Consider the following 57,671-nt stretch of genomic DNA (forward strand, 5'->3'; position numbering starts at 1 on the left):
CCTTGAGCTTCCTTCCGATTCCACGTCACCGTGGACACCGTTGCTTTTGGCTATGTGCTTACCGCTACTAGGTCGCACTCAGGACTTTCACCCGTTAGAGTTCGCCCATGCCGGGCGAACAAAAAAAGATAGCCCAAAATTGGGCTATCTTTTCCTGTTAATTCTATTAAGCTAGTTTATTACGAAGTACCATTTGAAGGATACCACCGTGACGATAGTAATCCACTTCTACTTCACTTTCAAAGCGAGCAACTACTTCAAATTCTGTCACTTTACCATCTTCATCAGTAGCTTTTACAGGTACAATATCACGTGGTTTAACAGATTCATCCACTTGTACTTCAAACGTTTCTTTGCCAGTTAAACCTAACGAATCTGCACTATCTCCATCTTTAAATTGAAGTGGAAGTACACCCATCATTACTAGGTTAGAACGGTGAATACGTTCAAAGCTTTGTGCAATAACTGTTTTAATACCTAATAAGTTAGTACCTTTTGCAGCCCAGTCACGAGAACTCCCCATTCCATAATCGTTACCAGCAAGAACAACAAGCCCTGTACCTTCTTGTTGATATTTCATTGCTGCATCATAGATTGGCATTACATCACCTGTTGGCCAGTAAGTAGTGTAACCACCTTCTGTACCAGGTGCTAATTGGTTTTTAATACGGATATTGGCAAATGTTCCACGCATCATTATTTCATGGTTACCACGACGAGAACCATAAGAGTTAAAGTTACGTGGTGATACATCTTTAGATTGCAGATATTTACCTGCTGGCATATCTTTAGCAATCGCACCTGCTGGTGAAATGTGGTCAGTTGTTACTGAATCACCGAATTTACCAATTGCACGCATTCCGGATAGTGGTTCTACTTTACCTGGTTCTTTTGCTAATCCTTCGAAGAAAGGAGGATTTTGAATGTAAGTAGAATCATCATTCCAAGAATATAATGGTTCATCAGTAGTTTCGATCGCATTCCATTTTTCATTTGATTTAAATACATTCGCATACTCTTTACGGAAGATTTCTGGAGTAACAACTTTTGCTACCTCATCGCGAACTTCTTCCGCAGTTGGCCAAATATCATTAAAGAAGACATCATTACCGTCTTTATCTTGACCGATCGGATCGTTTTGAAGGTCTACATCAACTGATCCAGCTAGTGCATATGCAACTACTAATGGTGGTGAAGCTAAATAGTTTGCTTTCACTAGTGGGTGTATACGACCTTCAAAGTTACGGTTACCTGATAACACAGAAGAAACAGTTAAATCGTTGTCCGCAATTGCTTTTTCGATCTCTTCGCGTAGTGGACCAGAGTTACCGATACAAGTTGTACAACCATAACCTACTAGGTTAAATCCTAGTTGATCTAGGTAATGCATTAAACCAGAATCTTCTAAGTATCCTGTAACAACTTTAGAACCTGGTGCTAGTGATGTCTTCACATATGAAGGTACTTCTAATCCTTTTTCAACTGCTTTTTTCGCAAGTAAACCTGCACCAAGCATTACATAAGGGTTTGAAGTATTGGTACAAGATGTGATCGCCGCAATCGCAACCGCACCTGTTTTCATAACTGATTGACGTCCGTTTGGATGCTTGATTTCTACTTCTTTATCAAATTCAGAAGCATCTAAACCAAAGCCTTGGTTTCCAGCAGGAGCTGTAATTGCTTCATTAAATGATTTTTTCATTTCAGATAAAGGTATTAAATCCTGTGGACGCTTAGGACCAGATAGGTTTGGTTCTAGTTCAGAAAGGTTAATTTCGACTAGATCAGTAAAGTCAGCATCTGGTTGATCAGGTGAATACCATAGGCTATTTTCTTTGCAATATTTTTCTACTAATGCAATTTGTTCTTCACTACGTCCTGTTAAACGAAGATAGTTTAATGCCTCCTCATCTACAGGGAAGAAACCACAAGTTGCACCGTATTCTGGTGCCATGTTTGAAATAGTTGCACGATCTGCTAGTGGCATATCTTGTAGACCAGGTCCAAAGAATTCCACAAACTTACCAACAACTTTTCTCTCACGTAACACTTGTGTTACTTTCAATGCTAAGTCAGTAGCAGTTGTTCCATTTGGGAAGCTACCAGTAAATTTAACACCGATTACTTCAGGCGCTGGGAAATATGAAGGTTGTCCAAGCATACCAGCTTCTGCTTCGATACCACCAACACCCCAACCTAATACACCTAAACCATTAATCATGGTTGTATGTGAGTCAGTCCCTACTAATGTATCAGGGAAAGCATCAATTTCTCCATTATCATTTTCTATACCGTGTACTACATTTGCAATATACTCCAGGTTTACCTGGTGAACGATACCAGTTGCTGGTGGAACGGCACGATAGTTATCAAAAGCTTTTTGTGCCCAATTTAAAAATTCATAACGCTCTGCATTACGTTCAAATTCTAATTCCATGTTTGCTTGCAATGCATTCTTTGTACCATATTCATCTACTTGTACAGAGTGGTCAATTACGAGATCAACCGGTACTTCCGGATTAATCTTATCAGGTGAACCACCCATATCTACCATTGCTTTTCGTAAAGAAGCAAGGTCAACTACTGCCGGAACACCGGTAAAGTCTTGTAAAATAACACGAGAAGGTTTGAATGGCACATCCTCGCCTTTCTCTTTTCCCCAGTTTGCTAGACTCTTAACATGTTCGTCTTTAATAACATGTCCATCGTGTTGACGGATTAGCGATTCAAGTAACACACGAATCGAAAAAGGTAAACGATTGATATTACCAATTCCGGCTTCTTCCAACGCTTTTAACTGGTAATAGTTATACTTTTTACCGTTCAGATCAAATTGTTTTTTTGCTTGAAATGGATTCTGATTAGTCATTTCGCCCAGTTACCCCCTTAAAAAATGTTAGACCGAATTCTGATCTCTCATATCTCTAAATACTATGTAACATAGTACGCACCATACTATTTTAAATGAAATCGGTTTATAAGTAAAATGATTCACAGCAAAAATTCGATTAAATCTATAAATATATAAGTTCAATTCCAATAATTATCGTCAATTTCCGTGTGAAGGAAGAAAAATACTAAAAGTACTTCCTTGACCATTCTCTGATTCAATCTCTAACCTACCACTATGGTTATCAATAATCTGGTTTGATATCATTAATCCTAATCCAGTTCCATTCTTTTTTGTTGTAAAAAAAGGTTCTTTCAGTTTATGAATGAGGTGCTTAGGGATACCTGGTCCTTGGTCTTTTATTGCAACCATACACTCATTTTCTTTATTTTTTACTAAAACATGAATCATGCCACCATCTGTCATTTCCTCGATTGCATTTTTTATTAAATTGATAAAAACTTGCTTGATTTGGGAACGATCACAGTACACCATACAGTCCTCATCATCTGCCTCTAATACTAAATCAATATCAAATAAATTAGCTTGCGTCTTAAGTAGTGTCAGTACATCATGTAACATTTTATTTATATTCTCATCATTTTTATCGTCTGTCATCGGCTTAGAAATAAACAACAACTCAGATGTTATGGTGTTTATTTTATCGATTTCATCCATCATGATTTTATAATATTCAGCTTTACTACTTATACCGCCTTGCAATAGTTGAACGAAACCTTTTAACGAAGTAAGAGGATTTCTAATTTCATGTGCAATACCCGCAGCTAATTGGCCTGCTATCGACATTTTTTCAGATCGTATTAACATTTCTTCTGCTTGCTTTTTATCAGAAATGTCTCTTGAAAGTGACAATATCTTTTTTTCCCCGTTCCAATTAATTACTTGCAGAACTGTTTCAAAAACTATAAATCTGCCAATTTGATTACGAATATGTATGTAAAATTTCTGCTCTTCCGAACTGTTTGGATCAAAATATTTTCTGACATACTTCTGATCATCACGCATGATATATCGAAACACTGATTTTCCTGTTAATTGAGCTTTGCTAAAGCCTAATACTCTTCTTACAGATTCCGATATATATTCAATCTTTCCAGAAAAATTATTAATACCAATAAGGTCAAACCCATAGGATTCCACTTTATTCAGGATGTCTTTAGGTAAATCCGAAAGCATGATATTTTTTTCTACTTCGTCATTTACGCTCGTATTATCTGGCTGATCGACATAATTAAGCAAGGCCTTACCCCCTAACTTTTTTTCATCAAAATTATTTTGTTAAAAAGTCTAATCATGCTATAATATCAACGATCTAGTAAATTATATGAGAAATATAAATATTCATGACTAAATTTACGATTCATAGTTATATTACTATATTTTGCATAAAAATAAAACGATAATAAATAAGAATGGCGGGTGTTACCCTTATGTCCTTTAACTTTATGATATTCATCGTAGCATGGACTTTTATTTTATTAGGTCTACTTGGGATCGGTGGATATTTCATGTTTCGTAAATTTTTGAAAAGTTTGCCAAAAGATGATGGAAAATCTGATTTGGATTGGGAAAAACATTATATAGAACAATCAAAACACCTATGGAAAAGTGATGAAAAAGCCTTTCTTGAAGAATTAGTATCACCAGTCCCAGAATTATTTCGGGATGTCGCCAGACAGAAGATTGCTGGAAAAATAGGTCAATTAGCTCTTGAGAAGCATGAAAAAGCAATTACACAAGAAACATTAATTCAAGGCTATATTATGGCAACACCTAAACGAGATCATAAATTTTTGCGAAAAAAACTAAAAGAAAAATCCATCGATATGAATCAATATGAACATTTCTTTCAATACTCACCTGAAGATTACAACAATAAAAAATACGCAGCAAGAACACGCCGAAATTTACGTTAAACGTGTCTTGCTGCGTTTTTTTAGCATGGTGAAAAATAGCCCGTAACCCCCACTCTAAATTCCTGAAAAACTGTCAGTAGAGGTATCGACGTTAGAATCATGTGGTATACAGAAACGATCACTTTTGGAAGTCTTACTTTATCGGTCACTGGAAATAGTTAAAACAATTGTCATTGTTACACCAATAACCGTTAAATAAACACCTAAATCAAATAATAGTGCCGTTGCCAGCTCCACCTCTCCAAAGACAGGAATGTGAAAATAATCAAATGTTTGGCTAAGGAAGGGCTGACCAAACAGGAAGGAGCCAACACTAGTAGCAATAGCAATAATCAAGCCAAGCGCGATCAGAGTACGATAATTAAATGGCAATACTTTATTAACAGCTTTCTCACCATAAGCCATATACATCAGAACAATTGCTGCCGCCGTCATTAAACCCCCTATGAAACCTCCGCCCGGTTCATTGTGCCCTGCAAAAAATAAATTTACTGCAAACCCAAATAAAATAAAAGCGATTAAAACTGTCATCGTTTTTAAAATTAAGTCATTAGTTCTTACCATAGCTTTCCCCTCCGAATATAGTTAGTATATCTCTATCTGTTTGTTAAAATCCTTGAAAGTTAAAAAATCCTGATAGAAATGATGTGAGCTTTGTCATTAAATCGAAAAATAAGAAGAACCCCATAAAAATCATCACGTATCCACCGATTTTCACTAACTTTTGTGAGTTTCTCTTGATCCATTTCATTTTACCAATAGAAAAGGCAAGAATAAAGAAAGGTATGGCGAAACCTAATGAATAAGAAGTCATTAATATAATTCCCAGTTCAGTGTTTGTTGCAGCAAGAGAAATGACAGCCATAAGAATGGGACCTGTACACGGTGTCCATCCTAGTGAAAATGCCATACCAATAATAAGTGATCCAATGAAACCCGCAGGCCTATTTTTAAAGTGTACTTTTTTCTCTTTCATTAAGAAATTAAAATTTAAGGCACCTACTATTATAAGTCCGAAAAAGATAATTAGGATCGCACCTATCTGTCTAATTAAATCGTCCCATCTCGTTAAAAATTCACCAATAAAACTCGTGGTGAAACCGAGAATAATAAATATACTAGAGAACCCTAACAGAAAAAATATTGTATGTAGAATACTTTTATAGTTAACCATTGCTTTTTCTTCTTTGATATCATTCACACTCATACCAGTGATGTATGAAAGGAATGCAGGGTACAGTGGTAAGACACACGGGGAGATAAATGATAAAAAACCTGCACCAAATGCGATAAAAATATTTACTTCATTCAACTTTGTCACTCCAGACTCCACGATATTTATAGATATACACTTCTATAAATATGATAAAACCCTTGCTGTTTGATAGCAAGGATTCTAATTCGACAATTATGTTACAATGCGTTTTTATTTGTTATCCATTTGATTGTTCATGGAGCGCATCATTTGTTTGATTTTCTTTTGTGATGGCTTCTGCCCCATTTGCATCATTAATGTTCTTAGCATTTGTTCATTAATTGGTGGGTTTTTCTTTAAATAGTTCATCATATATTTTCTCGCGATAAAAAAGCCTAGGGCAACCCCGGCTAAAAGAGCAACCACGATAAATATAATCCAAAGAATAGTGCTCATTCGATCGTTCCTCCTTAAACTTGTCTCTTATACAGTATAGTAAAAGTTATTTAATAATACAAGCACTTGTATATTAACTTATGTACGATAAAAAATGGGACGAGGAACCTGCCCTCTGTCCCATTTTAATGTATTAGAATAATTCGTTTACGTGTTTTACGACATTTTCTACAGTGAATCCGTATTCTTCAATAATCTTGTTTCCATTTGCGGATGCACCGAATTTGTCGATTGCAATAATTTTACCTTCAAGACCGACATAACGATCCCAACCTAATGAAGAAGCCATTTCAATCGCAACACGTTTTGTTACAGCACTTGGTAATACAGATTCTTTGTATGCTGCGTCTTGTTTTTCGAAACGATCCCATGATGGAATACTTACAACACTTACGTCTTTACCTTCTTCTTTTAATGCTTTTTGTGCTTTTACTGCAAGCTGCACTTCAGAACCAGTTGCAACAAGAATAGCATCTGGAGTTTCTTTAGCAGCAGGACTTACTACATAACCACCTTTTTTCACACCTTCATATGCTTTTTCAGCAGTTCCTTCTAAAGTAGGAAGTCCTTGACGAGTAAGCACTAATGCTGTTGGCTGTGAAGTAGATTCAATCGCTAAACGCCAAGCAGCTTGTACTTCATTACCGTCAGCTGGACGAATAACTGAAAGATTTGGCATTGCTCTAAACGCTGCTAATTGTTCTACTGGTTCATGTGTTGGGCCATCTTCACCTACAGCTATCGAATCATGTGTTAACACATAAGTTACAGGCAGATTTTGAATAGCAGATAGACGAACTGCCGGACGTAAGTAGTCACTGAATACAAAGAATGTACCACCGAATACTTTTAGTCCACCGTGTAATGCCATACCATTTAACGCAGCTGCCATTGCAAATTCACGCACGCCAAACCAAATATTTCGTTGGTCAGGTGTAGCAGCTGAGAAATCACCAGTATCTTTTAAATTAGTTTTATTAGAGCCTGCTAAGTCTGCGCTACCACCGAATAATGATGGTACAGTTTTAGCAATTGCATTTAATACTTCACCAGATGTAGCACGTGTAGCAGCTTCATCTTTACCTGCTTCATATACTGGTAAATCTTGATCCCAGCCTTCAGGTAGTTTATTATTAATTGCATTGTCTAATTCCTGACCTAGTTCAGGGTATGCTTCCTTATAAGAATCGAATAATTCCTTCCACTCTTGTTCTACTGCTTTACCTTTTTCAACGATTTTTGTTTCAAAATCTTGATATACTTCATCAGGTACATGGAAATCCTCATGCTCCCACTTATAGAACTCTTTTGTTAATTTAACTTCGTCTTCTCCAAGTGGCGCACCATGAGAAGCAGATGAAGCAGATTTGTTAGGTGAACCGTAACCAATTACAGTTTTTACTTCAATTAGAGTTGGTTGGTCTGTATTCGCTTTAGCATCTGCAATAGCTTTTGAAATTGATTCTGTATCCGTACCATCTTCAACACGGATTACTTGCCATCCATACGCTTTGAAACGATCTTCTATATTCTCAGAGAATGACTTGTTTAAGTCACCATCTAATGAAATATCATTAGAGTCATATAAAGCAATTAGTTTACCTAATTTTAAGTGACCAGCTAGAGAGGCAGATTCATGTGAGATACCTTCCATTAGATCTCCATCACTAACAATTGCAAATGTATTGTGGTCTACTACATTATAATTATCTTTATTATATTTTGCAGCTAAGTGTTTTTCAGCCATTGCCATACCAACACTCATCGCAATACCTTGGCCTAATGGACCAGTAGTAGCTTCCACCCCATCAGTATGGTGTACTTCCGGGTGACCTGGAGTTTTTGAATCCCATTGACGGAATCCTTTTAAGTCGTCAATTGTTACATCATAACCTGACAAGTGTAGTAGGCTGTAAAGTAACATAGATCCATGACCTGCAGATAATACAAAACGGTCACGATTAAACCATTTAGAGCTTTTTGGGTTATGATTCATGTGTTCTGTCCAAAGAGTATATGCCATTGGAGCCGCACCCATTGGCAATCCTGGATGACCAGAATTAGCTTTTTCAATCGCGTCTATTGACAATGTTCTAATTGCATTAATAGACATTTGTTCAATTTGCTTTGCCATTGTTAAATTTGTCCCCTTTCAAATTTGCAAAATATGTACGCACATTTATAATCCTATAACGAAATCACTTTAAAGACAAGTATATCAAGTCAAAAAGCGAGTAATTTCTTTAGAAATATCAGTTTTTGATATATTTTTTCAGATTTTGAAGAAAAAGTAGAAATCACTACTTTTTCTTCTCTTTTAAATGTTTTACTTTTTCCGGAGTGACATCATTCCCGTTAGGATCAACGACTGTCATCCCTTTCATATGATTTTTAAATGATTTTCTAACGTTTTTTAGATAGGCCTCACGCAAAGATTGTTGTTCTTGCTTTTCTTCATTCGTTAACCCTTCTTTTTTTGCTTTATTTGCTAGCTCATTAATACGAGCAATTTTTTCCTTTGATAACATAGAGATTTGACACCTCTTTTCTAATAACTGTTCATTTATCATAATTCTACAATGCAAAAAAGAGTATACACGAATAGTATACTCTATCTTCATTCTAATCTTGATTTTGTAAGTTTTCAAGTGATTGGTATTCTTGATACCGACGATGGACAGTTGCTTTAGATACGTCATAACCCATTCCTCTTAAAACGGATGCAATCTCTTTAAAAGTTAAGTTATTCTCTTTTAACCTGATTACTTCTTCTATCGGAAATTCTTTTCGTTCTCTACCTTTAGCAAGATGCTGATTTGAAAGGTTTTCAGCTGGATTGAAACCGTTGCTTACCGCCTTTTTCATTCCTCTTTTAATTTTAGCGTTATGTAATTTCCGTTGGTATTCTTCTACTATCGAGACAATTTGTAACACCATTGAATCGCCTTCTGATAGTTGTAATTCACCATTATGTGACAGCGTATATATGTTAACACGTAATCGATTCAATTGATGAAGTAATGCGATTTTCGTATTTCCTCTTCCAAGTCTTGTTTCATCTTGAACCAATAGTGTGTCTGCATTACCATTATGAAATTCCTCTAACATTTCAAAAATACCTTCTCGTTCAATTTCATACCCGCTTTGTTTTTCGGCTATTATTTTGATGATTTCAAAATTATATTTATTTGCAAACAATTGCAATTCTTCTTGCTGCCTTTTAATAGATGTTTCTTGTACTTCCTTATCTGTACTAACTCGACAATAAATGATCACTTTCTTCATAGATTTACTCCTTTATTCTATATGCTAGTTACGGCTGAAATATAAAAAAAGACAAGAGCTAGTATAAATGCAATTAAATAAAAGATGTCAACTTTAGATATATTTTTTAACATAAAAAATCCCTCCACAGAACTTTTGTTCGTATCTTTATTATACACGAACAGGTGTTCATGTCAATAGTTTTCTCGAACGAATGTTTGTAAAAATTACTTTGCTGTGCTATACTTTGATTAATAAATAATACGTGTAAGGAGATTTAAATATGACAAATCTATCAAAACGACAAGAGGAGATATTAGCATATATTAAAGAGCAAGTAGAGCTAAAAGGATATCCACCATCTGTTCGTGAGATTGGGGAAGCTGTTGGTTTAGCATCAAGTTCAACTGTACATGGTCATTTAGCGCGATTGGAGAAGAAAGGCTATATTAGACGCGATCCAACCAAGCCAAGAGCCATAGAGATACTTCCACAAGATGGAGAACTGGAAATTCCAAAAACGGAAGCTACATTTGCGCCAGTTATCGGGAAAGTAACAGCTGGTCTTCCTATCACCGCAGTTGAGAACATTGAAGAATATATACCGATTCCCCATAACGATATGCATGTAGCTGAACAGTTATTTGTACTTATCATTGAAGGAGACAGTATGATCGAAGCAGGGATATTAGATGGAGACAAAGTAATCGTCAAACAACAAAACACAGCAGAAAACGGTGATATTGTAGTTGCAATGACAGAAGACAGTGAAGCTACCGTGAAACGTTTCTTTAAAGAGAAGGATCATATACGCCTCCAGCCTGAAAATGCAACCATGGATCCGCTAATCTATAATAATGTTAGTATTCTAGGAAAAGTTGTTGGATTATATCGAAACATTTAAATAAGTTCTGGTTATATTTAAAAGTGCGTTCTTTAGCTAAGACGTACTTTTTTTGTTAACAATATTACTTTATATTATTTACCATAATATTATTATGTATGGAGTTTATTTCAAAAAAATAGGCTGTTGAAAATTTACTTTCTCAACAGCCTGAGCACCTACTTATTCGGTAGGTATTTTTAATTTGCTTATTAATTCTTTGTAATTTTCATTAAATGGGGTTTCTGGTTTTTCATTAAGTAAGTACAATTGTAATTCCGATAATATTACTTGCACTTCCATTTCTTTATTGTTTAATTCTCTTTTGTTGAATGTATCTAAGGATGTAAATTCTCTTATTTCTTCCATTATTTCAATTCCGTTTTCTTTATCATAAACATAATGACATCAGATTTATAAATGGTATTAATTTCATCTACCGTTTCAATTGCTTTATCTGCGAAATCTTCGTTCACTTCACCTTCTGAATACTCTTCGGGGGGTTAACTGTTCTGATCTTTGACGTCTACAGATGTTTTTAATTAATATCGATCTTGTGTGCTCTTTCCTGTGTCTTATAAAACTATTACTTTCGACACAAACTGTAAAAATCCTTCCAATAAATACAATTTGCATAAACTTAATAATTGGGCGCATGATGGGAACTAACGTTCTTGTTGATAGGGTGAAATTAATGAGGAATATTACTGATGAAGAATTTAAAATAGCATGCCGTTATTTATTTTTATCGATGGCTATTGAAGTTATCCAGAAAGATCAAACTACATTACGTAACAATAATATATTTAAAATCAGCGAACCTTATATTGCCTTCCTGGAACCCGTTATAAGAAAAGCTGTTGAGGAAATACGAGAATTAAAACAGCTGACGCATGTGAATAATTTAAAGGTACTGCAAACCGATAGATCAGAACAATTCACGGAATATACTTTCTATGCTAAACGCAAAGAGAAAAAACGAAATCATTTTAATGCAGCTATAAGGAAGAAAGTTTTGGTGATTATTGAAGAGTAGTTTGAATCTGTTGAGATAAAAGTGGGCAGCTAAGGCTGTCTTTTTTATTGCATAAATCTAATAATAGATCGTATATTTAGGAAAAATAAACTAATAATAAGTTCGAACATTATTCTAAAAAGGAGGCGATACAGATGAATACCTTACAACGTATTGCTTTAGCATTAGTAATTATTGGTGGTATAAACTGGGGCTTAATTGGATTATTTCAATTTGATTTAGTTGCATCTATATTCGGAGGACAAGATGCTGCACTTTCCAGATTAATCTATACATTAGTAGGAATCGGCGCTTTATGTTGCTTGCCTTTATTGTTTGCTCCAGCAGATGAGGATGAAAAAGAAACTGCGAAAGGTAGAAACTTAACTTATTCTACTGAGTTTGCAGAGGAAAATGATCCGACTGAATTTAACAACGATAAAGAGAAATAATCAATTATTTTGCCATTTTGGTTATTCATAATATCACGCCATTTGTTAGGACCGGTTGTTCCACACCGGTCCATTTTTATTTTAAAGAAAACCCACCACTTATTATTAATAGGCGTTGGAGAATGTAGAGTTTGATATGGAATGCCTCCACTTTATATGTACAAATATTTATTAGAAGCACGGAGATAAATTTTAGTTATTTTACAAGAATTGTTTGATGATATAAAAGAGAAAGAAAAAATCTAGCCCTCGATATCTTATTTCAAACTTAATCCACAGGGATGGGATATTAATTTATGACTTAGGCTAGCTTCCACATGTAAGTAGTAAATGGTAAGGACTGAACACAATGAGAAGGGAATATATTTCCCTTCTTTGGAATTATAGCATAATCAAAATTAAAAATGAAACCCATCACTTATTAGTGATGGGTATGAGGGGGAATACAGCGTTAATGCTAGCATTCGGCACTGCTTTTTTAGTATAGAGAAATTTATAAAATTATGATGTTTTTACAGGAATTTCTGTTATTAACTTATAGGAAACAAGGCTTACATCTATACCAAAATCCAATCTATACATAAATTGTTATTGTTATGGAATTTTTCTAAATAGGAGTGTATGTAATGAGTAAAAAAAAGGATTGCGATAATGAAGTAGGCGCTGTAATCACTAATGAAAATGGATGTGTCTGCGATGTTGTCCGCGCGATTGCTGATGCACAAGATAACGTTGTAGACCAACTATGTGATGTAAGCTGTTTACGTTCTATTCAAGATTTAGTATCACCTGTAGGAGGTAACGGCTTAGATACAGTACCTTTTATTTTATATGATAAGAAAGGTAAACCGTTCAAAGGATTCGGGGCCGAAGTTGATGCTAATGGTGGGCCAGCTCGATTCGATTGTTTCAACAGTTTTATTTTCCGTGTAACTGAAGTGGATGATGACTGCTGTGCAGTATTAGAGCTATTAGTATTTGACAACGATGAGACAACTTGTGGCGATCCATGTGAGCAATTGGACAATGAGCAACTTAATGATTTAGAACGTACTGGTATCTGTATTACAGTAGACTTAAATTGCTTCTGTGCTATTACTTGCTTACCAGCTGTTTCTGTATTTTAATGTTTTTGGCTCCACTTGCAATAAAAACTAAGAATTTACAAGCACCGGTTTGCCACGCCGGTGCTTTTTGAAACTAGAAATAATTATTGCATTGACGACAAAGTTTCTTTTTATGCTTCTTCCCGCATTTATGATGGCAATGCTCTTTCTTCTTGTGACAACCACATGGATGCCTGTGTTTCTTTTTACAGGAAGACATAACATTCCCTCCCTTCATGTTTATTTTACGCAATGAAGAAAGGAGAAGATTGGACTAGTTTCATAGTCATCAATATCATTTTAAAACCTAAGCACAGGGCTTTTTTAGATGATCACATTAGAACGTACCTTCGTTTAATCTACGTTGTAACTCTTTTACTACCAAAGACGGACGACTTAATTTACTGTCAACAACAGTGTCAAAATAGTTCTGTAATGCACTGATCGTATTCGACCCGGCAATATAAAAAAGTAGAGTCGCATAAGTGACTGCACCATTAAGTCCAAGTATTTGATCTACCACGTTTGCCAAAATGATTACTACCAGGATAAGCAATTTGCGAGCATATGGGGCAGAGCGTGGGGCAACTAATAAAACGAACATTCCTCATGATGAACAAAAACCCCCGACACCAACAGTGTCAAGGGTTTCCAGTTATTAATAAGCTTGGATATATTGTTCTCTTTCCCAAGGGTGAACTTGTGTTCTAAACATATCCCACTCGATTTCTTTTGATTCGATGAAATGTTCGAATAAATGCTCACCAAGAGCTTCAACAATTGTTTCATCTTTTTTCAATTCATCTAATGCATCTGCTAATGTTGCAGGTAAATCTTTAACTCCATTAGCTTCGCGCTCTTCTTTGTCCATCACATAGATGTTGCGATCTACTGCTTTTGGAGCTTCTAATTTGTTTTCAATTCCGTCTAATCCAGAAGCTAACAGAACAGATAAAGCTAAGTATGGGTTAGCAGCTGGGTCTACACTACGTACCTCAACACGTGTACTTAGTCCGCGAGAAGCTGGTACACGAATCAAAGGACTACGGTTAGAACCAGACCATGCTACATAACAAGGTGCTTCATAACCAGGCACAAGACGCTTATAAGAGTTTACAGTTGGGTTTGTTACTGCTGTAAATGAAAGAGCGTGCTTAATAATACCTGCGATGAATTGGTATGCAGTCTCACTTAATTCAAGTGGTCCATTTTCATCTAAGAATGTATTGGTTTTCCCTTTAAATAATGACATATTACAGTGCATACCTGAACCATTAACACCAAATAATGGTTTTGGCATAAATGTAGCATGTAAACCATGCTTACGCGCAATAGTTTTAACAACTAGTTTAAATGTTTGAATATCATCTGCGTGCTTAACTGCATCAGAATATTTAAAATCAATTTCGTGTTGACCTGGCGCAACCTCATGGTGAGATGCTTCGATTTCAAACCCCATTTCTTCTAGCTCAAGTACGATATCTCGTCGGCAGTTTTCACCTAGATCAGTTGGGGCAAGGTCAAAATATCCCCCTTTATCATTTAATTCTAGAGATGGTTCACCTTTTTCATCAAGTTTGAATAAGAAGAATTCTGGTTCTGTACCAATATTAAAGGCAGTGAAGCCAAGATCTTCTGCTCTCTTAAGATTACGTTTTAAGTTATAACGTGGGCAACCTTCAAATGGAGTGCCATCTGTATTATATATGTCACAGATAAAACGCGCTACTTTCCCTTTTTCAGAAGTCCATGGGAATACAACAAAAGTATCTAAGTCTGGATAAAGCTTCATATCAGATTCTTCAATACGTACAAAACCTTCGATTGAGGAACCATCAAATACCATTTGGTTATCTAACGCTTTGTCTAATTGACCTAATGGAATCTCAACATTTTTGATTGTTCCAAGTAAATCTGTGAACTGCAAACGGATAAATTTTACATTTTCCTCTTTGATTCTTTGCTTGATCTCTTCTTTAGTTAATCCCATTGATTAAACTCTCTCCTTTATAATTTTAATGGAAGAATCGTGATAATTCTCCCTGTCTTAACGAAGTTTTACCTAATCTTCCAGCATCAAATAATTCTTTGTGCAATATTTTTCGCAATTCCTTATCAGATATTTCAGACGATTTTGTGTCTGAAGCTGATTTGTCTGTCTTCGGCATAGTTTTCATTTCAAGGACTTGTTTTATGCCCGCTAAATTAAGGCCTTTTTCAATTAATTCTTTAATCTCTAATAAACGATCCACATCATTAAAAGAAAATAACCGTTGATTTCCTTCTGTACGAGATGGATGAATCAATTGATGCTGTTCATAATATCGGATTTGCCTTGCAGTTAATCCTGTTAGTGATTTAACAATTCCGATAGAAAACAAGGGCATGGAACGTCTATCTAAATCACTCATCTCATTCACCCCTTCCGTCTGTTTTCTATAAGTCTATTATACACTGTGTAATTTTTGTGTCAAGAAATGTTAGGTATGTTAACATGGAAAATCATAATTGCCTGTTACGTTTTGATACAGCTGGCTTACAATAAATTATGTTAACCCTTTCGCAGCATTTATAACCGCTAATTTAACATGATTATATGTTAAACCACCTTGAACAAAAGCGGTATAGGGCTCCCTTATCGGACCATCTGCTGTTAATTCTAAACTAGCTCCCTGTATAAAAGTGCCTGCAGCCATAATTACATCATCCTCATAACCAGGCATAGGGGCAGGATATGGTAAAACGTGTGAATTGATAGGTGACTGTCTTTGAATTGCTTGACAAAAAGCAACCATTTGTTCTGCAGTATGAAAGGTAACAGATTGGATCAAATCTGTTCGGTGAGCATCAAATGTGGGTGTTGTATTGTACCCTAAATTTTTTAAATAAGCGGACGTAAATACAGCTCCTTTTAAGGCTTCACTCACCACATGTGGGGCAAGAAATAAGCCTTGATACATTTCTTGTAACATACCAATGCTTGCTCCTACTTCTTTCCCAATCCCCGGAGCAGTTAAACGATTAGCTGCCATCTCTACATATTGTTTATTTCCTGCAATATAACCACCCATCCTGGCAATGCCACCACCAGGGTTCTTGATCAATGACCCTGCGATCAGATCAGCATCTATATCAGTGGGTTCACTCGTTTCAACAAATTCCCCATAGCAGTTGTCAACAAAAATAATAACATCCTCTTTTATTTGGCGAATTTGTTTAATGATTTTTTCCATTTCATCTATCAAGATCGATGGTCTGTCATCGTAACCTTTTGAGCGTTGAATAGCAACAACTTTAGTATGATGGTTAATCTTTTGTTTCACTTGATCAATATCTATATAACCATCTATTAAATCCGTATAATGATATTGTACCCCGAAATCAGAAAGTGATCCTGGGACATATGTTTCATGCCCGATCACTTTATTTAACGTATCGTATGGTTTTCCTGTAATATACAATAGTTCATCTCCTGGACGAAGCACACCGAACAAAGCTGTACTTATTGCGTGGGTTCCAGAGGTTATTTGAGGACGAACAAGTGCGTCTTCTGCCCCGAACACAGAAGCATAAACAGCTTCTAACTTATCTCTTCCATAGTCATCGTATCCGTAACCTGTCGTCGGATTAAAATCACTGTCACTGACTTGATGATTTTGAAAAGCTTTTAATACTTTTTCTTGATTATAAAATTCAATTTCTTGTATGTTTTGGAAAATTGGTTCTATCTGTTTCTCGACATCCCTTATCCATGAATGATTCATTCGTGATGAAACCCCTTTATCTCTTTCATAATAGCGTGATTTGGATCTACAAATCCTTCGACATGATAGCCGGATTTATCTTCTTCATATGTTTGTTCTTCTAAAATCGTATATTGGCGTATTTTTGCTAGTTTACTTGCTTTACCTTCAGGGACAAAGCCTGAGAAATATGTCCATTGTTCTTTAATTAGTTTTTCGACTTCACTTTTTACGGTGAAAATATCTTCACCTTCTAGAGCACTAATCATTAAATATGGATGTGAAGATGGAATGAAATCATCAGCTTCAATTAAATCCTTTTTATTGTAAATGGTCAAAATCGGAATGTTATCGGCTTCTAACTCTGATAATAGACGATATACTGTTTTTTCATGATCATCCCTGTTTGGTGCAGCAACATCTATCACGTGTAGAATAAGGTCTGCTTCACGTACTTCTTCTAAAGTCGAGCGAAAAGTAGCTATTAATGCGGTCGGTAAATCCTGAATAAAGCCTACCGTATCTGTTAATAACACTTCCAAGTTGGATGGTAATTTCATTTTTCGCGATAAAGGATCGAGTGTTGCAAATAATTTATCCTCGTAGAGAGAATCACTTTTCGTTAAACTGTTGAACATAGTTGATTTACCTGCATTTGTATATCCGACTACTGCGACTTGAAAAAGTTGGTGTTTACGCCTATTACCACGATACTGTTCTCGTTGATTGACAACTTGCTTTAAACGCCTTTTAATATCATCCATCCGATTTCGAATATGACGGCGATCCGTTTCAAGTTTCGTTTCACCAGGACCCCTAGTACCGATTCCACCACCTAACCTTGAAAGTGCCGCACCCTGACCATGTAGTCTTGGTAGCATATACGTATATTGAGCAAGTTCAACTTGTAGCTTACCTTCTTTGGTACGTGCCCTTGCTGCAAATATGTCTAATATCAACTGGCTTCGGTCAATTACATGAACTTCTAAATATTCTTGTAAATTTCTAGATTGACCACCTGATAATTCCTCATTCGTTATGACCACTTCAATTCCTTTTTCTTCTACGATCTGCTTAACTTCCTCTAATTTCCCTTCACCTACGTAATATTTACGATGTGGTGATGGTCGTTTTTGAATGATTGTTTCAACTACTTCTCCTTCTGCAGTTTTCACAAGAGCTTCTAGTTCATTTAATGAATAATAAAATTGTTCTTCATCTCTTTGTTCATACATAATAGCAATTAATAATACTTTCTCGATGTCGATCACCTACTACTTTTTCTTATTAGTGTAACTACAACTATCGTTTTAATGCATAGAAAAGGCGCTACTTTACTTAAAGAATAGCGCCATCGAAGCTTCTTTATTCCTTATCTAGGGTAACATTTTTAGCTGGGACAAAGGTGGATATAGCATGCTTGAAAATTAATTGTTGTTTTCCTTCTGTTTCAAGCAACACAGTAAAATTATCAAATGCTTTAATGACTCCTCGTAATTGGAACCCATTAGTCAAAAAAATAGTTGACGGAATACGCTCTTTTCGAAGTTGATTTAAATACTGATCTTGAATATTGACTGATTGAGACATGGTAGTACCTCCTCTAATTTCTCTATATTTTTATATTCTATTTTTCTTTATAGAATCCTTCTAAATCTGTTAAAATATTTTGAAAAACCTGATTCTTCGTTTCTCCTGTAATCGAGTACCAATCAACAGGCATCTTATTTTTAAACCAGGTATATTGCCGTTTAGCAAACCTACGCGAATTTCTTTTTAATGTGTCTATTACTTCTTCTAAAGATTGTTCTCCTTTTATATAAGGAAGTATTTCTTTATAACCAATCCCACGCATCGCTTGGGTATTTTCGAGACCTTCTTGGTACAGTCTATTTACTTCCTCTATTAAACCTGATTCAATCATTTGATCAACACGTTTATTTATTCGCTCATATAAGAGTGGACGATCCATTTGTAAACCTACAATGCGAAAATCATAGCGTGATTGTTCTAGTTGTTTTTGTTGGTACTCTGTCATTGTCATACCTGTACGATCAAAAACTTCAAGGGCTCGAATAAGACGACGTTGATTATTAGGATGTATTTTTTCCGCTTGTAAAGGATCTACCCTTTTCAAACGTTGGTAAACGTAATCAATTCCTTCACGTTCTATTTCAGACTCAATTTGTTCGTGATATTCAGTAGATCGTTCATTGACTGCGAATTGATAGTCGTATAATACAGATTGTATGTATAAACCAGTCCCACCTGCGATAATGGGCAATTTGTGCTTTTGATGGATCTCTTCGATATTTTGCTGTACCTGCTTTTGAAAGTCAGCTACAGAGAAGGACTGGTGTGGTTCTAAAATATCTAGCATATAGTGAGGAATTCCATCTTTTTCTGCTTCTGTAACTTTAGCAGTACCAATATCTAACCCTCGATATATTTGCATGGAATCGCCACTTATTATTTCGCCGTTAAACTTTTTAGCAACCTCAATAGATAAGGCTGTTTTTCCTACTGCGGTTGGGCCGACAATTACGACTAACTTTTCTTTCAAGTTATCACTTCCAATGTTGACTATGCTTTCTTACAGTATACCTTACATTTTTTGTTTCTTCATCTATATTACATAATTCGTTTAAACATTTTTTCCATTTCGTATTTGGTAAATTGAATTATAATTGGTCTACCATGTGGACAAGTAAAAGGTTCTTCGCATTTTCTTAAATCATCTAGCAGTCGTTGCATGTCCTCGATATTTAAATAGTGATTAGCCTTAATCGATCGTTTACAAGACATGAGAATAGCCGCTTCTTCTCTTAACTTGTGCAAGTTGATTTGTTTTTCTTGGATCAATTGATCTACCATGTCTCTAATAATCTCTGCTTCTTCATCTTTCGGAAACCAGTGGGGATGTGAACGCACTATATAGGCATTTTGGCCAAATGCGTCTAAAAATAACCCTACTTTTTGTAACTCTTCTTTATATTGTTCAATAAAGAGTGCCTCTTGTTGGGTGAACTCGAAGGTCAGTGGCACAAGTAAATCTTGTACATGTCCATCTACTTCTCCGATTTTATCACGATAATATTCATATTTGATTCGTTCTTGTGCTGCATGTTGGTCAATGATATAAAGACCTTGATCATTTTGCGCTAAAATATACGTACCATGGTGCTGACCTATCGGGTACATAACAGGAACACGTTCCTCTTCGTTCACGACATGATCCTGTTCGTTTTGAATGATCTTCATTTCTTCATCTAATTGATGTTCATTATTTTCCATTATCATACTACTGCCAACATGCTCTGACTCTCGTACCATTTCGATATCATCTATGGAGTCATGATCAGCCACTCGTTGGAAAGATTCCTTCATAGGTTGCTGCTCGGTTTGTTGGTTCCTATCAAAATTAAATTGAGGCTGCTCTGTTTTCGTTTTTGGTATACTTTTCCTCTGGCCAGCAGGGATCAGTGTCAGTTGATGAAGTGTATCTTTAATCATTTGTTCAACTGCTTCAAATAATTCTTTTTCTTTACTAAAACGAACTTCTAGTTTAGTTGGATGAACATTAACATCAATTAAATAGGGATCCATCGTAATGTTAAGTACGACAACAGGCTGCCTCCCAATTGGAAGAAAGGTATGAAAACCATTCGTAATAGCTTTAGCAAGTCCGATACTTTTAATGAAACGGCCATTAACAATAGTAGTTATATAGTTTCTTGAAGCTCGATTTACTTCCGGTTTAGCAATAAATCCATTGATTTCGTAATCTAACGTTCTGGTACTCACTGGGATCATTTGCTTAGCTACAGACATGCCATATACAGAAGCTGCAATTTGTCTTAAATCTCCTTTACCTGTCGTCTGAAAAATTCGCTTATCATTATGGGTTAACTCAAAACGGATGTCGGAATGAGAGAAAGCCATTCGGTTTATAATATCCGTAATATGACCTAATTCCGTATGTACCGTCTTCAAGTACTTGAGCCGAGCAGGTGTATTAAAAAAGATATCTTGGACAGTAATTTCTGTTCCTTGTCGTGCATCACTTCTTCCTTCTTCTTTAATATGGCCACCTTCTAATACCATTCTTGTTCCTGCTTCTGTACCTGTAGATGTTTTAATTTCTAACCGGCTAACCGCTGCAATACTGGCTAGGGCTTCTCCTCGAAACCCTAGTGTTCTCACATGAAAAAGGTCAATTTCATTTTCTATCTTACTTGTTGCATGGCGTAAAAAAGCTTTCTTGCACTGATCGTGAGGAATACCGTTCCCGTCATCAGTTACTTTGATTTCTTGTAATCCTGCTTCTTTAATCTCGATTTTTATCCAGCTACTGTTTGCATCAACACTGTTTTCAACTAACTCTTTCACAACAGAGGCTGGGCGTTCGACGACTTCACCAGCCGCAATCTTATTGGCTAAATAATCCGGAAGCTCGTTGATTTGCATCTATTTTCGCCCCTTTGTAACTTGTGCTTTCTTCTGTAGTTGGTAAAGCTCATTCATGGCATCCATTGGTGTCATTTCCAACAATTTAATCTTCTGTAGACTTTCTATAATCTCATTATTTGCAGATTTTTCTTCCTTTTTAGCAGGTGTTTCCGGTGCAAAAAAGGCTATTTGTTCCATTGTAAAGTCTTCTTCCCTATTTTGTGTGGATAATGGTTTGTCACTTGATTCCCCTTCTAATTGGGACAAAATAACATTCGCTCGTTTTATTAAGGAATCAGGTAATCCAGCTAATTGGGCTACATGAATTCCATAACTTTCATCTGCTGCCCCTTCATGAATCTGATGAAGAAAGACTACTTTCCCTTCGATTTCTTCGGCTCTAACATGAATATTTTTCAGCGCAGATAAGTTTTCTTCTAAACTAGTTAATTCGTGGTAGTGAGTAGAGAAAAGCGTTTTAGCTTTAATATGATCGTGAATATATTCAATAATTGACTGAGCAAGAGCCATCCCATCATATGTACTGGTACCTCTTCCGATTTCGTCAAGTAATATTAGACTATCTTTTGTGGCATGTTGGATTGCGTGGTTAGCTTCCAGCATTTCGACCATAAAGGTACTTTGGCCTGATACAAGATCATCAGCCGCACCAATTCTAGTAAAAATCTGATCTGTAATCGATAGTTCCGCACGTTGAGCAGGTACGAAGCAACCGACTTGAGCCATAATAATCGTTAAAGCTAACTGACGCATATACGTACTTTTACCAGACATATTCGGTCCAGTAATTAATAAAAGGTGCTTGTCATCAGCCAATTCAATTGTATTCGGAACAAATTGTTCATCTTTCATTACTTTTTCAACAACAGGATGTCGACTCTCTTCCAAGTAGATATGATTGTCTTTGGTAAAGTACGGTCTGACATAATTATTTTCTTCACTTACTGTAGCAAAGCTTTGCAATACATCTATTTCACTGATTGTTTCTGCTAAGCGTTGCAAGTCTGGAATATACATCTTCACTTTTTCTCTAAGTTCAAGAAAAAGTTGATACTCTAATTCAACACTTTTTTCTTCTGCTTCTAATATTAATGTTTCCTTTTCCTTTAGTTCTTCAGTAATAAACCGTTCTGCATTCGTCAACGTTTGTTTACGTTGATAGCGTCCTTCTGGGATCATTGGTAGGTTCGGGCGAGTTACCTCAATGTAATAACCGAATACTTTATTGAATCCGATTTTTAATGATTTAATATTCGTTTCGGCTTTCTCTTTCTGTTCTAATTCTGCTATCCAATGCTTGCCATTCCTTGACGCATCTCGATATTGATCCAATTCCTGATGATAACCATCTTTAAGAAGGTTGCCTTCTGTTATTGCAATTGGTGGATCTTCGGCAATGCTATTATCCAGAAGTTCGAAAAGTTCCGGTAATGGATTCATACTATCTGAAAGTGCTTGTACAGCATTACTATCAAACTGTTTTAACTGCTCTTTGATAAACGGTACTTTTGCTAGAGACCTTTTTAATTGAATTAAGTCTCTCGCATTGACATTTCCAAACGATACTCTTCCTGATAAACGTTCCAAATCATATATAGACTGCAATGCTTCCCTAACTTCTTCCCGCTCGAAAAATTGGTCGTAAAACCCGTTTACTAAATCAAGTCTTTTTTCGATTAACGATTGCGTTAGTAAAGGACGTTCTAACCATTTCTTTAATTTCCGTGCCCCCATAGCAGTTACGGTTCGGTCGATCACCCATAATAAACTGCCAAATTTTTCTTTTCGCAATAAGGATGAAGTGATTTCCAAATTTCGTTGTGAATACATATCTAAAGTCATATATTCAGCTAGCTCAATCACTTGTGCTTTTTTCAAGTGATCAATTGCTCGTTTTTGGGTATGGAATAAATATTGATATAAAACTATACACGTTTGCTTTAAGTGATTGTCTGGAATATCATTAACAAGTTCCGTTATCGTATGATTCGGTTCTATTTCTTTCGCATACGAAACTGTTAATTGCATTTTTTCTTTTAATTCATCAATATATGCTGCAGATAAATCTTGCTCCACTACAACTTCCTTTATAGGACGATTATATAGTTCGCTTAATACTGCACTCCATCCACGGTTAATTTCCATGACAAACGTTTCACCGGTGGACATATCAGTATAAGCAAGATTAAATTCTTGTCCCGTTGTTTCAGTCACGACGGCAAGATAATTATTTTCTTTATCATCCAACATATTTCCTTCCATTACAGTACCAGGTGTTATAAGTTGAACTACTTCTCTTTTGACTACACCTTTTGCTACTTTTGGATCTTCAACTTGTTCACAAATAGCAACTTTAAAGCCTTTATCTATTAATGCTTTGATGTAATTTTCTGCAGAATGAAAAGGAACCCCGCACATCGGGATTCTTTCTTCTCCGCCACCATCTCTGCTCGTAAGTGTTATTTCAAGTTCCAAGGCTGCTTTCTTTGCATCCTCGAAAAACATTTCATAAAAATCGCCTAAACGAAAAAATAAAAAGCAATCTTGATAATCTGCTTTTACTTTTAAATATTGCTGTATCATTGGCGTATAGCTCATTCTAGTATCCCCCAAAATCGTTCATTTCTTGTAACATTATAGCACATAAAAAGAAACCAGATAAACAATTAAGAAAAACTAGTCATACATTAAAAAACAAAAAAATACAGTGTGAGCATCCCCCACACTGTATACTTTATTCTTCTTCATGATCGTCTAGGAAATCTGGATCAATGTCATCAAATTCATCATCTGAGATTGCTAAATCCCAATCTTCGTCATCATAGACTTTACCTTTTGGGTCTACTTTGACAGAGATTTTTGTTTCACCAATCACTTCTACTAGAAATTCTCTTTCTGCATCTACTTTAATTTTATTCCCTTTCGTTTCAATACTGCATTCTAAGCAATTTGGTTGTTGAATGACTTTAGCAATCACTTCACACTCATCACCAATATGATGTTTATCTCGAATGGATAATGGTACATGATCACAGTATTCTACTCGTTCCGTTACTACTTCTGTTTTTGTATTATCATTATATGCATACCATACATTGATATCATAACTTCCTTTAATCTCAACAGTATCTTTTTTCACTAATTTAGCATGATAGTTATGATTGATAATCCAACAACCTAATATACTGGATGGACGATGCGCAGGTGTGATGGTGTTCGTTTCTTGTTTAAACTTTCTTCCCTTTCCAATGACCGCTTTTGTTATAATTTCCCGGTATTGTTGGTCTAGATAAGACATCGAATTATAACCTCCCTCTTATTTCAATTCCATCATATGCGAGATATTCGTCTATAGTGCCTTCATTCGTTTAAAAAAAATGTTAGCCATAGCGCCTACTCCATCCTATGCAACTGCCCAGAAATGTGTACATATGTAAAAACAAAAAACATCACGCCCACACCATATCCACTCTGTACCTGAATAACACTATCCCAAAAGATAAAAACTGTGAACCAATGAAAATTTCGGAGTAAAGTTTTCTTCCATTCTTTTGGAGTGTAGTGCAAATTCGTCGCTACGGAAAATACTCCCTTTCCAGGGGCTGAAGGAGAGCCCATGGAGAGTGGAGCATTCTGCCAGAGCGTTTGGCAACACTCATCAAAATTCAGAATGGAAGAAAGTAAATGTAACTACGCAGTTTACGTTTACTGAACAGAAACAAGAATAAAAAAAGCATGATTAACCATTTTTCAGTTAATCATGCTTTTAGTGATTTTAACAATGACTTTGTCCTTTTTTGGATCCTGTTTCTCCAGCTAATACATCTCCGCCTGTAGAACGGATCACTTCATTTGTGATCTCTCTTGCAATAGTATTGGTTACAAGTTGAAGGAGGTCATTAATAACAACTTGTGATTCTTTAAATTCCTGTACGACTGGAATTTCGTCAATTTCTTCTTGCAAGCGGTCAATTTCTGCTTCCACACGTTTTAATGCTTCATGTTTTCCATAAGCTTGGAAATTAACAGCCTGTTTTTGTAATGCTTTAATTTTTTTAATGGTACTTTGAATTTTGTTGTTCTCATTTAGCTTTGCTTCTAATTCTTTAAAACGATCAATTTCTTCAATGTTGGCCATTTTGTTTGCTAATTTATGTGCTTCCTCAATCACTTCTGCTCTCGTATAATTTGCCATTTAATTCACCTCAACTGCTGATTCAACCATTTCTCCATCTAATGTCCATGTTTTCGTGTTAGTAATCTTCACTTCAACAATTTCACCAATGACAGATTTTGGTCCTTTAAAATTCACTAATTTATTGCGTTCTGTATAACCAGATAAAACATCAGGATCTTTTTTACTTTCGCCTTCTACGAGTACTTTTACTGTTTTACCTTTATAATGTTTCATCGCTTCTGCTGATTGCTTGTTCACTAATGCATTCAATCGTTGCAGACGTTCTTTCTTCACTTCCATCGGAATATTATCTTCCCAACGTGCAGAAGGTGTACCTTCTCTTGGTGAATAGATAAACGTATAAGCACTTTCAAACCCAACTTCTTCTACAAGAGTCATGGTTTCTTCGAATTGTTCATCTGTTTCATTTGGGAACCCTACAATAATATCAGTTGTTAATGTAGCATTAGGCATTGCTTCTCTAATTTTTTTCACTAATTCTAAGTAGCTTTCTCTTGTGTAACGACGAGCCATTACACGAAGAATATCAGAGCTACCAGATTGAACTGGTAAGTGAATGTGATCTAACAGATTTCCACCTTGTGCTAGTACTTCAATTAAGCGATCATCGAAATCTCTTGGATGTGACGTTGTAAAACGAACTCGCGGGATATCAATTTTACTGATTTCTTCCATTAAGTCTCCCAGACCATACTCAAACTCTAAGTCTTTCCCATATGCATTAACATTTTGCCCTAACAAAGTAATTTCTTTGTATCCTTGTGCAGCAAGATGACGTACTTCCTGAATTATATCATCCGGCATACGGCTACGCTCTTTACCACGAGTATAAGGCACAATACAATACGTACAGAATTTATCACAGCCGTACATAATGTTAACCCATGCCTTGATTTTACCTTTACGCGCTTTTGGAAGGTTTTCGATAATGTCGCCTTCTTTAGACCATACTTCAACAACCATTTCCTTGCCAAACATCGCTTCATTAATTAACTGAGGTAAACGGTGAATGTTATGTGTACCAAAAATCAAATCAACGAATGGATGTTTCTTTAATATACGGTTAACTACAGATTCTTCTTGAGACATACATCCACAAACACCTAAGATTAAATCCGGATTCTCTAATTTTAGTGGTTTTAGGTGACCGATTTCACCAAAAACTTTATTTTCTGCATTCTCACGGATTGCACAAGTATTTAATAAAATGATATCCGCATCATTTGTGTCCTCTGTTGGTGTATAACCCATTTGCGTAAGAATACCTGCCATTACTTCTGTGTCATGTTCATTCATTTGACAACCATAAGTACGGATAAGAAATTTTTTCCCTTTACCAATTGCTCTCATCTCTAATGGAATGTCAAAATCATAATGAATATCGACGTCTTTTTTTAAACGTTTTTTTGCTTTACGCATATTAGGTGGTTCATAAGTTGTTTGAAAATATCTAGAAATCAACTCATCACTTGACATGTTTTTTAAACGATCTAAATTATCGTCCGCATCGGATTTTACGTCCGCCGAACTCTTTTGGTTTATTTGTTGACTTTCTAATCGTTGTTTCTCGTTCATGCTATTTATCTCCTTTCTTACCCCTAATCAAACTACTTCATCTATTATAGGGGATAAATCGTGTAAATACAAAGCGAATTAATTGATATTTTTATAATTAATCAGGAAAATGCTTAATAAAATTCTGATAGCTGATTTTCTGGATGATGGATGCTGAAAATCTTTGTTTCAATGCAGCTTCTAAAAAACTATATTGGCTAATGGAAGATAGATTATCAACAAACCGATCTGTTCCATCGAAATCTGATCCAAATACAAGATGATCTTCTCCTCCAGCACTTAGAAAATAAGATATATGTCTCAAGAGATCATTGATTGTCGCATTATTATTTGTTGTCACAAAATTTTCAACGAAAGTGATACCGATTAAGCCATTATTATCGATAATTTTACGCACTTGTTGTTCTGTAAGATTACGAGAATGAGCACAAACCGATCGGCTGTTTGCGTGAGAGACTATCAAATAGTCACTAAGTTCTACTGCTTCATCAAATCCTTGTTCAGAAATATGTGCGAGATCAACCCATACTTTCTGCTGATTTGCTAGTTGGATCACTCTTCTTCCCAGTGAGCTTAATCCACTTCCCCTTGGCTCTCCTATTCCGTCTACAGCAAGATTTGCTTGATTCCATGACATGCCAATCATTTTAACTCCAAGTCGAAGGAGTATTCTCAATTTATACAGCTCCGCCCCGATACAATCCAAGCCTTCTAATGTTAGCATGGCACCTCTCTCGTTTGGTTTCAACCTTTCTATATCTTCTTTTGTTTGAATAAATTGAATATTAGAAAACGGTTTTATAATTTTCTCGAAAAAAAGATCAATCATATGTAATGCCACGGAGAATTTTGCTTCTGTTGGAATGTGTTCTGGCACATAAATTGCAAAACACTGCACTTTTACAGGGCTCTCCATCCATTTTTGATAATTCACATCCAAAAAGACACCATCATCAAAATCGATATGGTGCGACCACATTTTAAAGAGTGCATCACAATGACAATCGATAATCATGAACTCCACTCCTACATCAAAAATTGACATTTAAAAACCTGTTTGTTATCTAACAAACAGGTTACTAATATTCCTATTATCTTGGCTCAACAATTAACTTTATAGCTGTACGTTCTTCATTATCAATCATAATATCAGTAAAAGCTGGAATACAAATGAGATCCACTCCACTTGGAGCAACAAAACCACGTGCGATTGCAACTGCTTTCACTGCTTGATTAAGTGCACCAGCACCTATCGCTTGGATTTCCGCTGAACCACGTTCACGTAATACATTTGCAAGTGCGCCTGCTACAGAATTCGGGTTTGATTTTGCTGAAACTTTTAATATGTCCATTCCTGGTACCTCCTTCAATTGCTATTGTTATCCCACTTTTACTATATTCATGATATTGAAAGATATTCCTTTTTATTATGAAGGATAGCAGTTGAAATTTCAAATCATTCGATAGAAACGCGACACTTAGGAGAAGAATGGATGATCATCATTAATTTGAATGCGATCAATTTTTATTGCTTTTCCAGTAGAATTATCGATATCGATTAATACACCGCTTAATTGGGCTCGTCCTGATTTCGGCACTTCAAAACGGACAGGCAATCCAGTCAGGAATTTCTTAATAACAGATTCTCTCTCCATCCCCAATATGCCGTCATAAGGACCTGTCATACCGACATCTGATATATAAGCTGTACCATTTGGTAATATGCGATTATCTGCAGTTTGCACATGTGTATGTGTACCGACAACCACACTTGCTTTACCATCAGTATACCATCCAAAAGCCTGTTTCTCACTCGTTGCCTCCGCATGAAAGTCAACAAAAATAATATTAGTACGCTTCTTTGCCTCATTAATCAATTCGTCTATTTTACGAAATGGGTCATCTACTGGCTGCATAAACGTTCTGCCAAGCAAGTTGATAACTGCGATTTCCTGACCATTTGATTTAATATAAACAATATCATTTCCAGGTGTGTTTGGTGGTAAATTCCCCGGCCGAACCATATAGGTGGCTTCATCAATAAAATTAAATATCTCTCGTTTATCCCAAGTATGATTACCCATTGTAAGTGCCTGTGCACCCCACTCAAGTAAGTTCTTATAAATTTTCTCTGTAATCCCTTTTCCTGAGGCTGCATTTTCACCGTTAATAATCGTCACATGTGGTTGATATTTTGTTTTTAATTTTGGTAAATATTCTTGTACCATATCTCTTCCTGGTGAACCTACAATGTCACCAATAAATAAAATCTTCATGTACGTCTACCTTTCTATTTTAGTAACCATATTCTTTTTAACATGTAAATTGCATTATAAAAAACTTAAAAACCCACTGTATCAACACTTTACTATTAATCGTTATAAAACGCAAATGCACACTCATGCATAAAAACGAAAGCATTTGGAGCCAGTTTTCGTCTAGTTGGGACTTTAAATAATACATGGGTAGATGATGGGGGAATTCGGATAGGTGCATTTATTCATTTATAATTCTGCTAAAATTGAGACCTCACCCTCTTCTCGCTTCTGACCATCCCGCTTCTACGTTGTTGCTTATATCAATATTGGAGCAAGCAACAACTAATAACATTAGTAAAAATACTAACAATTTCTTCAACAGTAACCTCTTCCTCTTTTTAACAATATTCCATATAAAAAAACACCTACATTTAGTAGGCGCAATTTCGTTTATCTTTTCTTTTACCTTCTTCTCTTGCTTGTATTAGTAAATCTAATTCTTGATTTATGCGATTGATATCCTCTTTCGTTATTCCTTCGAGTAGGCATTGATGGGATCTATTCTTCAACATTTTCTTACCTCCCTTTTGACCTAGAACTTTAATAATAAATTCGACATGAACTTTAATATTCCTTCCAATAAACTTAATTTGTATAAATTTAATATTCGGGCATACAATAGGAACGAATGTTCTTGTTGGTGAGGTGCATTATTTATGATCGATCGCGGAAATAAAAAATGGACGGCAATGATGATGCCAGAACATATGGAGATGCTTCACAATATATTTGAAGAAGAACAGAAATTTGAAAAGCCTATTTTATCTGAAGATCAGTACGATGAAATGCAGCGTACTATACAGGAAGCGATTAAGTTTAACCAAAAGATCTATATTGTCTACTGGAACAATCACAGACTTCGAACTGCAGAAGGTTGTATAGATAAAATCAGAGGAACTTCTCTTTACTTAAATACTTCAGAAGGAATTGATCAATTGGAAATCAATAATATAGTGGAGTTGTCTTTAAGCGATATATAATTACACAAGACTTTAAAATAGCAAGTCGTTAGGTAAATTACTGACTCAAAGTATCTTTTAAGATTTGCCGAAAGAAAAGAAGAAAAACGAAACTGTTTTAGGCCGGCCATTTGGAAGAAGGTTCTTTCGATATTAGAGGATAAGGTGAAATACATTATAGTCCTTGCTAATACTTTGAAAAAAGATTTTGAACGAAATATCAGCAAGGACTGAACACAATGAAAGGGTAGTACGGTCCCTTCTTTCGAATTATAGCATAACTTGAATAATTATTGACCTCTTCTTTCCTCTGATGGCTCCTCATCAGGATCTGGTTCTTCCTCGTCCATGTTATTCGGGGTGTCGCCCTCATTAGGTTCCTTTACATCGCGAGGATCGGTATCAATATCTGGGCCTCTATTATTATTCATATTGTTATTTCCATTATTAGTGGGCTCATAATTAATATTCTCTGGTTGTTCATTCATCTGATTATCGTTATCCATTGCACACGCTGATAAAACACCAAGTGAAATAGCAATAGATAATATTAGAGTAATGATTCTTTTCATGATTTAATAACCTCCATATAAGATTTAAATTGAAACATTATTAGTTTTAATCATTTTCAATTTTTTACTCATTTTTTATGGAATTTATTTTTCAAGAACAGAAATAAAGAATGTTCAAGATGCTTTAATACAGTGAATATACTTCGAGGATTTAACGATTTCAGACCTATTTGACCACTTTTTTTAGTATGGATAAAGTGATAAAAAAATTATCATTATTTTTTTGGGAAATCTTGATTAAAAGTGATGTAAGAATGTTGAGAGGAGACATAAATGGATGAAAATTTTGAAGGGCTTATTGATAATACAATCAATCAGGCTAAAACACATTGACATTCTAAAGAATATTATTATCATTGTTTGGCCTTTGTTATTTGCTCGTAAATCTGCAGATTCTTTTGCAATATCCCCTCCAAAGATTTAGGGGGTTTGTAAGGATTTTGTTTAGATGCTCTGTTTTAGTAACCAAAGCTTTGCGCACAATTTTCTAAAAGTCAAAATTTGATACTGAATCTTTTCAGATACTAATTGAATATTTAGTATAGGAAAGCAAAAGCTATAAAAACATAAAAATAGAGAGACTGTGAAAGCCTCTCTATTTTGCGTATTCTACTGAGCGAGTTTCTCGGATTACGGTTACTTTTATATGTCCCGGATAATCCAACTCATCTTCAATTCGTTTTCGAATATCTCTGGCGATCTTGGTAGATTCAGCATCATCAATTTCATCTGGCTTCACTATGATACGAATCTCCCTACCAGCCTGAATTGCAAATGATTTTTCAACACCTGCATATGATTCTGAAATTTCTTCTAATTTTTCTAAACGTTTAATGTAATTCTCTAATGTCTCACTTCTTGCACCCGGACGAGCGGCTGAAAGTGCATCTGCTGCAGCAACGATTACTGCAATGACAGATGTTGCTTCTTCGTCACCATGGTGTGAAGCAATTGCATTAATAACGACTTCATTTTCTTTGTATTTCGTTGCTAGCTCTTTACCGATTTCTACGTGGCTACCTTCCACTTCATGATCTATTGCTTTTCCAATATCATGTAATAAACCGGCACGTCTAGCAAGTGTTTGATCTTCTCCGAGCTCAGCAGCTAATAGTCCGGATAAATAAGCTACTTCCGTTGAGTGTTTTAAAACATTTTGTCCATAGCTTGTTCGATATTTTAATCGCCCTAATATCTTCACTAAATCAGGATGAAGACCATGAACTCCTATTTCAAATGTTGTCTGTTCTCCATAATCACGAATATATTCATCGACTTCACGTCTTGATTTATCCACCATTTCTTCAATTCTAGCCGGGTGAATACGCCCATCTTGCACAAGCTTTTCTAATGCGATTCGGGCAATCTCACGACGAATTGGGTCAAAACCAGATAAAATTACCGCTTCTGGTGTATCGTCAATTATTAGATCAATACCTGTTAGTGTTTCTAAAGTTCGAATATTACGGCCTTCGCGACCAATAATTCGACCTTTCATCTCATCATTCGGAAGATTGACAACGGAAACAGTAGTCTCAGCCACATGATCAGCAGCACATCGTTGTAGTGCCAGCGACAAGATGTTTTTAGCTTTCTTATCTGCTTCTTCTTTCGCACGATTTTCTGCTTCTTTAATTATCATAGCTGATTCATGGGTAACTTCTTCTTCGACACGTTGCAAAATAATTTGTTTTGCTTGATCTGTGGTGTATCCTGATATCCGTTCTAATTCTGCTTGTTGCTCGCTTAACATTGCTCCAACTTTGCTTTCCATTTCTTCAATTTGTTGTTGTTTTTCTGTAAGCGAACTTTCTTTCTTTTCTAACAATAGCTCACGCTTGTCTAGAGTTTGATCCTTACGATTGAGGTTTTCTTCCTTTTGCATGAGACGACTTTCAAGCTTTTGAATTTCTGCTCGACGTTCTCTAAGCTCTTCATCCGCTTGTTGACGAATTTTATGATTCTCGTCCTTCGCTTCTAGTAATGCTTCTTTCTTCGCAACTTCAGCGTTTTTATAGCCCTCTTCCACAATTTGTTTTGCTAATTCTTCTGCACTCGAAATTTTCTTCTCTGCAATTTTCTTTCTAATCAGATAACCAACAACAATACCGACAAATGTAAGCAAAATGGAGATGATGATCGCAATATTATCCATACTTTCACCTCCTCTTGCTATAAACTTGTACAACTTTTTTAAGTCGGCATGTACAATAATACGTTTTTAGAAATTTAAATGTATAACATTTATTAAATTATACATGTTAATTTTAATCTTCTATTACTAGGATGTCAAGGAATGTAAAGATTTAGCGGTAATAGGATAAAACGTGCAAAAACTACCAGTTCCATAGTCTCATCTCCACCATGAATAGAACATACTTACTTTTAATAGTTAGCAAACCCATATTATTCATTCCTTATTCACACTAGATACAAACTGCGAAGTTGTGTAGGGTTAACTTTCTCTCTTTCTAATGGAAAATGAGTGCTTGATAGTCGCTGCGGAAAAATACTCCCTTCAAGGGAGAATGGTAGAAAGCAAATTCTTACCTAAAGAAAGCTCCGCAGTCTATTTATTGACTACGGAGCTTTTAATTTATTCCTCTAGTAAACTCTCTTGAGGTTCTTCTTCTGCGCTTTCACCTTCAATATCATAGTGAGCTCGAATGGAACGATAGATTTCCTCTGCTACAGCAACATTTTCTTTTAAGAATTGTTTTGCATTTTCACGGCCTTGACCGAGTCTTTCATCGTTATAAGAGTACCAGGCACCGCTTTTTAGAACTATATCCAAATCAGACCCGATATCTAGTATTTCTCCTTCTCTTGAAATACCTTCACCATACATAATATCAACTTCCGCTTGTTTAAATGGTGGCGCTACTTTATTTTTTACAACTTTAATACGCGTTTTGTTACCAACCATTTCATTTCCTACTTTTAACGTTTCCGCACGTCTTACTTCCAACCGAACAGAAGAATAGAACTTCAACGCTCTACCACCAGGGGTTGTCTCAGGATTACCGAACATCACACCGACTTTTTCACGGATTTGGTTGATAAATATAGCTGTTGTCCTAGACTTATTGATAGCACCTGATAACTTACGTAACGCTTGAGACATTAAACGAGCCTGTAAGCCAACGTGAGCATCACCCATTTCCCCTTCAATCTCAGCCTTTGGTACTAAGGCAGCTACAGAGTCAATAACAAGCATATCTACCGCACCACTACGAACAAGTGCTTCAGCGATTTCCAAAGCTTGCTCTCCAGTATCAGGTTGAGATAACAGTAATTCATCAACATTTACACCTAATTTTCTTGCATATACTGGGTCAAGCGCATGCTCCGCATCGATAAAAGCAGCTTGTCCGCCTGCTCGTTGTGCTTCCGCAATTGCATGAAGAGATACAGTTGTTTTACCAGATGATTCTGGTCCATATATTTCAACTACACGTCCTCGTGGATAACCACCAACACCTAATGCAACGTCTACTGCAATGGATCCACTTGAAACGGTTGCTACTTTTTGTTCTGCCTGTTCGCCAAGCTTCATGATGGAGCCTTTTCCGAACTGCTTTTCAATTTGTTTTAACGCCATATCTAAGGCTTGCTTTCTATCACTCACATTAATTCCTCCTTCATATTGCTACTACTATCTTACAACCTTTTTGCTCATTTCACAAGCAAAAAACGAATAAATGTTCCCATTATTTTCATGGAAATAATGGCAATTATCGATAAAACCCTTATTGAAAAGCATTTTTGCTATCATTATATCCATAAAAAAGCACTTTTTCAGTTATCTAAAAAAATATTTTCATTTCTTAAGTTGATAAAATAGTAATTCAAATGCTTTTTTGACTGTTCGATTTCTAATTGCTTGGCGATCACCATTAAATTGATATCTTGATGTATAGTGCTGATTATTTTCATCACAAATTGATATATATACAGTGCCAACAGGTTGATTTTCCAACTCATCTGGACCAGCTACTCCAGTAAAACTAATACCTAGCTTAGACTGATAGATTTTCTTCACTTGACTAGCCATACTTTCTGCACACTCTTTACTGATTGTTCCATATGTTGTAATCAGCTCGTCAGTAATCTTTAATGCAGAATTCTTGGAAAAAGGTTGGTATACAACAGCAGCACCATTAAATATTGCCGATGCTCCACCCTGCTCCACTACTTTCGAAGCAAACGCTCCTCCTGTCAAGCTTTCTGCGCTAGCAATCGTTAAATGCTTTTGCTTCATTAATTCAAACACTGTCTTTTCGATATTGGTGTTGTCATAACCATAAAGATATTGTCCAACTTGTTCTTTAATCTTTAATTCTATCTTATCAATCAACTGTTCAGCCTCTTCATTACTTTCAGCCTTTGCTGTAAGTCTTAAAGCTACCTCACCTTCTGATGCTAAAGGAGCAATCGTAGGATTGGTTTGGTTTGATATTAAATCTCTAAGATCATGTTCTAATTGTGACTCACCAATCCCAATAAAGCGTAGCATTCTGGACCTGATCACAGTTTTTAAAGCTAACGAGTCATTAAGAAAAGGCAGTACTTCCTCGTTCATAATAGCCTTCATTTCTCGTGGAACACCAGGCATAAACACCCAAAGCGTTTTATTATAGTCCACAATTATTCCTGGTGCAATACCGACAGAATTATGTAATACCTTTGAACCTTCAAACACATGCGCTTGTTTTCGATTATTCGGTGTCATCGTACGATTATTTTTGGCAAAAAAAGCTTTCATCTGATCTAATGTCCCTTGATCTTCTACAATCTGTAAGTCTGAGATATGTTGAAATGCTTCTCTTGTTAAATCATCTTCTGTCGGTCCAAGACCACCTGTTATAAAAACAATGTCAGATCTATTTCCTGCTTCACGAAAAACTTCTGCCAATCGATTAAAGTTATCACCAACTACTGAATGATAATAGACGGAGATCCCTTTGTCCGCCAATTGTTCTGAGATCCAGGCCGCATTTGTATTGACAATTTGCCCTAACAATAACTCTGTACCGACTGATATCAGTTCTGCTTTTACTTCTGTCATTATTTAGAATCTCCCATCACATGCCAATTCTTCACAAAATATTCTACCCCTGAAACAATCGTAATGATTAGAGCAGCATATAGTAAAATACTATCCATTGGTAATCCAAAGGCAGAAAACGGAATATTATGCAACAATAAGAAAATGATTGCAAGTATTTGCAAAACTGTTTTTAATTTGCCGAGTTGACCAGCAGCCAGTACAATTCCTTCACCTGCCGCAACAAGTCGTAACCCAGTAACAGCAAATTCACGACTAATAATAATAATCACTACCCAAGCAGGAGCCATTTCCAAAGCAACTGACAAAATAAATGCTGCGGAAACTAATAACTTATCTGCCATTGGATCAAGAAATTTCCCAAGATTTGTTACCAGCTGATGTTTTCTCGCATAATAACCATCCAGCCAATCAGTTGCTGACGCAATCGCAAATATAATCACAGCAACTAAATGAGAAATTGGAATGGACTGGTCGGCAACATTCCACAATCCCCAATCAAATGGGTAGGATAATAATAAAATAAAAAAAGGAATCAACATAATTCGTGATAATGTAATTTGATTAGGTATATTCATTTACTGACACTCCCTCAATATATTAAGAAAAAACGGGCAAAACCCGTCCGATCCTGTTCTTTTCTGATTCAAAATAGAAATAAATTCGCTAGAGTGAAAATTCTCATCGTTTAAGACATTCTCACTTTCTTTCATAGATGAGTCTAAAATGTCACTACGGAAAAGTACTCCCTATCCGTGGGCAACACCTCAAATAGTCACTGTGCAGTATAAGCTTCATTTCTTTATTTCTGAAAACAAACCCTCTTTATTAATGAAAAGAGGGTTAGAAAGTTGCATTATTGCTTTTCAATTGTAATCCATGCTTGTTGAACATCAGATGCTTGTATTTCATCAGACAACTCCAGTTTTTCCTCATTTAATTCAATATTTATGGATTGTGGTTCACCAAATCTTAAATATAGCTCTTCTACATCCGAAACATCAAGCTCTAATGGACTTTCATTAGCAGTAAACATCTTTTCATATAGACTGTTGCCTGCTTTATCAGCGATTTCAAGCCAATGTCTATTTTCAGTAGTAATCACCAGATTTACATTCTCTTCTGTAGTTGTCAGCGTATAGTAAGACTCATTATTTTCATAACTATCCAAAGATATCTCTGTAGTTGGTTCCGGTTCATCCTCTTCCACTGGCTCGTTACCTGAAGATTTTCCATCTTCATTCTCATCAGCTTCATTTTGGGTTGTGCCTTGATTTGGTGGTAGCTGGACCGATTCTCCGGCTGTATTCTCATCATTTTCCGCCGGTGTTGGATCTGCTTCATCCCCAGAAAAATAGTTTTGTCTAAATAACCAAACTAATACGACAATACCAACTATCAACAAAACCACAATAACACTTGGCAAGAACGAAAAAATTACAGGTGTTTTTGTTGTTGCGTTATTTTTTTTACTGCTCTTCACACGAGAAAGTGCTACATCTTCCTCTTTTTCAATAGGTAACTGATTTTTGTATTCTTCCATTAATTCATCTGGATTCAAGCCAAGTACAGTAGCATATTCCTTAATAAAAGCCCGTACATAAAAAGAACCGGGCATAACATTAAATCTTTCTTGTTCTATCGCTTCCAAATATCGCACTTGTATTTTGGTGACGTTTTGAATGTCTTCTAACGACATATTTTTACTTTCACGCTCTTCTTTTAATCTTTCTCCGATTCCCATTTGAAACACCATCCATCAATCATTAATCTATATAAACCGAACATTATATGATAACAGGCTCTATATTAGTAGACGTATATTTATGCCAATTTGTTTCATTTTAAACAACATATCTTAATCATATCTTAAAATAAAACGATTGAAAAGTGAAAATTTGCATGAATATGACAATTTAAAGAAAATTTCATAAAGCTGAATATTGGAAAATGGTGTTAAAAACCCTATAAAACATAAGAATTATGCTTTATAGGGTACATACTCTGTTATTTAGTGCCTTCGTTTTGAACAAGCTTTACCATAATGTTTGCAATGGCATGCTGTTCTTTCTGATCTGCTGCATTCCATAAGTCACGTAACATTTTCTCTTGATCGTTTTTTGCTTGCACTTCCGTTGATAAATAATTACCAATATCATACGCAAGCTCTGAAATTGCTTGATTACTTATCCCATTATTTTCTGCATCATGCAAACGATCCCCTAAAAAATCTTTCCATGACTCAAAGTTGTCAATTACAGACATGTTCATTCCTCCTTTATCAGCATACATTAATATCTTTCGATAATTTTTTTAAAATATGCATACTAACAAAAGGAAGATGATTAATCAATCAACTCCAAGCACCGTTAACTCGGATTAATTCACCTTGTATATATTTTGATTGGTTACTACAAAGAAATTGAACAGCATCTGCAACATCCTCAGGTTTACCTGCCCTTTGTAATGGAATGTCTTGGATTAGCTCTTGCTTTTCCTGCTCGGTCAAAGTTTGATTCATCTTGGTATCAATAAAACCAGGACTAACTCCGTTCACCAAAATATTACTTGGACCTAATTCTTTAGCTAACGCTCTAATAAAAGTATTTTGAGCACCCTTAACAGTTGAATAGGCTACTTCACAGCTAGCCCCCATTTCACCCCAAATCGAGGAAATCAATATGATCCGTCCACATTTATTTCGTACCATATTAGGAATTAAGGTTTGTGTTATTTTCCATGGAGATTTTACATGTAATTGAAGCATTTCATCCATATCATGTTCTTCCATGTCTTGAAATAAGCCAAAATAAGCCTTTCCGCTAGTATATATAAGATGGTCAATATCTTGCGGTATTTGACTAATAAATTGAGCTAAGCCTTCTCTTGTAGCTAAATCTGATTGAACAACACCTATAACCTGATTTTTCGGTAGTTGCTCAAGTAATTGATCAATCGCCGTTCTGTTTCGATTATAATGCAAAAAAAGTGTATGCCCTTGATTGGCTAATTGGTTAGCAATAGCCGTACCAATTTCCCCACTTGCACCAGTTATGATCGTTCTCTTCTCCATCGTTACCCTCTATTCATCTGCTTTCACATAACAAGTAGAAAGTTGCTCTTCTTTTATCCAATTTTGGCTATAATTCTGCATATCACTATATGTCAGATTTTCCAGCCATTCGATACTTTCAAAGAAGTCAATTCCTAATAACTGACAATGTGTGTATTGATTAGCGATAAACTCCAATGAATTCATAGCACGTAATAATTGACCAATTTTCTTGCGTTTTATTCGTTCGAAACTTTGCTGATCCATTGGAGACGTTTTAAGATTTAAAAGTTCTTGTTTTATCATTTCTGCTAATTTTTCTGGATTTTTCGTATTCCCGCCTACTATACTAAAGCCAAAATTACGCTCTAAATGGGATTCACAACTAAATGACTGATCTATAAGCCCTTCTTCATATAATCGTTCATATGCGACACCACTTTTAGAGAATAAATGATCCAATACTATGTCCATCAACCATTCTCTTTCCATAAATTCTTTCGGATCTTCCGGAATAACACTTTCCTTTATTCCTACCAAAGCTTTTGGAACGGAAACAGGCATTGTTATCGTTACTTCTTTTTCAGCTACTTCTTTTGGCTCATCTGGAAACTTTCTAGTAATTGGTTCAGGTGCGTCAAAATCTTTTTGATCCTGGTTATTTTTTATAAATGCCATTGTTTCTTCAGGATCAACATTTCCAGCAATGAACAGCACCATATTATTTGGATGATAGAAGGTGTTATAACACGTATATAAATCATCTTTCGTAATATTATGAATCGACTCTACAGTTCCAGCAATATCGATCTGTACCGGATGGTGATGATAAAGGCTTTTAATCGTCCCGAAAAACGCTCGCCAATCTGGTTGATCGTCATACATACGTATTTCTTGTGCAATAATTCCTTTTTCTTTTTCAACGGATTGCTCAGAAAAATAAGGCTCTTGCACAAAATCTACAAGTGTTTGTAAACTCTCTTTAACCTTTGAGGTAGCAGAGAATAAATAAGCTGTTTTAGTAAAAGAGGTAAAAGCATTTGCTGAAGCACCTAATTTTGAAAAATCTTGAAAAACGTCACGATCTTCTTTTTCAAATAATTTATGCTCTAAAAAGTGTGCAATCCCATCAGGAACCGTTTGTAAATCCTGCTCATTTAGTGGAACAAAGCTTTGATCGATCGAACCATAATTAGTTGTGAAAATGGCAAAAGTTTTTGCCATTTCTTGTTTCGGCAAAATAAAAACACGTAAACCATTCGAAAGTGTTTCTGCATATATATTTTCTTCGATTTGTTGATAATGTTTATGCTTCACTTTGTTCCGCCTCCTTACTAGTCAACAAATAAATCGTATCAAGTTTCACTTTTTTTGCGACGTTGATTACTTGATCTTTCGTAACAGTATTTACTTTCTGTAATAATTGTTCAGGTGTGATCGACGATTGTGCCAACACACTTTGATAATGTAATTCAATCATACCCTGTGGGTTATCTAAGGTTTCACGCAACTGGTTAATGGTCATTTCTTTCGTTTCGCTGAGGTCATTATCAGTAAACTCACCATTACGCATTTGCTCCATTTGTTCCAAAATGATCTCTTTGGCTTTTTCATATTGTTCTGGAGCAATCCCACTAAAGACGAACATTAATCCTTTATGACTTTCAATTCTTGATGCAGCATAGTATGCTAAACTATGCTTTTCCCTCACATTCATAAATAACTTAGAACTAGGAAATCCGCCAAACAAACCGTTAAATACATGTAATGCTGGATAATCTTCGTCATTAAACGTAATATTTGTGCGATAACCAAAGTGTAATTTAGCTTGCTTTATATCATCTTGTTCTATTAATGTTTGTTCATTACTTTTTGTAACTCTCTTCGCTTTTTCAATTGGTTGTTGTTGTCTCTCTTCTACCAGTGCTGTAATTTTTCCTTCTACATCTAAACTTTCAATATCACCAACAGCAAAAATATCGAGATGATCTTGACTCAATATTTGTTGATAATAAGTATAAAGGTCCTCAGCAGTAATCTTATCTAAATCTTCCTCATAACCATGCACACGCAAACGATATGCTTCTTCTTGACACATTTCCTCAATCATCCGAGTGTTTGCAAAGCTCATCTTATCCTCTTTTAATGCTTCCATCTTGCTACGTAATGTTTCTTTTTCACGTGCTACAATTTTTGGATCGAATACTTGTTCAACTAGTTTTGATTGATAAATGATTTCTCGTAGAAAAGAAATTCCTTTATCTAATAAATCCTGAGAACCGGCAATATATTGTTCATTTGGCAGTTCTAATCGAATCGTTAAGATATGATTTTCACCTTTTTTACTACTGTCTACTGCTAAAACAGTACCATATAACTCATCAAGATGTTGACGTAACTGTATTGCGGTAGGGTAATTCTCAGTACCTTGTTGCAAAATATACGGTAATAATGCTCTTTTCGTAATATTTTCTCTTGTTAGCTTTGAAGTAAACTTTAATGACAGGTGAATGGTTTTAAATTTTTTGGTATGTATAAGATGTAAATCATACCCTTCTTTTGGGATGATTCGCTCTAACGTTTCAACCATAACACTACTCCTTTAAATTTATTTTTGTTTGTCTTCTATATTCTATCAAAAAGATCCAAATATTATGCTAAAAGGAGAAGTTGTGTCAAAAAGTATATTGATACACATGAGTTTCTCTCCTTCTGGAGGTACATACATTCAGTTATTTAGACCCAAACTGGATGAAAAGCTTAAAAACCCGTTTAGATAAATGTAACGGGTTTTTAAGCTTTCTTTAGGGAACACTATTCTTCCTTAAAATCTTTTTCTTAGAACGTAAAAACTAAATACATCTGCTCTAAAAAAGTTAGCTGAATAGAGAACTGGTTCGTTTTCTTTTGTATAATGCATTTGACGTAATAGTAATAATGCCTGATCAGGTTCACAATTTAAGATCGGTGAAATTCTTTCATGGTAACCGATAGGTTCAATATAAGCCACAGCATAATCTATGTCCTTTTTGGCATATGTTTTTAAAGCTTGAAAAATAGATTCCTGACTGTGAATCAGTTCTAATGGCATGGTACGTTGATCTACTCTATCTATACAATAAACAACAGGCTCACCATCTGCTGTACGCACTCGTTCTAACTGTGCAAACTTTTCAATTTCTAATGGATCAAATCGACGTTTATCTTCATCTGTAGGTTCAGTAATTTCTGCAGATATATATTGTACACCTGGCTTTTTACCTGATTTCTGGATCATCTCCGTAACACTGCCCAGCTGCTCAATCCCAGAGGATAGAATCGGTTTTGCGTGTACAAAAACACCAACACCAGGTCTTTGAATCAAGATATTTTCTTCTTCTAGTATGGCAATGGCGTGTTGAATTTCTTTACGTGTTACACCTAAATTTTTTGCTAATTCATACTCTGTAGGCAGTTTTTCTTTTTCTTTATAATGCCCATCTTCTATTAAATTTTTAATATAATGTACAGCAGAGATGGTAGATCCATTATTTAAATTAGATAACATAGCTTCCCCCAACCAATCTATATCCAATGTTAGTTTGTTATTACAAACAAATATAACACTTTTAGATCGAATAATAAAGAATATTTTGTTTCTTTTGAATTATTAGTACTAGGAGGAAGAATTTGCTGTCATATCATCAGACATTTGACTTTGTAAAACAGTTCTCGGTTTTGAGCCTTCATAAGGACCTACAACACCTCTATCCTCCATAGCATCTATCAATCGCGCTGCACGTGTATAACCAATACGAAAACGCCTTTGTAACATGGAAACACTGGCACTTTGCATTTCCAGTACTAACTGAACCGCATCGTCATAGAGATCATCGTCCACTTCTTGCTTTACTTCTGTTTCTTCTTCTGGAATCATTTCCTCTTGATACTGCGCCTTTTGTTGTTCCACACAATGATCCACAACACGCTCTACTTCTTCATCAGATAAAAACGCCCCTTGAATACGAACAGGCTTGGATAATCCGACAGGTATAAAGAGCATATCACCTCGTCCTAATAACTTTTCAGCCCCCCCAGAATCAAGGATTGTCCTTGAATCAGTTTGTGACGAAACACTAAAAGCAATTCGTGATGGTATATTTGCCTTGATAACACCGGTAATAACATCAACTGATGGACGTTGCGTTGCGATAATCAAATGAATACCTGCTGCGCGTGCCATTTGCGCCAGTCTTGTAATGGCATCCTCCACATCGTTTGAAGCAACCATCATTAAGTCAGCTAATTCATCAACAATGACAACAATGTAAGGCAGTTGTGGTTGTTGATCTTCTTCCGCTGCATTATGACGATTAATATATTCGTTATATCCTTCTATATTTCTCGTACCAGTCTCTGAGAACAAGTCATACCGTCTTTCCATTTCTGCTACTACTTTTTTTAACGCTCTAGCAGCTTTTTTTGGATCGGTCACTACAGGTGTAAGTAAATGTGGAATTCCATTATATACATTCAATTCCACTTTTTTAGGGTCAATCATCATCATCTTTACTTCATGTGGTTTGGCTCGCATCAAAACACTGGTAATAATGCCATTAATACAAACACTTTTACCACTACCTGTCGCACCTGCAACCAATAAATGTGGCATCTTATTTAATTCCGCAATTACCGCTTCACCGGAAATATCCTTTCCTAAAGCAAAAGCTAAATTGTTCTGAATTTGATTTTTTTTCGTTTCTAACACTTCCCGTAATGTAACCATTGCCGTTTCTTCATTCGGCACCTCTATTCCTACAGCAGATTTCCCTGGGATAGGTGCTTCAATACGAATATCTTTAGCAGCTAAAGCCAGAGCTAAATCATCATGTAAATTAACAATTTTACTAACTTTTACTCCTGCTTCAGGATATACTTCGTATTTGGTTACGGATGGACCGACATGTACTTTTGTTACTCGTGCCTTTACTCCAAAACTTTGGAATGTTTTTTCTAACTTGCGAACAACTCGTTGTATATGCGTTTTATCTTGTTGCTTACCAAAGTTTTTAGGAAGCTCTAAGATATTCATTAATGGTAATTGATAATCTTGATTCTCAAATTCTGTTGTTGGTAATTGTTCTGATTCAGCTGTATCCCAATTGTCTTGTGGTGCTTCTTCTTTGTCTTCAAAATCTTTTACATCTATCGTCTCTACCTGTTCATCTTCAACCTGATCCATCACTGCTAAATCTTCGTTTGCATATGCAATAGCAGGTAGCTCACTGTCATTTGTATCATGGTCATTCTCCAGTAAAATATCATTTTGATCTTCTTCTACTTCTTTTTCTTTTCGTTTTTCTTTCCATTCTACTAATCGTTGTTTACTGTGTTGTAATTTTTCTTGTAATTTATGAAATGCGGTTGAAAATAAATCTCCGATTGATAGATTACAAAACACAATAACCCCAATTAACATCATAAATGCTGCAACAATCATAGCTCCAGAACTTGAAAATAGAAAATAACTAACTGCAAACATGATTGCTGCAATCATCCCACCGCCAAGATAAGCTGACGTACGATCACCTTGAATATACTCCATGAAAAAAGAAAAGCTTTGCCCAATTGAAGGATAATCAGTTGATAGACTATCAGGCGACTGAAATGTAAGAATATGAGTCATTAATAAAAATCCTGCTAGAGCCAAATACGTTCCTATCCACTTTCGTGTTGATAAATTTGGCCACTTTCGTTTCACCATAAGATAGATTCCTACAAATAAAAGGAATAATGATACAATAAAATACCAGATTCCGAAGAAAAAACGAAAAATATTTTCTAGTAGAGACGAGATAGCACCATCGCTAATCATCGTAGCACCACTTCCGAAAATAGCAAAAAATACTAATAATAACCCTAATAATTCTTTTTTTATATTATTTTTTAATGATTGTTTTTTTCTTCTTTTTTTCTTTTTTGCCATATAAAACACTCCTCAAGTCCCTATTCCGTTATTATCATGTTGGTATGTATGAAATACCCTTGCTGAAGTTTGTTAGCAAGGGTGTTTAGTTAGCTCTATTCTGATTTCCATTATAGCATAGAATCAAAAATAGAACGAATATTCTATTGGAGATTTTCACTACTCGAAATAATAGTTCCTGGAGAAAAATGTTCAGCTAAATAATCATTGGGGTCTGTAGATAATAATTGTACGATACGCATATCGCCGTTTTCTAATCTTTGAATACAGCAAGGTTTATTTTGATAGCTAATAAATTCATTTTGCTGGTAATCCTTTTCGGTATAATGGATATCTTCATAACTTATTGGTGTATATAATATCATTGGATCAACTCCTGGGTATCCTTTTTGTTTTCAATTAATTCATTAAGTTTTGACATTGCACCACTTATGCCACCAACTTCATTGATTAATCCATATTTCACAGCATCTTGTCCGACTACATTTGTTCCAATATCCCTAGTTAAATTTCCTTTTTCGAACATTAATTCTTTCAATTTGTCCTCTTTGATATTAGAATGAGCAGTCACAAATTGAAGAACACGTTCCTGCATTTTATCAATATATTCAAATGTTTGTGGCACACCAATAACAAGGCCTGTAAGACGTATCGGATGAATCGTCATGGTTGCTGATGGAGCTATAAAAGAATAATCAGTTGACACAGCTATAGGAACACCAATGGAGTGACCTCCACCTAATACGACAGAAACAGTTGGTTTAGATAATGATGCAATCATTTCTGATAAAGCAAGTCCTGCCTCCACATCACCACCAACTGTATTTAAAATGACGACTAATCCTTCTATTTTAGGATTTTGTTCAATGGCGACTATCTGAGGAATGAGATGTTCATATTTGGTTGTTTTGTTTTGTGGTGGTAGTTGGACATGTCCTTCCACTTGACCGATGATGGATAATACATGAATATTTGAGTCTGGTGCATTCGGTACGGTGGATTGTCCTAATTGTTGAATCTTTTCAACAAGCGATGATGATTGTGACTCTTTTTCTTTTGTTTCTTGTTTTTGTTGTTTCATACCTAATTACCCCTTTACTTCATAGTAGTAATTAGTATGAACCAGCTTGCTTATTTCATTCTGCTACATTACCGGTTATAAAAAAGTGACTTATGTATGTATAACTTACTTTGTTCAATTCATTAAAGAACCCGTTTCATTTAGATAGAAACGAGTTCAAATAATAGTATTTATTGGAATGATTCAATTACTCTGAAAAGGTTTTGTTCTTCAAATGGTGACAATGGCACCAATGGTAAACGAACAGAACCTACGTCAAGTCCCTTGTATGTTAAGGCTGATTTTACAGGTGAAGGAGATGGTGCCATAAATAACGCACGCATGATAGGAAGTAACTTACGGTGAAGTCGACTTGCTTCTTTCACTTTACCTTGTTCAAATAACTCAATCATTTCTTTCATTTCTTTGCCAATGATATGGGAAGAAACAGAAACAATCCCAGAACCACCAATAGATTTAATTGGTAAGGTTAATGAGTCATCACCACTATAAACAGAAAAATCGTCATCTACTTGTTCCAGTATAGAAGCGATGCCGTCGAGATCACCAGTGGAATCTTTCACCGCCACAATGTTATCGATTTGTGATAAGGCCACAACCGTTTCCACATTTAAGCGTACTACTGCTCTTGAAGGTATATTGTACAGCATAATCGGCAATTTGGTTTCTTGCGCAATCGCTGCATAATGTTGATATAATCCCTCTTGATTTGGTTTATTATAATATGGAGTTACAACTAATGATCCATCGACTCCTATTTGTTCTGCTTCTTTGGTTAATTCAATAGATGCCTGTGTATTATTACTTCCAGTACCAGCAATAATAGGTACTCGACCATCCACTACTTTAACCACATGCTTAAATAAAGATATCTTTTCTTCATGACTTAACGTTGGGGATTCACCGGTTGTACCAGCTACAACAAGCCCATCTGATCCAGTAGCAATTAGATGTTCAATCAATTGTGTCGTTATATTTAAATCCATACGATTATTTTGATCAAAAGGTGTCACCATTGCAGTTAACAGTCTTCCGAAATCCATAATGTCACCATCTCCTTTCCAATCTCCTTCACCTTATTTGCAAGTGCTAAACATGTACTAATATAACATTTGCTTCAATTATTGCTTTTCATTTTTTCAATATGGCTGATAAATCATAGTGACCATCGACTGTAATAAAGACCCCACTTCTGGTATTAATTCAGTGCTAACCATGCTAAATTTCACTACCATTCATTGTAGGGAAAAGAAACTCTCACTGAATATAGTTTCTCTATATAGAAAAATGGCGAAGATAATTATGCCATGAATATACGATTTCATCAATAGATAATCTCAAAAAAGTTATTTTTCTAATTGAAATGCTTCATGTAACGCATTAAGTGCTGGTTCTAAATGCATATTTTGAATTAAGACCCATATAGTTCGATGGCTATCTGCTGATTGTAAAATGGGGATATTTTTATTAGTTAATGTCTGTACGATTTTTGATGTAACTCCAGGTACACCTGACATTCCTGCTCCAACTAGAGAAATTTTTGCACAATCTTTGGTAATAATCGGTTGAAGTTTTAACGATTCTAAGACTTGCTTTGCTAAAGTTTCATCTCGTTCAAATATCGTATATATGACACCATTAGGTGATATATTAATAAAATCGACGGAAATACCCGCTTCAGCCATCGCTTTAAATACTTTTACATGTAATTGTTGTGGTTCATTCGCCTCTTGAATTTTAATTTGGGTTATTTGATTAACATATGCAATCCCTGTTGCCAATCGATCATGTACACTTTCAGCATAATCTGTCTCAGGAACATTCGTAATAAGCGTTCCTTTATCATTTAGTCTTGTAGAACGTACTCTAATGGGAACATTGGCCTGCATTGCAATCTCGACTGCTCGAGGGTGTATAACCTTTGCTCCTTGATAGGCTAGATTACATATCTCTGTATAAGAAATGGTATCTAATTTTTGCGCATTGGTAACAACATGAGGATCTGCTGTCATAATACCATTCACATCAGTAAAAATATCTACATATTCTGCTTGTAAAGCAGCTGCTAATGCAGTGGCAGAGGTATCACTCCCACCCCTGCCAATGGTTGTTACTTCATTGTTTTCCGTTTTACCTTGAAACCCAGCTACTACTACTACTTGATGGTTATTAATAATATGTGATAAATGGTCGGTATCTACTGTTTTAATTTGAGCATTAGAAAAATTGCTAGTCGTAATAATTCCAGCTTCTCCACCAGTAATTGCACAAGCATTGATTTGATTCTCTAGTAAATCATGCGAGAAAACCGTCGCAGAAATTGTTTCGCCACAAGATAATAATAAGTCTTTCTCTTTATTACTTAACTTGGAGTGATTACCATCAATTAATGATAATAATGCATCTGTCGAATAAGGTTCTGGGTAACGACCCATCGCTGAAACAACCACTACTACTTTATAGCCTTCATTTAATGCTTCTTTAATATGCTTAATAGCATATTCTCTAGATTCTTTATTTTTAACGGATGTTCCACCAAACTTTTGAACTAATACCCGCATGATGCCACCTCATTTATTTATTGAGCCAGTTATTTTTAATTAAAGATTCAGCAATTTGCACCGAATTCCAAGCAGCTCCTTTTAACAAGTTATCAGAGACTACCCATAAATGGAATCCTTTCTCATTATCTAAATCTTTACGGATACGACCTACAAACACATCACATTTACCTGCTGCTGCCAGAGGGGTAGGATATACTTGATTGGCAGGATCATCTTCTAAGACGATACCATCCGCATTACTAATCGCTTCTTTGAATTGATCAACCGTTACGGCATCTTTATCTACTTCCACATATACACTTTCTGCATGAGATGTAAAGAAAGGTAATCGTACACAAGTTGCTGCAACCTGAACTGAATCATCATGCATGATTTTCTTCGTTTCATTGATCATTTTCATTTCTTCAAATGTATACCCATTATCTTGGAACACATCAATTTGTGGTAATGCATTAAATGCAATTGGGTAATGATGTTTTTCTCCTGATACAGGTAGTAATTCCGGATTTAACTCTTCACCATCTAAAAATGCTTTTGACTGTGAATGTAATTCTTCAACTGCTTCATTTCCAGCTCCTGATACAGCTTGATAAGTTGAAACAATTACTCTGGACATACCAAACTGATCTTGTACCGGTTTAAGCGCAGCTACCATTTGGATTGTGGAACAATTAGGATTTGCAATAATTCCATTATGCTTTTGGATATCCTCTTCGTTCACTTCTGGTACTACAAGCGGCACTTCAGGATCCATACGGAATGCGCTTGTGTTATCAACTACTACGGCACCACGTTTTACTGCTTCTGGTGCCAACTTTTTAGACACTGAACCACCAGCAGAAAAGAGGGCAATATCTACACCTTCAAAACTTTCAGGAGTAGCTTCCTGCACCGTATATGTTTTACCTTGAAACTCCATTTCCTTTCCTGCTGATCGTTTAGAAGATAATAAAAGTAATTCGTTGATTGGAAAGTTCTTTTTATCCAATGTTTCTAACATTTTTGCTCCTACTGCACCAGTAGCACCTACTACTGCTACATTATATTGTTGTCCTGTTGCCATGTTTATTGTCCCCTTCCATTTACTTCAATGTTTAATTTGATTATCTTTTTCATCATAACATATTATCGAGTATTCTTTAATTATTTCATCATAATTACTTGTTTCTTTCTATAACTACTGGCTGTATTTGCTTATATTCAAGAGCATTCTCTACCGTTTCCGGAATGAGTGTCATATCTGATACCATTGAATTTGGTTTCTTTATCGGATCGTCCTGACCAAATGGTACGAAATATATTAGCTTAGTAGACATTAACCTCATTAAATTAACACCATTTAAGCCTAATGCATCATTGGTTGAAACGCCAATGACAACTGGATTTCCATTTCTAATCGTTGCTTTCGTTGCCATCAGAACAGGACTGTCGGTTATGGCATTAGCGAGACGACTCATGGAATTACCAGTCAAAGGAGCTAATATCATAGCATCTAATGGTTCGATCGGTCCTAACGGTTCAGCATCTACAATAGTTGCGATCGGTTCTCTACCTGTAATTTCTTTAACGCGATCCATATGATCTTGAGCTTTACCGAATTTACTGTCAGTCTCTTTAAATGTATAGGAAACAACTGGCACTAATTCGGCACCTAACTCGACTAATTTCTCCATTTGTGGAAAAACATCTGCATAAGTACAATGTGATCCAGTTAAACCAAATCCAATCTTTTTCCCTTTAAAATCCACTAAAATACCTCCTATATTCGTAATCTTTATACAGAATCACAGGGTTCACCAATTGGGCTTACGTTATATGCCCAGTATATGCCCAGATCATCTGTGTGTTACTGTTAGGAGGTGAATAGTATTTTGGCTATGCGATCAGCCAGAATTTCGCCTGCGGTTGTCGGAGCTACCATTCCCGGCAAACCTAAAGCATGGATCGCTTCTATCCCTCTGGTTTTCGCATATTCAAAATCAATACCCCCAGGCTTGGAGGCTAAATCGATAATAATCGCCTGACTATTCATTTTTTCAATAAGAGATTTATCTACTACTTTTGCAGGAATCGTATTAATTAAAATTTGACATTTATCTATATATTGCTCGATCTGGTCTAACGGATACGCTTCCCATCCTTTTTCATAAACGCGTGCCAAATCAGTTTCATGCTTGGAAATAACTGCTAGATTAGCTCCAAGACCAGCAAAGCTATTGGCAGTCGTTTCACCAACTCGCCCATATCCAAATACGAATACATTCGAATGATGAATGGTGAAATCGGTATGTTTGATAGCAAGCATAATAGCTCCTTCGGCAGTAGGGATGGAATTATAAATAGCAACATCATCTCTTTCCATTAATTTGATCAAATGTAAACGATTGTTGCTAATATGCTGATCCAGCTTTTGATTGGATATTCCGGTGAACACAATACAATCTTTTGGTAATGACTGAAACCATTCCTCTGTTAATTGTATTTTTTCATTTGAAAACATTGTTTCGACAAAGCCATCATCATCTATACCGGTAATCGGTAATATGACACCATCTAATTGAGATGTATCCAAATTCTCGATTGTTGACTGCATAACCCCTGTGTAGCTTTGCTCTACTTGTTCAAAACCTAATATTCTAATACTTAGTTGATCAATCGTTTTAAGCGCGTGAATTAAAGGCAAATAACGTGCATCGCCTCCAATAATGGCAATTTTTTTCGTCTTCTGCATCTTGTCACCTCACCAAATCTCTATCTAACAATTATATATTATCTAAAATTATCATATGAAAATATGGAACAGAAGTGAAGGGGCAAATACCCTAGGAATAAAGAAAAAGAACTCAAAGTGGCGTAAAGAAAGACTAAAACAGAGGATAGAATATGTGCAGAAAAACAGAGTAGATGTTGAACTGTATAGAGGTGACTGAGGTGAGTGAAAGCAAAGTTTAAAATCCAGTTCATCATCTTCTTATAAGAAAAACTAGATCAAAACCCAAACTTATTAGCAGTAGATAACAACTGCCAACCTTTAAATACTTGGAAAAATAGGGTCTTCATCCCATTTTTATTAAATGATGAGAGCTAGGATCTTCAGCTCGCGTGAGTTCCATAGGAGTATCGCATTTTCTGCAGCTTAGTATTGTTTTCTGATCAAGTGAGAAGAAGTCCAAGCAAGTATATTCCTAGTAATTCAACTTTCTACCATCAGAAAATCACTACTAGCGGAGGCAACATACGTAGACTCCTACGGGAACAGTGACCAAAGTGAGACCCCACAGCGAACGACCTTGGTGAGCGAGGAGGCTCACAGTCTCCGGGGGGAAAGCGAAACGGTCAGCCGCAGCGGTTGGCTTGCACACTTTAACTTTCATCATAAACAACATGACTAGTCAACTAAATCTTTATTTATTACACTTTTTAAACGTGAATAAGAAACAAAAATACTGTGATACCAACGGTTATATACTTTCCTTTCTTATCAAAAAAACGAAGCTCCATTAGCTTCGTTTTTCACACTTCATCTGTTTCGACAATAATCATATCGTCTCCGACTTTTTTGATTTGTTTCCAATCAATACGTGAATAAGACTCTGATTTTCTTAAGCCGAACATACTGTATTGTGGAATGGTAAAAGATAGAATCTGTCCTGTTTTTTCATCAATTTCTAGGTCTGTTTGTCCCAAAACCCCTAATCTAGAACCTGTAGTTAAGTCGATTAACTCTTTACTACTTAAATCATTAAATCGCATCATTGCCACCTCCAATCTGTTATTCAGGTGAAATAATGGCAGTTGCCGCCTGATCGATCTGTAGTGTATCGAGAATTTGTTGAACATCATCTAATTTCACATCATCTATCTTTTTCATGATATCATCGAGGGAAGGATGGTTTTGTAGTAATAATTCATTTCTCGCATTTCTGCTCATTTTGCTGTTAGTACTTTCCAGGCTTAACATATAAAGTCCTTTTAATTGTTCTTTACTGTTTTGCCACTCTTTATTAGATAAACCATTCTTCCTCAATTGATCGACAATATAGTATATTTTATCTTGAACAATATACAACTGATTTTTCGAAGTTCCCGCATAAATGGTTAACAAGCCACTGTCAATAAAAGCACTATGATAAGAAAAGATCGAGTAAGCCATTCCTGCTTTTTCTCTTATTTCTTGGAACAGCCTGGAACTCATACTGCCACCTAATACATTGTTTACTATCAACATTGCATATTCATGCTCGTCTTCTATTCTAACACCTTCATATCCTAAACAAAGATGGGCTTGTTCTGTTTCTTTAGTTTGTGAAATTTGCTTAGAATGAAATGCAGGTTTGCTTACATATTTTTTATCAGGTAAAGTTTTATTTCTCTCAACTGAAAGAATGTCTTCTACCACTTTAATAAAACGATGATCAGCATTACCGACAATTGACACAACTATGTTCTCAGGAACGTATTGATTTTGTAAATATTGAAGCATATCTTGTTTTAACATTTGATTAACGGTAGATTTTGATCCTAATATTGGTTTTGCCAGTGGATGTTGTTGATAAGCTGCTTCAGCTAATAAATCATGTATAATATCGTCTGGTGTGTCTTCTGTCATATTGATCTCTTCTAACACTACCTTCTTTTCTCTTTCGATCTCTGTTTGCGCGAAAGTAGAGTGTAGTAACATATCTGCTAAAATTTCAATAGCCATTTTTTTATGAGTATCGAGGACTTTGGCATAATAGCAGGTATATTCTTTTGAAGTGAAAGCATTAATTTCACCACCAATACTGTCAAACGCCTCCGCAATTTCCTGTGATGTTCGATTTTCTGTTCCTTTAAATAACATATGCTCTATAAAATGAGATATGCCGTTTAGTTCTGGAGCCTCTTCTCTTGAACCGGTTTTGACCCAAATTCCAATAGTGACTGATCTAACCGAAGTGACTTCTTCCAAAACAATGCGCATACCATTATTGCATTCCTTACGATGTAACAAATCCAAGTCCTCCTAATTTCCATGCTTTAAGTACTAAATCTGAAACGTAATAAATACAACTGCGAAATAGTGAAAATTTTCAGAGTGAGACTCTTTTTCATTCTTTCCATAGAGAGTGCTATTTGACCGCTCCGGAAGAATACTCGCTTTCCGCGGGCTCGGCTTCAGCTAACATTGCAAAGCAGACCACTTTGCAATGTGGATCTTCAGCTCGCGCTGTCCCACAGGAGTCTCCGTATTCTGCCTAAGCTAATAACGTTATTCTATCTTTTTAAGTGAAAACATTCGGAAACCATTTCCCGTGTATTACTCACTCAAAAATCAGAACACTACGCAAAGCGGAGGCAAGATACGCAGACTCCGTGATGCACCTGCGTCTTCTAGTAACGCTTAGTTGTAGGCTTCCTCAGTACAAGGGAGCAAATAAGTTTATTCAAGTAGTTTCCTGGCTGAGGCCGTGCCCGTGGAAAGCGAAGTATCTTGCCGTAGCATATCGTAGCACTCATGAAAATTCAGAATGGAAGAAAGCATATCTAAAACTTATAACTTCGCAGTTTATGTTTTATGTATTTCTTTTTATTCTTTCTGAAGGTTTAAAAAAAGAAACTGGTTGGCCAGCTTCTTCTTTGATTAATTGTTTTCTTTTTGTTCAATTAGGACAGCTTTTCTTGAGAGGTTGATTCGTCCTTGGCGGTCGATTTCTTTTACTTTAACCATAATCTGATCGCCAATAGATACAACATCCTCTACCTTGCCAATTCTTTCTTCCGCTAGTTCTGAAATATGAACTAGTCCTTCCTTACCTTTAAATAACTCTACAAATGCACCAAATTTTTCAACACGTTTCACCGTACCAAGATACATTTGTCCAACTTCAACTTCGCGAACAATATCTTCAATTAATTTTTGAGCTTTTTTGTTCATCTCCGTATCAGTTGAGGATATAAACACATGCCCATCTTGTTCAATATCTATTTTAACACCGGTCTCTTCAATAATTTGATTGATTTGTTTACCGCTTGGACCAATCACATCACGAATCTTATCCGGATTAATATCCATTGTTAAAATTTTCGGAGCATAATCAGATAGCTCATTTTTAGGCTCTTGAATTGTTTCTAGCATGTGAGAAAGAATGTGCATGCGACCTTTTTTCGCTTGGCTTAACGCTTCATCTAGGATTTCACGAGATAAACCTTCAATCTTAATATCCATTTGTAGCGCTGTTACACCTTTTTCTGTACCCGCTACTTTGAAGTCCATATCTCCCAAGAAGTCTTCCATACCTTGAATATCACTTAAGATCGAATAGTCATCACCTGATTTGACAAGTCCCATAGCGATACCAGCTACTGGTGCTTTAATCGGCACACCTGCATCCATCATGGCTAATGTACTTGCACAAATACTTGCTTGTGATGTTGAACCGTTAGATTCTAACACTTCTGAAACAAGACGAACTGTATAAGGGAATTCTTTTTCATCTGGTATTACTTTTTCTAAGGCGCGTTCACCTAATGCACCATGCCCTATTTCGCGTCGTCCTGGTCCACGGATTGGTCCTGTTTCACCAACACTAAAAGATGGGAAATTATAGTGATGCATAAAACGTTTTGATTCTTCTGCATCTAAACCATCGAGAATTTGGACATCGCCTAACGCTCCTAACGTACATACACTTAGAGCTTGTGTTTGACCACGAGTAAATAGTCCAGAACCGTGGGTACGTGGTAAAACGCCAATTCTGGAAGACAACGGTCTAATTTCATCAATTTTTCTTCCATCTGGACGTACTTTTTCTTTTGTAATCAAGCGACGAACTTCTTCTTTCACAATTTTATCTAATACATTCGCAACTTGTTTTAATGTGTCGGCTTCTGCCTCAGCTTCTTCATATTCTGCTTTAACTTCTGTTTTTACTTGTTCAATTGCTTCCTCACGTGCATGTTTTTCTTGTACCTGAATCGCATCTACTAGTCGATCTTTTGCTTTCTTCTCTACTTCTTCTACAATGGAATCATTAAGTTCGAATAATTTAATTTCCATTTTTTCCACTTGTAATGCTTCAATGATTTGTTCTTGAAAAGCAATTAACCGTTTGATTTCTTCGTGACCAAACATGATCGCTTCTAGCATAATTTCTTCCGGTACTTCATTTGCTCCTGCTTCCACCATGTTTATCGCATCTTTTGTACCAGCTACTGTTAGATCAATATCACTTTTTTCACGTTCTTCCAATGTTGGGTTAATAACAAAGTTTCCATCTACTCTTCCTACCACAACACCTGCAATTGGTCCTCCGAAAGGTATATCGGAAACACTTAGAGCGATAGATGAACCAATCATTGCTGCAATTTCAGATGGCAAGTTCTGATCCACACTCATAACGGTACTAATGACTTGTACCTCATTCCGAAAACCATCAGGGAACAAAGGACGAATCGGACGGTCAATCAGTCTTGATGTTAATACAGCTTTTTCACTAGGTCTACCTTCTCTTTTAATGAATCCTCCAGGGATTTTACCAACCGCGTATAAACGTTCTTCATAATTAACGGTTAGCGGGAAGAATGGTAAATCTTTTGGTTCTTTTGAAGCTGTTGCAGTTGCTAATACAGCTGTGTCACCATAATGCACCATACATGCTCCATTTGCTTGTTTAGCCAGTTCACCAATTTCAACACGGAATGGTTGACCGGCAATTTCAGTTGTAAATACTTTCTTTTCATCTACCATTATAGTACTCCTCTCAAAACAACTATGCTTGTACATTACTACATTTTATTTTAGCATGATGTTTCCACATATGTAACTAGTTCCATATATTAAACATAATTCGGAATAATATTAGTATTTTCTAATTAGCATAGAATTAATCAATTTGTTGTTTATTTCTTTAACCAACTTTATGAAAAATATACTTATTCCTTATTATGCTATTATTTCCACTAGTTTTTTACATACAGAAAAAGCGGGATCACTCCCGCTTTTTGTTGGTTTATCGACGTAAACCTAATTTTTGAATTAGTGTACGGTAACGTGCAACGTCTTTATTACGTAAGTAGTTTAACAAGTTACGACGTTTACCTACCATTTTTAATAGACCACGACGTGAATGGTGATCTTTCTTATGAATTCGTAAGTGGTTATTCAAATTATTGATTTCCTCTGTAAGGACAGCAATTTGAACCTCTGGTGAACCAGTATCGTTCTCATGTGTTTTGAATTCACTGATGATTTCATTTTTACGCTCTTGTGTAATAGCCATCCTATTCACCTCCTAATATTTCAGTTTGAAACCCCAATCCCCTAGCAATCGCCGGAGAAATCGAATAGCCAAGTGGATGGTTTCCGTATTAAAGGTTACAACTTTTCGACTTAAAATGCAAGAGGTTTTATTCATTTATTGCAAAAAATTCACGACTTTGTTCTTCGTCTTCTTTCAACTTCGCTACCAATTCATCAATTCCGGAGAATTTTTCCTCATCTCGAATAAATTTTTTCCAATATACTACTATAGTTTCTCCATAAATATTTTCATCAAAATTAAATATGTGTACTTCAAGTTTTGTATTTCTTCGATCATCTGTAAAGGTTGGGTTATAGCCAAGGTTTGCCATGCCGTAATATTGCTTATCTCCAACTTGTACTTCTACAGCGTATACACCTATTCTAGGCAAAAAATAATAATCCTCTATCTTTATGTTAGCAGTAGGATAGCCGATTGTTCGACCACGTTTATCCCCATGAATGACTTCACCGGTTAAAGAATAAGGCCTACCCAGTAATACCTCTGCTTGTTTTATATTCCCTTGTTTTAATTCCTTGCGAATTCTGGTTGAGCTAATTTTTTCTTCCTGATAATCTAACCTGCTGATTGTTGTAACCTCAAGATCATTATCAATAAATTCATGG

55 protein-coding genes (1 of these 55 running past the window's edge) are annotated in these 57,671 nt (G+C 35.8%); 6 read left to right on the top strand and 49 right to left on the bottom strand.

The features are described 5' to 3' along the window. Nucleotides 1–166: 166 nt before the first annotated feature. Nucleotides 167–2,869: an aconitate hydratase AcnA gene (gene acnA / locus ACTWP4_RS09985; RefSeq protein ID WP_443128615.1), complete on the bottom strand. Its 2,703-nt coding sequence runs from the start codon at nt 2,867–2,869 to the stop codon at nt 167–169. A 180-nt stretch (nt 2,870–3,049) separates the two neighbouring features. Further along, nucleotides 3,050–4,150, bottom strand: a complete 1,101-nt coding sequence (locus ACTWP4_RS09990) for an ATP-binding protein (RefSeq protein ID WP_443128616.1) — start codon at nt 4,148–4,150, stop codon at nt 3,050–3,052. 191 nt (nt 4,151–4,341) lie between these two features. On the opposite strand from ACTWP4_RS09990, the gene ACTWP4_RS09995 reads away from it, so the two are divergent. Beyond that, nucleotides 4,342–4,827 carry a DUF2621 family protein gene (locus ACTWP4_RS09995; RefSeq protein WP_443128617.1) on the top strand — a complete coding sequence of 162 codons (486 nt, stop codon included), beginning with the start codon at nt 4,342–4,344 and terminating at the stop codon, nt 4,825–4,827. A 138-nt stretch (nt 4,828–4,965) separates the two neighbouring features. On the opposite strand, the gene ACTWP4_RS10000 is transcribed toward ACTWP4_RS09995, so the two are convergent. From ACTWP4_RS10000 to ACTWP4_RS10025, 6 genes are all read right to left on the bottom strand, one after another. After that, nucleotides 4,966–5,391: a Na(+)/H(+) antiporter subunit B gene (locus ACTWP4_RS10000; RefSeq protein ID WP_443128618.1), complete on the bottom strand. Its 426-nt coding sequence runs from the start codon at nt 5,389–5,391 to the stop codon at nt 4,966–4,968. Between the two features lie 43 nt (nt 5,392–5,434). After that, complete coding sequence (locus ACTWP4_RS10005; protein WP_443128619.1) at nt 5,435–6,139, bottom strand: cytochrome c biogenesis CcdA family protein; 705 nt, start codon at nt 6,137–6,139, stop codon at nt 5,435–5,437. 114 nt (nt 6,140–6,253) lie between these two features. After that, nucleotides 6,254–6,478 carry a YneF family protein gene (locus ACTWP4_RS10010; RefSeq protein WP_443128620.1) on the bottom strand — a complete coding sequence of 75 codons (225 nt, stop codon included), beginning with the start codon at nt 6,476–6,478 and terminating at the stop codon, nt 6,254–6,256. A 133-nt stretch (nt 6,479–6,611) separates the two neighbouring features. Further along, nucleotides 6,612–8,612: a transketolase gene (gene tkt, locus ACTWP4_RS10015; protein WP_443128621.1), complete on the bottom strand. Its 2,001-nt coding sequence runs from the start codon at nt 8,610–8,612 to the stop codon at nt 6,612–6,614. Between the two features lie 166 nt (nt 8,613–8,778). Then, a complete protein-coding gene (locus tag ACTWP4_RS10020) occupies nt 8,779–9,006 on the bottom strand; it encodes a DUF896 domain-containing protein (protein ID WP_443128622.1) in 228 nt (75 codons plus the stop codon). 94 nt (nt 9,007–9,100) lie between these two features. Then, a complete protein-coding gene (locus ACTWP4_RS10025) occupies nt 9,101–9,763 on the bottom strand; it encodes a YneB family resolvase-like protein (protein WP_443128623.1) in 663 nt (220 codons plus the stop codon). A gap of 262 nt (nt 9,764–10,025) precedes the next feature. On the opposite strand from ACTWP4_RS10025, the gene lexA reads away from it, so the two are divergent. Beyond that, nucleotides 10,026–10,646, top strand: coding sequence for a transcriptional repressor LexA (gene lexA, locus ACTWP4_RS10030; protein WP_443128624.1), 621 nt, complete (start codon nt 10,026–10,028; stop codon nt 10,644–10,646). Nucleotides 10,647–10,808: 162 nt separating this feature from the next. Here lexA and ACTWP4_RS10035 read toward each other — a convergent pair whose 3' ends face one another. Next, nucleotides 10,809–10,994, bottom strand: a complete 186-nt coding sequence (locus ACTWP4_RS10035) for a hypothetical protein (protein WP_443128625.1) — start codon at nt 10,992–10,994, stop codon at nt 10,809–10,811. Nucleotides 10,995–11,319: 325 nt separating this feature from the next. Between ACTWP4_RS10035 and ACTWP4_RS10040 the strand changes: the two genes are divergently transcribed. The 3 genes from ACTWP4_RS10040 (at nt 11,320) to ACTWP4_RS10050 (ending at nt 13,219) form a co-directional block, all read left to right on the top strand. Then, the gene (locus ACTWP4_RS10040) at nt 11,320–11,661 is read left to right on the top strand and encodes a hypothetical protein (protein WP_443128626.1); all 342 of its coding nucleotides are present in this window, start codon (nt 11,320–11,322) and stop codon (nt 11,659–11,661) included. A 134-nt stretch (nt 11,662–11,795) separates the two neighbouring features. Then, entirely contained in the window at nt 11,796–12,092 is a 297-nt protein-coding gene (locus tag ACTWP4_RS10045) for a DUF378 domain-containing protein (RefSeq protein WP_443128627.1), read from the top strand. A 626-nt stretch (nt 12,093–12,718) separates the two neighbouring features. Next, a complete protein-coding gene (locus tag ACTWP4_RS10050; protein WP_443128628.1) occupies nt 12,719–13,219 on the top strand; it encodes a CotY/CotZ family spore coat protein in 501 nt (166 codons plus the stop codon). A 316-nt stretch (nt 13,220–13,535) separates the two neighbouring features. Here ACTWP4_RS10050 and ACTWP4_RS10055 read toward each other — a convergent pair whose 3' ends face one another. The 16 genes from ACTWP4_RS10055 to ACTWP4_RS10130 all read right to left on the bottom strand — a co-directional run bounded on the left by ACTWP4_RS10055 (nt 13,536) and on the right by ACTWP4_RS10130 (nt 30,014). Continuing rightward, a complete protein-coding gene (locus ACTWP4_RS10055; protein ID WP_443128629.1) occupies nt 13,536–13,802 on the bottom strand; it encodes a phage holin family protein in 267 nt (88 codons plus the stop codon). Nucleotides 13,803–13,856: 54 nt separating this feature from the next. Next, a complete protein-coding gene (gene glnA / locus ACTWP4_RS10060) occupies nt 13,857–15,188 on the bottom strand; it encodes a type I glutamate--ammonia ligase (RefSeq protein ID WP_443128630.1) in 1,332 nt (443 codons plus the stop codon). A gap of 25 nt (nt 15,189–15,213) precedes the next feature. Then, complete coding sequence (locus tag ACTWP4_RS10065) at nt 15,214–15,609, bottom strand: MerR family transcriptional regulator (protein WP_443128631.1); 396 nt, start codon at nt 15,607–15,609, stop codon at nt 15,214–15,216. A 135-nt stretch (nt 15,610–15,744) separates the two neighbouring features. After that, complete coding sequence (locus tag ACTWP4_RS10070) at nt 15,745–16,962, bottom strand: methionine gamma-lyase family protein (RefSeq protein ID WP_443128632.1); 1,218 nt, start codon at nt 16,960–16,962, stop codon at nt 15,745–15,747. Further along, nucleotides 16,959–18,212 carry a GTPase HflX gene (gene hflX, locus ACTWP4_RS10075; RefSeq protein ID WP_443128633.1) on the bottom strand — a complete coding sequence of 418 codons (1,254 nt, stop codon included), beginning with the start codon at nt 18,210–18,212 and terminating at the stop codon, nt 16,959–16,961. The genes ACTWP4_RS10070 and hflX overlap by 4 nt, the downstream gene beginning before the upstream one ends. 94 nt (nt 18,213–18,306) lie before the next feature. After that, entirely contained in the window at nt 18,307–18,531 is a 225-nt protein-coding gene (hfq, locus tag ACTWP4_RS10080; RefSeq protein ID WP_443128634.1) for an RNA chaperone Hfq, read from the bottom strand. A 37-nt stretch (nt 18,532–18,568) separates the two neighbouring features. Then, entirely contained in the window at nt 18,569–19,504 is a 936-nt protein-coding gene (gene miaA, locus ACTWP4_RS10085) for a tRNA (adenosine(37)-N6)-dimethylallyltransferase MiaA (protein ID WP_443128635.1), read from the bottom strand. A gap of 68 nt (nt 19,505–19,572) precedes the next feature. Next, a complete protein-coding gene (gene mutL, locus ACTWP4_RS10090; protein ID WP_443128636.1) occupies nt 19,573–21,408 on the bottom strand; it encodes a DNA mismatch repair endonuclease MutL in 1,836 nt (611 codons plus the stop codon). Next, complete coding sequence (gene mutS, locus ACTWP4_RS10095; RefSeq protein WP_443128637.1) at nt 21,409–24,009, bottom strand: DNA mismatch repair protein MutS; 2,601 nt, start codon at nt 24,007–24,009, stop codon at nt 21,409–21,411. 136 nt (nt 24,010–24,145) lie between these two features. Next, the gene (cotE, locus tag ACTWP4_RS10100) at nt 24,146–24,709 is read right to left on the bottom strand and encodes an outer spore coat protein CotE (protein WP_443128638.1); all 564 of its coding nucleotides are present in this window, start codon (nt 24,707–24,709) and stop codon (nt 24,146–24,148) included. 477 nt (nt 24,710–25,186) lie between these two features. After that, nucleotides 25,187–25,606, bottom strand: coding sequence for a RicAFT regulatory complex protein RicA family protein (locus ACTWP4_RS10105; RefSeq protein WP_443128639.1), 420 nt, complete (start codon nt 25,604–25,606; stop codon nt 25,187–25,189). After that, on the bottom strand, nt 25,607–27,184 hold the full coding sequence (miaB, locus tag ACTWP4_RS10110; RefSeq protein WP_443128640.1) for a tRNA (N6-isopentenyl adenosine(37)-C2)-methylthiotransferase MiaB: 1,578 nt from the start codon (nt 27,182–27,184) through the stop codon (nt 25,607–25,609). It abuts the gene before it with no gap. Nucleotides 27,185–27,281: 97 nt separating this feature from the next. Beyond that, on the bottom strand, nt 27,282–28,199 hold the full coding sequence (locus tag ACTWP4_RS10115) for a dipeptidase (protein WP_443128641.1): 918 nt from the start codon (nt 28,197–28,199) through the stop codon (nt 27,282–27,284). 76 nt (nt 28,200–28,275) lie between these two features. After that, entirely contained in the window at nt 28,276–28,536 is a 261-nt protein-coding gene (locus ACTWP4_RS10120) for a stage V sporulation protein S (protein WP_003468886.1), read from the bottom strand. 126 nt (nt 28,537–28,662) lie between these two features. Continuing rightward, nucleotides 28,663–29,460 carry a TIGR00282 family metallophosphoesterase gene (locus tag ACTWP4_RS10125; protein WP_443128642.1) on the bottom strand — a complete coding sequence of 266 codons (798 nt, stop codon included), beginning with the start codon at nt 29,458–29,460 and terminating at the stop codon, nt 28,663–28,665. Between the two features lie 413 nt (nt 29,461–29,873). Beyond that, nucleotides 29,874–30,014 carry a hypothetical protein gene (locus ACTWP4_RS10130; RefSeq protein ID WP_443128643.1) on the bottom strand — a complete coding sequence of 47 codons (141 nt, stop codon included), beginning with the start codon at nt 30,012–30,014 and terminating at the stop codon, nt 29,874–29,876. 144 nt (nt 30,015–30,158) lie between these two features. Here ACTWP4_RS10130 and ACTWP4_RS10135 point away from each other — a divergent pair, with 144 nt between their 5' ends. Next, entirely contained in the window at nt 30,159–30,482 is a 324-nt protein-coding gene (locus ACTWP4_RS10135; RefSeq protein ID WP_443128644.1) for a YolD-like family protein, read from the top strand. A gap of 269 nt (nt 30,483–30,751) precedes the next feature. On the opposite strand, the gene ACTWP4_RS10140 is transcribed toward ACTWP4_RS10135, so the two are convergent. The 24 genes from ACTWP4_RS10140 to ACTWP4_RS10255 all read right to left on the bottom strand — a co-directional run. Continuing rightward, a complete protein-coding gene (locus ACTWP4_RS10140; RefSeq protein ID WP_443128645.1) occupies nt 30,752–31,033 on the bottom strand; it encodes a hypothetical protein in 282 nt (93 codons plus the stop codon). Between the two features lie 595 nt (nt 31,034–31,628). Beyond that, nucleotides 31,629–33,188: a ribonuclease Y gene (gene rny, locus ACTWP4_RS10145; protein ID WP_443128646.1), complete on the bottom strand. Its 1,560-nt coding sequence runs from the start codon at nt 33,186–33,188 to the stop codon at nt 31,629–31,631. A gap of 441 nt (nt 33,189–33,629) precedes the next feature. Continuing rightward, nucleotides 33,630–34,661: a recombinase RecA gene (recA, locus tag ACTWP4_RS10150; RefSeq protein WP_443128647.1), complete on the bottom strand. Its 1,032-nt coding sequence runs from the start codon at nt 34,659–34,661 to the stop codon at nt 33,630–33,632. A 192-nt stretch (nt 34,662–34,853) separates the two neighbouring features. After that, entirely contained in the window at nt 34,854–36,101 is a 1,248-nt protein-coding gene (locus tag ACTWP4_RS10155; protein WP_443128648.1) for a competence/damage-inducible protein A, read from the bottom strand. Continuing rightward, nucleotides 36,101–36,679, bottom strand: a complete 579-nt coding sequence (gene pgsA / locus ACTWP4_RS10160; RefSeq protein WP_443128649.1) for a CDP-diacylglycerol--glycerol-3-phosphate 3-phosphatidyltransferase — start codon at nt 36,677–36,679, stop codon at nt 36,101–36,103. The genes ACTWP4_RS10155 and pgsA overlap by 1 nt, the downstream gene beginning before the upstream one ends. A 278-nt stretch (nt 36,680–36,957) precedes the next feature. Beyond that, nucleotides 36,958–37,845, bottom strand: coding sequence for a helix-turn-helix domain-containing protein (locus tag ACTWP4_RS10165; protein WP_443128650.1), 888 nt, complete (start codon nt 37,843–37,845; stop codon nt 36,958–36,960). A 263-nt stretch (nt 37,846–38,108) separates the two neighbouring features. After that, nucleotides 38,109–38,366, bottom strand: coding sequence for a DUF3243 domain-containing protein (locus ACTWP4_RS10170; RefSeq protein WP_443128651.1), 258 nt, complete (start codon nt 38,364–38,366; stop codon nt 38,109–38,111). Between the two features lie 88 nt (nt 38,367–38,454). Further along, nucleotides 38,455–39,174 carry an elongation factor P 5-aminopentanone reductase gene (ymfI, locus tag ACTWP4_RS10175; RefSeq protein ID WP_443128652.1) on the bottom strand — a complete coding sequence of 240 codons (720 nt, stop codon included), beginning with the start codon at nt 39,172–39,174 and terminating at the stop codon, nt 38,455–38,457. 9 nt (nt 39,175–39,183) lie between these two features. After that, a complete protein-coding gene (gene yfmH, locus ACTWP4_RS10180) occupies nt 39,184–40,470 on the bottom strand; it encodes an EF-P 5-aminopentanol modification-associated protein YfmH (RefSeq protein WP_443128653.1) in 1,287 nt (428 codons plus the stop codon). Further along, nucleotides 40,460–41,743, bottom strand: coding sequence for an EF-P 5-aminopentanol modification-associated protein YfmF (gene yfmF, locus ACTWP4_RS10185; RefSeq protein ID WP_443128654.1), 1,284 nt, complete (start codon nt 41,741–41,743; stop codon nt 40,460–40,462). Before yfmF ends, yfmH begins: the two co-directional genes overlap by 11 nt. Before the next feature lie 234 nt (nt 41,744–41,977). Continuing rightward, nucleotides 41,978–42,700 (bottom strand): GntR family transcriptional regulator, encoded by a 723-nt coding sequence (locus ACTWP4_RS10190; RefSeq protein WP_443128655.1) that lies wholly within the window; start codon nt 42,698–42,700, stop codon nt 41,978–41,980. A gap of 108 nt (nt 42,701–42,808) precedes the next feature. Then, nucleotides 42,809–45,118: a DNA translocase FtsK gene (locus ACTWP4_RS10195; protein ID WP_443128656.1), complete on the bottom strand. Its 2,310-nt coding sequence runs from the start codon at nt 45,116–45,118 to the stop codon at nt 42,809–42,811. A gap of 143 nt (nt 45,119–45,261) precedes the next feature. Next, nucleotides 45,262–45,483, bottom strand: coding sequence for a YlzJ-like family protein (locus tag ACTWP4_RS10200; protein WP_443128657.1), 222 nt, complete (start codon nt 45,481–45,483; stop codon nt 45,262–45,264). After that, the gene (locus ACTWP4_RS10205; RefSeq protein ID WP_443128658.1) at nt 45,480–46,199 is read right to left on the bottom strand and encodes a ClpP family protease; all 720 of its coding nucleotides are present in this window, start codon (nt 46,197–46,199) and stop codon (nt 45,480–45,482) included. The genes ACTWP4_RS10200 and ACTWP4_RS10205 overlap by 4 nt, the downstream gene beginning before the upstream one ends. 170 nt (nt 46,200–46,369) lie before the next feature. After that, nucleotides 46,370–47,245, bottom strand: coding sequence for a 4-hydroxy-tetrahydrodipicolinate synthase (gene dapA / locus ACTWP4_RS10210; protein ID WP_443128903.1), 876 nt, complete (start codon nt 47,243–47,245; stop codon nt 46,370–46,372). Nucleotides 47,246–47,545: 300 nt separating this feature from the next. After that, nucleotides 47,546–48,760: an aspartate kinase gene (dapG, locus tag ACTWP4_RS10215; RefSeq protein ID WP_443128659.1), complete on the bottom strand. Its 1,215-nt coding sequence runs from the start codon at nt 48,758–48,760 to the stop codon at nt 47,546–47,548. A gap of 13 nt (nt 48,761–48,773) precedes the next feature. Beyond that, nucleotides 48,774–49,826 (bottom strand): aspartate-semialdehyde dehydrogenase, encoded by a 1,053-nt coding sequence (gene asd, locus ACTWP4_RS10220; RefSeq protein ID WP_443128660.1) that lies wholly within the window; start codon nt 49,824–49,826, stop codon nt 48,774–48,776. A gap of 94 nt (nt 49,827–49,920) precedes the next feature. Beyond that, nucleotides 49,921–50,511: a dipicolinate synthase subunit B gene (locus ACTWP4_RS10225; RefSeq protein WP_018932620.1), complete on the bottom strand. Its 591-nt coding sequence runs from the start codon at nt 50,509–50,511 to the stop codon at nt 49,921–49,923. A 104-nt stretch (nt 50,512–50,615) separates the two neighbouring features. Then, nucleotides 50,616–51,494, bottom strand: coding sequence for a dipicolinic acid synthetase subunit A (gene dpaA, locus ACTWP4_RS10230; protein WP_443128661.1), 879 nt, complete (start codon nt 51,492–51,494; stop codon nt 50,616–50,618). Nucleotides 51,495–52,276: 782 nt separating this feature from the next. Next, nucleotides 52,277–52,516 (bottom strand): YlmC/YmxH family sporulation protein, encoded by a 240-nt coding sequence (locus tag ACTWP4_RS10235; RefSeq protein ID WP_443128904.1) that lies wholly within the window; start codon nt 52,514–52,516, stop codon nt 52,277–52,279. Between the two features lie 19 nt (nt 52,517–52,535). After that, nucleotides 52,536–53,756 carry a M16 family metallopeptidase gene (locus ACTWP4_RS10240; RefSeq protein WP_443128662.1) on the bottom strand — a complete coding sequence of 407 codons (1,221 nt, stop codon included), beginning with the start codon at nt 53,754–53,756 and terminating at the stop codon, nt 52,536–52,538. Nucleotides 53,757–54,386: 630 nt separating this feature from the next. After that, complete coding sequence (pnp, locus tag ACTWP4_RS10245) at nt 54,387–56,492, bottom strand: polyribonucleotide nucleotidyltransferase (protein ID WP_443128663.1); 2,106 nt, start codon at nt 56,490–56,492, stop codon at nt 54,387–54,389. A gap of 262 nt (nt 56,493–56,754) precedes the next feature. Then, nucleotides 56,755–57,024 (bottom strand): 30S ribosomal protein S15, encoded by a 270-nt coding sequence (rpsO, locus tag ACTWP4_RS10250; RefSeq protein WP_443128664.1) that lies wholly within the window; start codon nt 57,022–57,024, stop codon nt 56,755–56,757. Nucleotides 57,025–57,151: 127 nt separating this feature from the next. Next, nucleotides 57,152–57,671, bottom strand: partial view of a bifunctional riboflavin kinase/FAD synthetase gene (locus tag ACTWP4_RS10255; protein WP_443128665.1) — the 3' portion only. It continues 425 nt past the right edge of the window; only the last 520 of its 945 coding nucleotides appear in the window; the start codon falls outside the window, past its right edge; the stop codon is at nt 57,152–57,154.

Source organism: Gracilibacillus sp. D59 (genome assembly GCF_052246695.1).
GTDB lineage: Bacteria > Bacillota > Bacilli > Bacillales > Amphibacillaceae > Gracilibacillus.

Bases quoted from the DNA above. Each gene is read 5' to 3' on its own strand.
- acnA (WP_443128615.1), bottom strand. From the start codon at position 2,869: ATGACTAATCAGAATCCATTTCAAGCAAAAAAACAATTTGATCTGAAC.
- ACTWP4_RS09995 (WP_443128617.1), top strand. From the start codon at position 4,342: ATGTCCTTTAACTTTATGATATTCATCGTAGCATGGACTTTTATTTTA.
- ACTWP4_RS10000 (WP_443128618.1), bottom strand. From the start codon at position 5,391: ATGGTAAGAACTAATGACTTAATTTTAAAAACGATGACAGTTTTAATC.
- ACTWP4_RS10010 (WP_443128620.1), bottom strand. From the start codon at position 6,478: ATGAGCACTATTCTTTGGATTATATTTATCGTGGTTGCTCTTTTAGCC.
- tkt (WP_443128621.1), bottom strand. From the start codon at position 8,612: ATGGCAAAGCAAATTGAACAAATGTCTATTAATGCAATTAGAACATTG.
- ACTWP4_RS10020 (WP_443128622.1), bottom strand. From the start codon at position 9,006: ATGTTATCAAAGGAAAAAATTGCTCGTATTAATGAGCTAGCAAATAAA.
- ACTWP4_RS10025 (WP_443128623.1), bottom strand. From the start codon at position 9,763: ATGAAGAAAGTGATCATTTATTGTCGAGTTAGTACAGATAAGGAAGTA.
- lexA (WP_443128624.1), top strand. From the start codon at position 10,026: ATGACAAATCTATCAAAACGACAAGAGGAGATATTAGCATATATTAAA.
- ACTWP4_RS10035 (WP_443128625.1), bottom strand. From the start codon at position 10,994: ATGGAAGAAATAAGAGAATTTACATCCTTAGATACATTCAACAAAAGA.
- ACTWP4_RS10040 (WP_443128626.1), top strand. From the start codon at position 11,320: ATGAGGAATATTACTGATGAAGAATTTAAAATAGCATGCCGTTATTTA.
- ACTWP4_RS10045 (WP_443128627.1), top strand. From the start codon at position 11,796: ATGAATACCTTACAACGTATTGCTTTAGCATTAGTAATTATTGGTGGT.
- ACTWP4_RS10050 (WP_443128628.1), top strand. From the start codon at position 12,719: ATGAGTAAAAAAAAGGATTGCGATAATGAAGTAGGCGCTGTAATCACT.
- ACTWP4_RS10055 (WP_443128629.1), bottom strand. From the start codon at position 13,802: ATGTTCGTTTTATTAGTTGCCCCACGCTCTGCCCCATATGCTCGCAAA.
- glnA (WP_443128630.1), bottom strand. From the start codon at position 15,188: ATGGGATTAACTAAAGAAGAGATCAAGCAAAGAATCAAAGAGGAAAAT.
- ACTWP4_RS10065 (WP_443128631.1), bottom strand. From the start codon at position 15,609: ATGAGTGATTTAGATAGACGTTCCATGCCCTTGTTTTCTATCGGAATT.
- ACTWP4_RS10070 (WP_443128632.1), bottom strand. From the start codon at position 16,962: ATGAATCATTCATGGATAAGGGATGTCGAGAAACAGATAGAACCAATT.
- hfq (WP_443128634.1), bottom strand. From the start codon at position 18,531: ATGTCTCAATCAGTCAATATTCAAGATCAGTATTTAAATCAACTTCGA.
- mutL (WP_443128636.1), bottom strand. From the start codon at position 21,408: ATGCAAATCAACGAGCTTCCGGATTATTTAGCCAATAAGATTGCGGCT.
- mutS (WP_443128637.1), bottom strand. From the start codon at position 24,009: ATGAGCTATACGCCAATGATACAGCAATATTTAAAAGTAAAAGCAGAT.
- cotE (WP_443128638.1), bottom strand. From the start codon at position 24,709: ATGTCTTATCTAGACCAACAATACCGGGAAATTATAACAAAAGCGGTC.
- ACTWP4_RS10105 (WP_443128639.1), bottom strand. From the start codon at position 25,606: ATGGCAAATTATACGAGAGCAGAAGTGATTGAGGAAGCACATAAATTA.
- miaB (WP_443128640.1), bottom strand. From the start codon at position 27,184: ATGAACGAGAAACAACGATTAGAAAGTCAACAAATAAACCAAAAGAGT.
- ACTWP4_RS10115 (WP_443128641.1), bottom strand. From the start codon at position 28,199: ATGATTATCGATTGTCATTGTGATGCACTCTTTAAAATGTGGTCGCAC.
- ACTWP4_RS10120 (WP_003468886.1), bottom strand. From the start codon at position 28,536: ATGGACATATTAAAAGTTTCAGCAAAATCAAACCCGAATTCTGTAGCA.
- ACTWP4_RS10125 (WP_443128642.1), bottom strand. From the start codon at position 29,460: ATGAAGATTTTATTTATTGGTGACATTGTAGGTTCACCAGGAAGAGAT.
- ACTWP4_RS10130 (WP_443128643.1), bottom strand. From the start codon at position 30,014: ATGTTGAAGAATAGATCCCATCAATGCCTACTCGAAGGAATAACGAAA.
- ACTWP4_RS10135 (WP_443128644.1), top strand. From the start codon at position 30,159: ATGATCGATCGCGGAAATAAAAAATGGACGGCAATGATGATGCCAGAA.
- ACTWP4_RS10140 (WP_443128645.1), bottom strand. From the start codon at position 31,033: ATGAAAAGAATCATTACTCTAATATTATCTATTGCTATTTCACTTGGT.
- rny (WP_443128646.1), bottom strand. From the start codon at position 33,188: ATGGATAATATTGCGATCATCATCTCCATTTTGCTTACATTTGTCGGT.
- ACTWP4_RS10155 (WP_443128648.1), bottom strand. From the start codon at position 36,101: ATGACAGAAGTAAAAGCAGAACTGATATCAGTCGGTACAGAGTTATTG.
- pgsA (WP_443128649.1), bottom strand. From the start codon at position 36,679: ATGAATATACCTAATCAAATTACATTATCACGAATTATGTTGATTCCT.
- ACTWP4_RS10165 (WP_443128650.1), bottom strand. From the start codon at position 37,845: ATGGGAATCGGAGAAAGATTAAAAGAAGAGCGTGAAAGTAAAAATATG.
- ACTWP4_RS10170 (WP_443128651.1), bottom strand. From the start codon at position 38,366: ATGTCTGTAATTGACAACTTTGAGTCATGGAAAGATTTTTTAGGGGAT.
- ymfI (WP_443128652.1), bottom strand. From the start codon at position 39,174: ATGGAGAAGAGAACGATCATAACTGGTGCAAGTGGGGAAATTGGTACG.
- yfmF (WP_443128654.1), bottom strand. From the start codon at position 41,743: ATGGTTGAAACGTTAGAGCGAATCATCCCAAAAGAAGGGTATGATTTA.
- ACTWP4_RS10190 (WP_443128655.1), bottom strand. From the start codon at position 42,700: ATGTTATCTAATTTAAATAATGGATCTACCATCTCTGCTGTACATTAT.
- ACTWP4_RS10195 (WP_443128656.1), bottom strand. From the start codon at position 45,118: ATGGCAAAAAAGAAAAAAAGAAGAAAAAAACAATCATTAAAAAATAAT.
- ACTWP4_RS10200 (WP_443128657.1), bottom strand. From the start codon at position 45,483: ATGATATTATATACACCAATAAGTTATGAAGATATCCATTATACCGAA.
- ACTWP4_RS10205 (WP_443128658.1), bottom strand. From the start codon at position 46,199: ATGAAACAACAAAAACAAGAAACAAAAGAAAAAGAGTCACAATCATCA.
- dapG (WP_443128659.1), bottom strand. From the start codon at position 48,760: ATGCGGGTATTAGTTCAAAAGTTTGGTGGAACATCCGTTAAAAATAAA.
- asd (WP_443128660.1), bottom strand. From the start codon at position 49,826: ATGGCAACAGGACAACAATATAATGTAGCAGTAGTAGGTGCTACTGGT.
- dpaA (WP_443128661.1), bottom strand. From the start codon at position 51,494: ATGCAGAAGACGAAAAAAATTGCCATTATTGGAGGCGATGCACGTTAT.
- ACTWP4_RS10235 (WP_443128904.1), bottom strand. From the start codon at position 52,516: ATGCGATTTAATGATTTAAGTAGTAAAGAGTTAATCGACTTAACTACA.
- pnp (WP_443128663.1), bottom strand. From the start codon at position 56,492: ATGGTAGATGAAAAGAAAGTATTTACAACTGAAATTGCCGGTCAACCA.
- rpsO (WP_443128664.1), bottom strand. From the start codon at position 57,024: ATGGCTATTACACAAGAGCGTAAAAATGAAATCATCAGTGAATTCAAA.